Source organism: Streptomyces sp. NPDC057099, from assembly GCF_042671245.1.
Lineage (GTDB): Bacteria > Actinomycetota > Actinomycetes > Streptomycetales > Streptomycetaceae > Streptomyces > Streptomyces purpurascens.
The window spans coordinates 111,803-168,079 of the sequence record NZ_JBHUTX010000001.1; the positions used below are offsets into that span (position 1 = coordinate 111,803).

Genomic DNA, 56,277 nt, shown 5'->3' on the forward strand with positions numbered 1-56,277 from the left:
ACCCCCAGGTCCGCCGCGAGATCCCGGCTGGACGGCAACCGGGTGCCCGGCGCGAGCCGGCCCGAGCGGACCGCCTCGCGCAGCGCCGCCTGGAGGGACCGGCCCCGCGTGCGTGCCGGTGCCGCGGCGGCGGGAAGCAGCAGCTCCCAGGCCGCGGACGCGGCACCGGTGCCCGGGGCGCTCTGCGGTGGCTTCATGAAGGGAGACCTTAGGGGCTCCTCGCCGCGCGCGAGCCCCGGTACGGGTCAGCGGCTGCCGTCGAGGACGACCCTGGCGACCAGTGCCGGGTCGTCGTTCATCGGGACGTGGCCGCAGCCCGGCAGCCGTACCAGCCGGGCCCCGGGGATGACGCCCTTGGCCCGCACGCCCTGGCGGGGGACGAGGAGCCGGTCCCGGCTGCCCCAGGCCACGGTGACCGGGGTGCCCACGATGTCGTCGCCGAACCGCACGGTCCTGCCGGAGCGGAGGGTCTCGGAGAACCCCTGCGCCCGGGCCAGCGCCAGCGTCTCGGCGACCACGGCCTCGGGCGAACGGCGGCCCGGGCGGGCGTAGATGGTGCTCGTCAGCAGCGTGCGGCCGATCGCGGGACGGGCCAGCCGTTCGACTACGGGCAGGGGCATCCGCTGAGCGATCTGCCGCATCGTCATCAGCACCGCGAAGGCGTAGCGGCGCTCGGCCTCGTTCCAGAATCCGGCCGGGGACAGTGCCGTGACGGAGCGGACGAGCCGCGCCCGGGCCAGGTCCAGGGCGAGCAGGCCGCCCAGCGAGTTGCCCGCCACGTGCGGCCGTTCGATCTCCAGCGCCTCGCACAGCGCCACGAGGACGGTGTTCATCGTCGGCAGGTCGTGCGCCATGCCGTCCGGCAGCGCAGGCGACTCGCCGCACCCGGGCAGGTCCACGGCGATCACATCCCGTTCGGCCGCCAGCGCGGGGATCACCGGATCCCACACCTGCCGGTGGTGGCCGATGCCGTGCAGCAGGAGCAACGGGTCGCCGCTGCCCCGGCGCGTGTAGGCCAGGGTGACGTTCTGCTCGCCGTGCGCGGAGGCGACTTTGAAGGAGACGGTGGCGGACATGGGGTGCTCCTCGGCTGTACTCGCTGACGGACGCCGTAGACAGCTTGTCAGCAATTGCTACCGGCGGGTAGCCCCAAGTCGTCGCCTTCACGGCCGCGGACCGCTCAACGGGCCCGGCACAGCTCCAGGTTGAAGTCCCCGTGCCCGAACTTCCGCATCAGGCCGACCCACAGCGGCAGCCACATCTCCACGGCCCGCGCCGCCTGGATCCCACCGAGGTCGAGCACCCGCTCCCGAGGCCAGCCGAACTCCCCGAGCAGGGCCGTCACCCGCTCCTTGGCTCCCTCGTCCTCCCCGCAGACGAACACGTCGTGCTCGCCCGGCACCCGCGCCGGATCCACCATCACCCGGCAGTTGACGGTGTTGAGCGTCTTCACCACGCGCGCGTGCGGAAACGCCCGCTGGATCTGCTCGCCCACGCTGTCCGACCCGACGGGGGACAGCCGCAGCTCGCCCTCCTCGAACGCCAGCGGGTTGGAGACGTCCACGAGGACCTTCCCGTCGAGGTTCTCCGGCCCCGCCGCCTCCAGCGCCGTAAGGGCCACCCGCCCGCCCACCGCGTTCACCACGACCTCACCGAACGCCGCCGCCTCCGCGAACGTCCCCGCGTCCGCCCCGGCGCCCGCGGCGGCGGCCCACTCCAGCGCGGCCGGATTCTCCCTCGTGCGCGAGCCGAGCCGCACCTCGTGCCCCAGCTCCACCAGCCGGCCGCCGAGGGTGCGCCCGACCTCGCCCGTGCCCAGCACCGCGTACCGCATCGCCACCTCCGGGAACCCGCCGGCGATCACCGACGTCCTGTCGGCCATTCTGTCCGGGAAAGGATGATTCCGCCTGGACAGGGCCGCACCCGTGGGCTGGGATGGAGCCGTGACCACCGAGACGGCGACCGACCTCTTCGAAGCGCACCGCCCCGTCCTGCTGGGCGTCGCCTACCGCATGCTGGGCCGTGTGGCCGACGCGGAGGACGTGGTCCAGGACGCCTGGCTGCGCTGGTCGGGCAGCGACCGCGGTGAGGTACGCGAACCGCGCGGCTACCTCGTACGGATCACGACCCGCCTCGCCATCGACCGGCTGCGCCAGATCAAGTCCCGCGGGGAGACGTACGTGGGCCCGTGGCTGCCCGAGCCGTACGTCACCGACTTCGGCGACAGGGTGCCGGACACCGCCGAGCGGGCCGTGCTCGCCGACTCCGTGTCCCTCGCCGTCCTCGTCGTCCTGGAGTCGCTGTCACCGCTGGAGCGCGCCGTGTTCGTGCTGCGCGAGGCCTTCGGCTTCCCGTACGCCGACATCGCCGTCATGCTCGACCGCGGCGAACCGGCGGTACGCCAACTGGCCGGACGGGCCCGCAAGCACGTCGAGGAGCGGCGGCCCCGCTACGAGGTCGACCCCGCCCAGCGCCGCGACCTCACCGAACGCTTCCTCGCCGCCGCGGCCGAGGGCGACCTCGAAGGACTCATGGCGCTGCTCGCCCCGGACGTCCGTCTCGTCGGCGACAGCGGCGGCAAGGCGCGGGCGCCGCTGCGGGTCCTGCGGACCGCGGACAATGTCGGCCGCTTCCTCATCGGCGCCGCACAGAAGGGCGTCCCGGACTTCTCCGTGCGATTCCTGGAGCTCAACGGCGGCCCGGCCATGCTGGTCCTGTCCGGCGACAGGCCCGACTCCGTCTTCCAGCTCGACGTCGCCGACGGGCGGGTCCAGGCGGTCTACATCATCCGGAACCCCGACAAGCTGCGGTCGCTGGCCGCCGGGTAGCCGGTGCCGTCGTGGCCCCGTGGACCTCGGATGAACGCCCCGTGAACGTTCCCGGCCATTGGTCTTGACCAAGGATCAGGGCCGTCCTATGGTCGCAGAGAAGTGAAACAACCTTTAAAAAACAAGGGCGCGAAAACGCCGCCGACCACGGCGATTGCGGAGGACAGGGTGGGGACCACGCAGCTGGAATCGGTGCCGGAACCGAAGTACTGGCATCTCAAGACCGTGCTCAGTGAAGCGCTCGACTCGGAATTCTCGGTGGGCGAGATCCTGCCCAACGAGCGCGACCTCGCGGCCCGCTTCGGGGTCGCCCGCGCCACGCTCCGCCAGGCCCTGGAGCAGCTCGAACTGGAAGGCAGGCTGCAGCGCCGCCGCGGTGTCGGCACGACCGTCGCCCCGCCGCGCATGGGCGTCTCCCTCGGCACCGGCCCGCACACCTGGCCCGGCGGCTCCGAAGACGCCTGGCAGCCCGTCGACTGCGTGGCGGCGGTGCCGTCGGCGGCCGTCGCCGACGCGCTGGAGACCGGCCGTGACGAGGCCGTCCATGTCGTGCGCCGCTCCCGTGTGTCGAACGGCCGGCCGGTGGCCGCCGAACTCCTCTACATCCCGCGGTCCTCGGTGCCCGAGCTCTCCGGCATCGACGCGCCGTCCGGAGCGGCACACGCGCGTGCGGTGCTGCGTGAGCTGCAGCGACTGGAGCCGGCGCGGCAGGAGAACGCGGTGGAGCTCGGCTCCGCCGGCGCCGACGACGCGAAGGAGCTGGATCGGCTGCCCGGGGCGCCCGTCCTTGTCGTCACGACTCGTTTTGTGTCCGAGGGGCGTACGGCTGCGCTGTCGGTTGCGACGTATCGCGCTGACACGTGCCGGTTGACCTTCGGTGATTCGGGCGGGGTGGAGATTCATGACGGGCCTGAGCAGCGGGCGTCCTGAACCTTTGCGCCGTGGGGGTGTGGTGAGTCGGGGGCTGCGGGTTCGTTGTGGTTGCTCGCGCCCACGCGGCGGAGCCGCATATCGACACAGCCCCGCGCCCCTGAAGGGGCGCTGCCTAAAAGAGAGGGCGTTGTTCCACCGCGAAGAGTTGCTCCTCCACGTGGTCCAGGGCCAGGCGTAGGGCGCCGGTCGCCACGGCCGCGTCGCCGAGGCGGGAGAGGGTGACCTGTGGGGGGCGGAGGCAGTAGCGGGAGAGTTCTTGGCGGAGGGGGGCCAGGACTCCGTCGAGGCCCGCTGCCCAGCCGCCGATGACGACCAGTTCCGGGTCGAGGGCCAGGACGAGGGCCGCCACGTCGTGGACCAGGCGCTGGAGGAAGCGGTCGACGGCCGCCAGGGCCCGCTGGTCGCCCTCGCGGGCCTGTGCGAAGACCTCGGCGACGGCCTGCTCGTCGAGCGGGTGCAGGGGTTCGTCGGTGGTGGAGAGCAGGGTCTCCGGGGTGACCTCCCGGCCCAGCAGATGCAGCGCGCCGATCTCGCCGGCCGCCCCGCCGTAGCCTCGGTGCAGCCGCCCCCCGATCAGCGCACCGGCGCCCGGGCTGAGCCCCGCCAGCACGAACACCACGTCGTCCGACTCGGTGGCCGCGCCCTTCCAGTGCTCGGCTACGGCGGCCGCGTTGGCGTCGTTCTCGACCAGGACCGGGCACTTGAAGGACCTGCTCAGCCGCTCGCCCAGCCGCAGTCCCGTCCACCCCGGCAGCGCGGTGCCCAGCCGTACCGTGCCGTCCGCCTCGACGATCCCGGGCGTCGCCACGCCCACGGCCCGCAGCGAGCCCCTTGCGACACCGGCCCGCCGCAGCAGCTCGGCGACCGCACCGCGCAGCCGCTCCAGCCGCTCGTCGGCCCCCGCCGTCTCGGACACGTCCTTGGCCTGGGCGCCGATCACCCGGCCGTCCAGGTCGGCCAGCAGCGCAGCCACCCGGTGCGCCCCGATCTCCAGACCCAGCAGATGCCCGGCCTCCGCCCGGAACCGGAACCGCCGCGCCGGGCGCCCCTGCCGCCGTGCGGCACCCTCCTCGGCCGCCTTCTCGACGACGAGACCGGCCTCGATGAGCCCCTCGACGACGCCCTCGACGGTCGGCCGGGACAGCCCCGTCACCCGGGTGATCTCCGTCAGCGTCGCGCAGTCCGTGGCACGCAGCGCGTGCAGCACCACCGCGGAATTGATCCTTCGCAGCAGCGAGGGATCCCCGCCGGTCAGCCGCCCCACCGTCCGTCCTCCCAGGTCGCGCGCGTGTTGGCCGGATCGTACTCGGCGCGGCGCGCCCCGGCGAGGGTCCGGCACCGGCCCCAGCCGATCAGCCCGGTGCCACGAACCCCGACTCGTACGCGGCGATCACCGCCTGGGTCCGGTCCCGCGCCCCCAACTTCGCCAGCACCGCGCTGACATGCGACTTCACGGTCTCCGTCCCCACGACCAGCCCGGCGGCGATCTCGGCGTTCGACAGACCCCGCGCCATCAGCCGCAGCACCTCGGCCTCGCGCTCGGTCAGCTGGGCCCGCTCCATCACGGCCCGCGCCGCACGGTTCCCGCCGTCGTCGCCGTATTCGGCGGCGAGCTGCCGCACCGAGGCCGGGAACAGCAGCGACTCGCCCTCGGCGATCAGCCGCACCGCGTGCACGATCTCCGCCGGCCGGGCCCGCTTGAGCAGAAACCCGTCCGCCCCGGCCCGCAGCGCCTCGTACACGTACTCGTCGTTCTCGAAGGTCGTCACCACCAGGATCCGCGGCGGCTCGTCGACCGTCCGCAGCAGCGCCCGGGTGGCCTCGATCCCGTCCAGCAGCGGCATCCGTACGTCCATGGCGACCACGTCGGGCCGCAACCGCCGCACGAGCGGTATCACCGCCGCCCCGTCCGCGGCCTCCCCGACCACCTCGATGTCGGGCTGTGCCTCCAGCACGGCCCGCAACCCCGCGCGTACGAGGGGTTCGTCGTCGACGAGGAGAACGGTGACCGGCATCCGGACAGCGTAGATCAACTCAACGGGAGTTCGACATGAACCTGCCAGTCACCTTCGTCGGGTCCGGTTCTGGCCCGTCCGCCGAGCAGGGCGGCGCGCTCGCGTATGCCGCGCAGGCCGCTGCCGCGTCCGGGGCCGGGGCCGGGTATCGGCTCGGGCAGCGGGTTGCGTATCGCGAGGACGAGGGTGTCGCCGGTGACCTGGACACGTACCTGAGCCGGGACCGCCCCCGCGTGCCGCAGCACATTGGTCAGCGCCTCCTGGAGGATCCGGTAGCCCTCCCGGGACACCGGCCCCGGCACGGTGTCCACGGGGCCGGTCACCTCGGCGTCGACCTTCGCCCCGGAAGCGCGCGCGGACTCCAGCAGCCGGTCGGCGTCCGCCAGTGTCGGTCTGCTGCTCACGGGCTTCTGCGACTCGCGCAGGACGCCGAGCACCCGCTCCAGGTCCTCGAGAGCGGCCCGGCCGGTCTCCTCGATGGCGCTCAGCGCCCGGTCCGTGAACTCGGGGTCGCCGGCCGCCCGCGCCGCCCCGGCCTGCACGACGGCGACGGTCAGCGCGTGACCGATGGAGTCGTGCAACTCGCGGGCGATACGCGTGCGTTCCAGGAGTTGTTCGGTGCGTTCCTCCAGCGCCGCCATCCGCTCGGAGGGTGACGGTCCGAGGAGCCGTTTGGCCAGTGCGGTGACGAAGTGGCCCGACCACACCACGATCACGAGGCACAGAACCAACGGCACAGGTGCGAGCACGGCGTGCCACCAGTGGTTCTCCTCGACGGTCACGAACCCATCAGCCAAGGGCCCGAGACCGAGCCCGGTCGTCAGCAAGTCGACCCCCAAGAGGGGCAATTGGACGGAGAGGTGAGCCACGACCCAGCCGATGCACAGCCGCGCCTCCAGCCACACCACCGTCCGCCCGCGGTCCGCCCACGTGACCGACGGGGTGGTCACGATCTCCTCGCTCGCCCTGTCCTGCCGGTTGCCGATCAGCAGCAGCCTGGCCTGAAACCCCTCCACGACCCGTGTGATGGGCACGAGGCCCGCCAGTCCGAGCAGCACGGCGGCCGTGACCTGGGTCCACACCGCCTCGTCGACGAACAGCCACAGCGACGACCACACGATGGCCACCATCATGTGCAGCCACCGCTTGTACGTCACCGACCGGGTAAGCGGGCGCAGCATGCGGACCATTGCGTCATCGTGCCAGCCACCACTGACAACGGACTTCCCCCGCACGGGGGAGGCGGTCTCCACCGCCGGGGGAGGCCCGCACCCCGCACGACCGGCCAGGCTGTTGCCATGACCAGCATCGACGTCCAGTCCCTCACCAAGGAGTTCGGCACCAAGCGCGCCGTCGACGACCTCACGTTCCGCGTGCTGCCCGGCCGCGTCACCGGCTTCCTCGGCCCCAACGGCGCCGGAAAGTCCACCACCATGCGGCTGGTGCTCGGCCTCGACCGGCCGACCGCCGGTTCGGCGACCATCGAAGGACGCGCCTACCCGACCCTGCGCGAACCCCTGCGCCACGTCGGCGCCCTGCTCGACGCCCAGGCCGCGCACGGCTCCCGTACCGCCCGCGACCACCTCCGTGTCCTGGCCGCGAGCAACCGCATCCCGGACCGGCGGGTCGACGAGATGCTGGAGGAAACCGGCCTGGCGTCGGTGGCCCGGCACCGCGTACGGACGTACTCCCTGGGCATGCGCCAGCGACTCGGCATCGCCGCCGCCCTGCTGGGCGATCCCGAGGTGGTCATGCTGGACGAGCCGTCCAACGGCCTCGATCCCGAAGGCATCGTGTGGATCCGGCAGTTGCTGCGCCGGCTCGCGGGGGAGGGGCGGACGGTCCTGGTCTCCAGCCATCTGATGAACGAGACCGCGTCCTTCGCGGACCACCTCGTCGTCCTCGGCCGGGGCCGGCTGCTGGCCGACACCCCGATGCGGGACTTCATCCACGCACGCGTGCGGCCGCGCGTACGGATCCGCACGAGCGACCCCGTCGCGCTCAAGAGCGCCCTCGCCGGGCACGGCCACGAGGCCGAGGAGCACGCGGACGGCCACTGGACCGTGCACCACGCACGCGTGGACGACATCGGCCGCATCGCCTCCGCCGCGGGCGTACCGGTCCTGGAACTCGCGGCCGAGGAGGGCACCTTGGAGCAGGCCTACTTCGACCTCACCTCCGCCGAGACCGAGTTCACCGCACAGCCCCAGGAGGCCTGACCATGGAACTCACACCCGTACTCCGCTCCGAGTGGCTGAAGGTCCGTACGCTCCGCTCGCTGCCGGGCGCGCTCGTGGCCCTGTTCGCAGCGACCACGGCGTTCTCCGCGATCGCCGGTGTCTCCGAGACGTCGGACCCGGGGTTCGACCCACTGTTCACATCCCTCTCGGGTGTCATTCCGGGCCAGATCGCGGCCATCGCCTTCGGGGCCATGGCCGTGTCGGCGGAGTTCCACTCGGGGGCGCTCCGGCTCTCGCTGGCCGCGGTTCCCCGGCGCGGCCGGTGGTTCGCGGTCAAGGCGGCCGTCATCGCCGTACCGGCGCTCCTGGTGGGGCTGGTGACGGCTCTCGCCGCTCTCCTCGTCGCGCGGGCGGGCATGGGCTCGGCAGCCGACGGGCTCGGCGTCGGCGAGCAGGTGCGGGGCGTTGTGGGCTGCGGCGTCTACCTCATGCTGATGGCGCTGTTCGCCGCCGGGCTGGCCGCCCTGTTGCGCAGCGGCGTGGCCACACTGTCGCTGTTGATCCCGTTCATCCTCGTCGTAGGGTTCGTGATCGGTGACGCCACGGGCTCCGTCGCGGACTTCCTGCCCGACAAGGCGGGGCAGTTGGTCCTGCGGGAGACGTACGACGGATCGTTGCTCGGGCCCTGGTCGGGGCTCGCGGTGACCGCGCTCTGGACGGCCGGCGCTCTGCTGGCGGGAGCGTGGAGCGTGCGCCGCCGGGACGCCTGACCGGCAACGGGGCCGATGCCCCGCCGAGTGTCCCCGCCAAGTGTCAGTGGGCGCGGGTTTACTGGACCCATGAACCTCGCACGGCACATCGCCCTCGTCGACGAGCTGTGCTACCGCCCCTTTCCGGCGGAGCACGGCCCGTCGGACGTCGGCAGGTCAGGACCCGGCTACCACGTCGCGGTGTTAGAGAGCGAGCCGTACGGCGACCCCGCGGCCCGGGCCGTGACGATCGACCAGTGCGAGAAGGACCGGGACGCCGTCTACGAGCTTCTCGCCTCGCGCTGGGGCGACACCGACCCCTACAACCTGCAGACCGTTCTGCTGCGTACCGAGCACGAGGAGATATCCCGGCCGTGGGCCGACCTCGGCGCATGCGCCGGCGTGGCGTACCTCTGGGAGGTGGAGGGCTCCGGCCGCTGGGTCGCCGTGGCGGTCGCCGACCGCGACGAGGCACAGGAAGTGCACCTGCTGGCGCTGGTCACGGAGACCGACCCGCCGTAGGGGATCAGCTCCCGGTCGCTTCCCGCAGCCGTCCGAACTCCTCCGCCATGGTCTCGACCGTCCAGTGCGCGTTCAGCCCGCTCGGGTTGGGCAGCACCCACACACGCGTGTTCCCGAACGTCCGCGACTGCGGCCCCACTCGGGCCTTCCGGTCGTCGAACGCGGCGCGGTACGCGGTCACGCCCACCACCGCCAGCCAGTCCGGCCGCAGCCGCTCCGCCTTCAGCGCGAGCAGCCGCCCGCCCTCCCGGTACTCCTCGGCGCTCAGCTCGTCGGCCCGGGCGGTCGCCCGCTCCACGACGTTGGTGATGCCGAGCCCGTACGACAGCAACTCCCGCTGTTCGGACGGCTTCAGCAGCCGGGGCGTGAAGCCGGACCGGTGCAGTACGGGCCAGAAGCGGTTGCCGGGGCGGGCGAAGTGATGGCCCGTCGCGGCCGTCATCAGCCCGGGGTTGATCCCGCAGAACAGCACCCGCAGACCGTCCGCGACCACGTCAGGCACGACACGGTCGCGGGCGGCCTCCAGCTCCTCGGGCGTGAAGCGCGCCATGCGGCGCGTCAGAGAATCGCGCCGGGCGTGTAGCCCGCGGCCTGGGGGTGCTGCTTCGCGATCTCCTCGACCCGGGCGACCACGGTGGCGACCTGGTCGCCCGAGGCACCCGTGAAGGACAGCTTGTCGGCCATCAGCGCGTCCAGCTCGGCGCGGTCGAGCGGAATGCGCGCGTCGGCGGCGAGCTTGTCGAGCAGCTCGTTGCGCTCGGCGCCCTGCTCACGCATCGCGAGCGCGGAGGCGACGGCGTTCTCCTTGATCGCCTCGTGCGCGAGCTCCCGGCCCACGCCCGCGCGCACGGCGCCCATCAGCACCTTGGTGGTGGCGAGGAACGGCAGGTACCGGTCCAGCTCCCGGGCGACGACCGCCGGGAACGCGCCGAACTCGTCGAGCACCGTCAGGAACGTCTCCAGGAGGCCGTCCAGCGCGAAGAACGCGTCCGGCAGCGCGACCCGGCGCACCACCGAGCAGGACACGTCGCCCTCGTTCCACTGGTCGCCCGCCAGCTCGCCCGTCATCGAGGCGTAGCCGCGCAGGATCACCATCAGGCCGTTGACGCGCTCGCAGGAGCGGGTGTTCATCTTGTGCGGCATCGCCGAGGAGCCGACCTGGCCGGGCTTGAAGCCCTCGGTGACCAGCTCGTGCCCGGCCATCAGCCGGACCGTCTTGGCCAGCGACGACGGCGCCGACGCCAGCTGCACCAGCGCCGTCACGACCTCGTAGTCCAGGGAGCGCGGGTAGACCTGGCCGACCGATGTGAACGCCTGCGAGAAGCCCAGGTGCGTGGCGATCCGCTGCTCCAGCTCGGCGAGCTTGGCGGCGTCCCCGCCCAGCAGGTCCAGCATGTCCTGCGCGGTGCCGACCGGGCCCTTGATGCCGCGCAGCGGGTAGCGGCCCAGCAGCTCCTCGACCCGGCCGTAGGCCACGAGCAGCTCGTCGGTGGCGGTCGCGAAGCGCTTGCCGAGGGTGGTGGCCTGCGCGGCGACGTTGTGCGAGCGGCCGGCCATGACCAGCTCGCCGTACTCGCCGGCCAGCTTGCCCAGACGCGCCAGGACGGCCACCGTGCGGTCGCGCATCAGCTCCAGGGAGAGCCGGACCTGCAGCTGCTCCACGTTCTCGGTGAGGTCGCGGGAGGTCATGCCCTTGTGCACGTGCTCGTGCCCGGCGAGGTCGTTGAACTCCTCGATCCGTGCCTTCACGTCGTGCCGTGTGACCTTCTCGCGCTCGGCGATGGAGGCCAGGTCGACGGTGTCGAGAACGCGCTCGTAGTCGGCGAGCGCCGCGTCCGGCACCTCGATCCCGAGGTCCTTCTGGGCGCGCAGCACGGCGAGCCAGAGCTGCCGCTCCAGCTTCACCTTCTGCTCGGGGGACCAGAGCGTGGCGAGTTCGGCGGAGGCGTACCGTCCGGCGAGGACGTTCGGGATGCGGGGCTTGGCGGGAGCGGAAGTCACGTGGACGGAGTCTACTGGCGATTCGTGCAGGCCAGCGCACCGGCCTTTTCGTCGGAACCTACGAGAGGCTCCCGATGCCGTGGGCGAAGGGGTGGTGCGGCGGGACCTACAGCTCGTACGGCAGCAGCTCGGGGCGCTTCGGTGGCAGGCCGTCGCCGGAGGAGCGGCCCGTCAGGCGGCGGCCTATCCAGGGCAGCAGGTACTGCCGGGCGAACCGCGCGTCCGCCGCGCGGCGCATGACCCAGCCCGGCGGCAGGGTCGTCGGCATCGGCGTGCGCCACTCGGTGTCCTCGGGCTCGTAGCCGAGCGTCTGCCACACGGCCTCGGCGACCCGGCGGTGGCCCTCGGCCGTCAGATGCAGCCGGTCCACGTCCCACAGCCGGGGGTCGCCGAGCGAGGGGGCGCCGTAGAGGTCGACGACGATCGCGCCGTGCCGGTCGGCGAGCTCGTCGACGCAGGCGAACAGCTCCTCCATGCGCGGCCGGAACCGCTCCAGGACGGGACCCCGCCGACCCGGGCTGCGCATCAGGACGAGCTGCTTGCACGACGGGGCCAGCCGCTCCACGGCCTCCTCCAGGAGGGCGCGCACCCGGCCCATGTCGCACTTGGGCCGCAGAGTGTCGTTGAGCCCGCCGACCAGGGTGATCACATCGGGTTCCATGGCCGCCGCCACGTCCACCTGCTCGTCGACGATCTGCTGGATCAGCTTGCCGCGCACCGCGAGGTTGGCGTAGCGGAAGCCGGGTGCGCCGGCCGCCATCCGTGCGGCGAGCAGGTCGGCCCAGCCGCGGTAGGTGCCGTCGGGCAACAGGTCCGACATGCCCTCGGTGAAGGAGTCGCCGACGGCGACGAGGCTGCTGTGGGTGGGGTTCGTGTGCATGGCGACGGAAATAATATCCCGTGCACATACCCAGCAGTCGGTCGGCTGCCGGTGGCCCCGGTCACGTCCGCCGGCCGAACAGCTCCCGCAGTACGTCCTCCATGGTCACGAGACCGGACAGCCGGCCGTCCTCCCCGAGGACCGCCGCGAGATGCGTACGGCTGCCCCGCATCGCGGTGAGGACGTCGTCCAGCGGCGTGTGCTCCCGCACGCGCGCGATGGGCCGCATGTCCCGCAGCCGGAACGGCACATCGCGCCCCAGGGCGTCCAGGGCGTCCTTCACATGCAGATAGCCGACGATCCGCCGACCGTCGTCCACCACCGGGAAGCGGGAGAACCCGGACTCCGCCGTCAGTTGCTCCAGCTCGTCCGGGGTGACGCCCACGCTCGCGTAGACCACGCTCTCCAGCGGCAGCACCACGTCGCGCACCGGGCGGCGGCCCAGTTCCAGCGCGTCGTGCAGCCGCTCCTGGGCGCGGTCGTCGATGAGGCCGGCCTCGCTGGAGTCCTTCACGATCTGCGCTATCTGGGCGTCCGAGTAGGAGGCGGCGACCTCCTCCCTGGCCTCCACGCGCAGCAGCTTCAGCAGCGTGTTGGCGAAGGCGTTGATCGTGAAGATCACCGGCCGCAGCGCCCGGGACAGCGCCACCAGGGGCGGGCCGAGCGCCAGCGCGCTGCGCACCGGCTCGGCGAGCGCGATGTTCTTCGGCACCATCTCGCCGAGCAGCATGTGCAGATACGTGGCCAGGGACAGCGCGATCACGAAGGACACCGCGTGCCCCGCGCCCGCGGGCACGCCCACCGCGTGGAACACCGGCTCCAGCAGATGCGCGATCGCCGGTTCGGCCACCACACCCAGCACCAGCGTGCACAGCGTGATGCCGAGCTGTGCTGCCGCCATCAGGGCCGACACATGCTCCAGGCCCCACAGCACGCTCTTGGCGCGCCGGTCGCCCCGGTCGGCGTAGGGCTCGATCTGGCTGCGGCGCACCGAGATCAGCGCGAACTCGGCGCCGACGAAGAAGGCGTTGACGACGAGCGTCGCCAGGCCGATCAGCAGTTGGACCGCGGTCACAGCTCCGCTCCCTTCTCGTCGGGCTTCTCGTCGTCGAGGGGTGCCCGCAGCCGGACGCGTGCCGCCCGGCGGCCCGCCGCGTCCAGGACCTCCATCCGCCAGCCGGCGACCTCGAGGGTGTCACCGACGGCCGGTATCCGGCCCAGCACCGTCGCCACCAGACCGGCCAGCGTCTCGTACGGGCCCTCCGGCGCACGCAGCCCGACCCGCTCCAGGTGGTCCACGCGCGCGGAGCCGTCGGCCGAGTACAGGGCGTGGCCGGCCTCGTCCGTGCCGGCCGGGGCGAGGTCGGGCAGCTCGTGCGGGTCGTGCTCGTCGCGCACCTCGCCGACCACCTCCTCGACGATGTCCTCCAGGGTGGCCACGCCCGCCGTGCCGCCGTACTCGTCGATCACGACGGCCATCGTGCGCTTGCCGGAGAGCCGGTCCAGGAGCCGGTCGACGGTGAGCGTCTCCGGGACCAGCAGCGGTTCGCGCATCAGCTCGGAGACGTAGATCCGGGTCCGGCGCTCGGCCGGTACCGCCAGCACGTCCTTGACGTGCGCGGTCCCGACGACCGAGTCGAGGGTCCCGCGGAAGACGGGGAAACGGGACAGACCGGTGGCCCGGGTCGCGTTCGCCACGTCCTCCAGGGTCGCCTGCACCTCCAGGGCGACGACCTGCACCCGGGGCGTCATCACGTTCTCGGCGGTCAGGTCGGCGAGGTTCAGGGTCCGCACGAACAGCTCGGCGGTGTCGGCCTCCAGGGCGCCTTCCTTGGCCGAGTGGCGGGCCAGTGCCGCCAGCTCCTGCGGCCCGCGCGCCGAGGCCAGCTCCTCGGCGGGCTCCACGCCGATCCGGCGCACGACCCGGTTCGCCGTGTTGTTGAGGTGGGTGATGAAGGGCCGGAACGCGGCGCTGAACCAGCGCTGGGCGTTGCCCACGGTCTTGGCGACGGCCAGCGGCGAGGAGATCGCCCAGTTCTTCGGAACCAGCTCGCCGACCACCATCAGGAACACCGTCGACGCGGCCGTGCCGAGCACCAGCGCGAGGGTGTGCGACGCCGACCGCGAGACACCGGCGTCCTCCAGCGGCCCGGCGATCAGCGCGGCGATCGACGGCTCTGCGAGCATGCCGACGACCAGGTTCGTGACGGTGATGCCGAGCTGCGCCCCGGACAGCTGGAACGTCAGGCTCCGTACGGCCTTCATCGCGCCCTGCGCGCCCCGCTCGCCGCGCTCCACCGCCCGCTCCAGCTCGGCGCGCTCGACCGTGGTGAGGGAGAACTCGGCCGCCACGAAGGCGCCGCAGGCGAGCGAGAGCAGGATCGCCACCAGAAGGAGGAGCACTTCGGTCATCGGTTCACCCCCGTTCCATGGTTCTCCAGGACGGGGCGGAACGCGCGGTGTCGCGCACGGGGAGGCTCGCCCATGGGCGGACGCTCACAACCTTTCATGCAGAGCCGAGTGGCCATCCAAGGGTAAAGGATGGGCAAAGTCCTTCTGTGGGGGTGCTCAGGGCGAGTCGGCGGGTGCGGGTGCGAGCCGATAGGCGCCCTCGTGGGCGACGACGTTACCGGCCGTCGGCGGCGCGAAGTGGGTGCCCAGGAGGAGGGTGTCCGTACCGGCGAGCGAGTCGAGCAGTCCGCGGCGCGTGGCCTCGGACCGTCCGGGGTCGATGTCGACGCAGGCGCCGATGCCCGGGTGGGCGAGCTGGACGGGGTGGTGGACGCAGTCGCCGGTGATCAGTGCCGTCCGTCCGCGACTGGTCAGTTCGACGGCGAGGTGGCCGGGGGTGTGCCCCGGGGTCGGGATCATGCGCAGGCCCGGGGCGACTTCGACGCCCTCGGCCGGGACATCGACGAGGTCGAGCCGCCCCGCCTCCTCCACCGGGAGCACGGAGTCGCGGAACATCTGCGCGCGAGCCTCGTCCATGGCGTACCCGGCCCAGAACTCCCGCTCGACGCGGGAGGTCAGATAGCGGGCGTGCGGGAAGGTGGGCACCCACGCGCCGTTCACCTGCCGGGTGTTCCAGCCGACGTGGTCGGCGTGCAGATGGGTGAGGATCACCAAGTCCACCGAGTCCGGGGGGAATCCGGCTGCGGTCAGGCGCCGCAGGTAGTCGGTGTCGAGGTCGTGCCAGGCGGGATTGGCCCGCTGCTTGCCGTTGCCGATGCCCGTGTCCACCAGGACCCGCAGCCCGCCGACGGTGAACGCGAAGCTGTGGCTGTCGAGGTGCAGGACGCCTTCGGAGTCCGCGAAGTGGGGGTGCAGCCAGTCCTGCCCCGCGACGACGTCCGGTGTGGCGTCGGGCAGCAGCCACGGTCCGGTGGCGGGCGGCAGGGGCACCTCGTCGATGCGGTGGACGGCGACCTCGCCCACGGTCCAGGTGGTCATCGGTATCTCCTTGACGCGCGACTCAACGCGACGCGCTTAAAGCAATCTGTTTGCGTTAATCCGACCGTAGGTCCTACAGTCCACTAACGCAAACAGTTAGCTTTTGTAGCTCAGGGACGTTCAAAGGGAAGCTCATGTCCTCCACCGAACTCACGCCTCCGGAAGCGGCCCGCTGGGCCCACCGTGCCGGGCTCGCCCTGCCGGCCGACCGCCACGCCGCGGTCGCGGCCACCGCCGACCACATCCACGCCGTCGTCGCCGTCCTGCGCGAGCTGGACTTCGGCGACACCCCGCCCGCCCCCGCCTACCGCGCGGCACAGGAGGCCTCCGATGCTGCCGTATGAACTGACCCTGAGTGCCGCCGCCGACCTGATCCGGGCGCGGCGGCTGTCTCCCGTCGAGCTGGTGGACTCCGTGCTGGAGCGCGTCGAACAGGTCGAGCCGAGGCTCGGGGCCTATGTCACCGTCACCGCCGAGCACGCCCGCCGGGCCGCGCGTGAGGCCGAGAGTGACATCGCGGCCGGCCGGCATCGCGGTCCGCTGCACGGCATCCCGATGGGCCTGAAGGACCTGATCGACACCGCCGGAATGGCGACGTCGGCCAGTTCCCGGGTCAGGGCCGGCCATCGCGCGCACGCCGACAGCACCGTCGCCGCACGTCTGTCGGCGGCCGGGGCCGTCCTGGTCGGCAAGACCCACACCCATGAGTTCGCCTACGGGCTGACCACCCCGCAGACCGGCAACGCCTGGGACCGCGACCGGGTCGCCGGCGGCTCCAGCGGCGGATCGGCGGTCGCCGTGGCCGCGGGTGCCGCCACCTTCGCCCTGGGCACCGATACCGGCGGATCCATCCGGGTGCCCGCCGCGCTCAACGGGGTCGTCGGCCTCAAACCGACCTACGGCCTCGTCCCGCGCCACGGCGTCACCTCGCTGTCCTGGTCCCTGGACCACGTCGGCCCGCTCACCCGCACCGTCGAGGACGCGGGCCTGGTCCTCGACGCCCTGGCCGGCCACGACCCCCGCGACCCCGCCTCCCTGGCCACGCCCTCGGCGGACCACCGGCCGACCGAGGGCACCGACCTGAGCGGACTGCGCATCGGCGTGCCGCGCACCTGGTACTTCGACCACGTCGACGCGGAGGTGGAAGCCGCCGTCCGGAACGCGATCGACCGGCTCCGGAGCCTCGGAGCCCGGCTCGTCGACGTCGAGATCCCCATGACCCGCTACATCCAGGCCACCCAGTGGGGCCTGATGGTCCCCGAGGCCACCGCCTACCACGAGAGCACCCTGCGCACGGTCCCCGAGCTGTACCAGGCCGACGTCCGCGTCCTCCTGGAGGCCGGCGAACTGATGCCCGCCGGCGACTACTTGCGGGCCCAGCGCTCCCGCACCCTCATGCGGCAGGAGTGGGCGAGCATGCTGCGCGAGGTCGACCTCATCGCCGCCCCCACCCTCCCCGCGACCGCGGCCCGGGCCGGCCAGGAGACGATCACCTGGTCCGACGGCACCGTCGAGGGGGTCTCGGACGCCTATGTGCGGCTCTCCGCCCCCGCCAACATCACCGGGGTGCCGTCCCTGTCCGTGCCGGTCGGCCACGACACCGAGGGCCTGCCGATCGGCATGCAGCTCCTCGGCAGGCCGCTCGGGGAGAGGCTGCTCCTGCGGGTCGGCCACGCCTACGAACAGACCCGGCCCGCCCGTGAGCTCGCCCCGGCGGCCTGAAGCAGCGGCGCACCAGACGCAAAGGGTTCGCTTTAAGGTGGGTTCCGTGAGCAGACAGATGGTGCGCCCCGGCGGCCGCAGCGCCCGGGTCCAGGCCTCGGTGCACGCCGCCGTGCGCGAACTCGCCTCGGAGCTGGGCCGGGACGCCCTGACGGTGCCGCTCGTCGCCCAGCGCGCGGGCGTGACACCGTCGACGATCTACCGCCGCTGGGGCGACCTCCAGGTACTGCTGTCGGACGTGGCGGTCGAGCGTCTGCGGCCCGACACCACGCCCGGCGACCACGGCGCCCTGTCGGCCGACCTGACGGCCTGGGCCGAGCAGTTCCTCGACGAGATGACCTCGCCCGCCGGCCGCGCCTACATCCGCGACGCCCTGCTCGGCGACCCCGACGGTGGCAACGCCGGCCAGTGCTCGGCCTACGCCGCCGAGCAGATCGGCCTCGTCCTCACCCGGGCGGCCGGGCGCGGGGAGCGGACACCCGACGTCGAGACGGTGATCGACCAGGTCGTGGCACCCATGATGTACCGCATCCTCTTCCGCCCGGACGGCCTGGACGCCGCCTACGCCCGGCGGCTCGTGGCCGGGGTTCTCGCGGCGGCCTGAGACACTCCCCGGCCGAGGGACACTCCCTAGCCGACGAGGGGCTTGACCCAGCGCCGCCAGTGGTCCTCGCGGTGGTAGCCGGCCGCGGCCCAGGTGTGGTGGGCCTGTTCGTTGACTTCCAGGACCATGGCGTCGACACGTCGTCCGCCCAGGGCCGCGAAGCGCTGTTCGGCGGCTTCGAGGAGGGCGGTGGCGATGCCCTGCCGACGGTGGTCGGGGTGTACGGCGAGCCGGTAGGCGGAGCAGCGCCATCCGTCGAAGCCCGCTATCACGGTGCCCGCGAGGACACCGTCGCGCTCGGCGAGGATCAGGGCCTCGGGGTCCCGTGTGATGAGGCGCGCCACTCCGTCGTGGTCGTCGCTGATGCTGGTTCCCTCCGCGGCTTCGCGCCAGAACCGCAGCACGGTGTCGATGTCCGAGAGGGTCGCGCAGCGGATGTGAAGATCGCTCATGGGACGAGCCAAGCAGAGCACCGGCCTGTCCGGCGATCGGGTTTCAGTACCCGGACACCGCCTGTTGGTTAGGGTGGCGACCGGAGACTGACGGCGCCCGCGCGGGCCGAGTCGGACATGACGGGGGGCTCGTTCGTGGGGAGTTGGCGCCCAGAGGCCATGGCTGCCCACCGGTCGGCGCCCGCGGTGCTGCCCCCACCGCTGCGCGGGTGGCTCGGGCTGATCGCGGTCCTCGCCGCGCTGGTGGTCGTCGCGCTCGGGGTCCGGTACGCCGGGCACGGCGAGCCCGGCACGGTGGACGGGTGGATCCAGCCGACGGTGGACGGTGTGCGCCCGCCGTGGCGGTACCTCGCCCTGGCCACGGACTTCCTGGCGGAACCCCTGGGAGCGGCGGCGCTGGTCGTGGCCACCGTGACGGGCTGCCTGCTCCTTCGACAGCCTCGCGCGGCGGTGCTCGTCGTCGCCGGCGCCGGCCTGACCGTGGGGACGACGAAGCTGCTCAAGTCCCTGGTCGGACGCACCATCCACGGCGCCGACAACCTGTCCTACCCGAGCGGGCACACCGCCTTCCTCACGGCGCTCGCCCTCGTGGTGGCCCTACTCGCGACCGGCCGGCTCGGCCTCGGCAGGACGGCCGGCACGGTGCTCGTGCTCGGGGCGGCGCTCGTCGCCGGCACCGCCATGGGCTGGGCGCAGGTCGCCCTCGGCGCGCACTACCCGACCGACGCCCTCGGCGGCTGGTGCACCGCGCTGGCGGTGGTACCGGCGACCGCCTGGCTGGTCGACCGGGCGGCCGACGCCGGTCGGCAGCGGCGCCGCTGACGTCAGGTCACGCCAGGCGGCGGAACACCGGCTTCACCGGCCGCCCGGCCAGCCAGGGGGTGGGGTCACAGGCGTCCAGTGCCTTCCGGTACACCGCACATGCCTGGGCCACCACGTCGACGGTGTGATCGATGTCGGCGTCGTCGAGCGCGCTGCTCACCACGAACGACGGGGCCAGCACCCCGCCCGCGAGGAGCCGGCGCAGGAACAGGGTGCGGTACTCCTGCGACGGCTGCCGGTTCTCGTCGAGGGTGGCGAAGACCAGATTGCTGGCCCGGCCCCGGACCACGACGTGGTCGCCGACGCCCATGGAGGCGGCGGCGTCGCGGACACCGGCGGCCAGCCGCTCGCCGAGGGCGTGCAGCCGCGCGGTGATGCCCTCCTCGACATAGGTGGTCTGCACGGCGATCGCGGCGGCCAGCGAGTGGGTCTCCGCGCCGTGCGTCGTGGACAGCAGGAACACCCGCTCGCCGGAGTGACGCAGCCCGCCCCGCTCCATCAGCTCGCGCCGCCCGGCCAGCGCGGAGACGGCGAAACCGTTGCCCAGCGCCTTGCCGAACGTGGAGAGGTCGGGGACGACGCCGTAGAGGCCCTGGGCGCCGGCCTCGGACCAGCGCAGGCCGGTGATCATCTCGTCGAAGATCAGTACGCAGCCGTGCCGGTCGGCCAGCTCGCGCAGCCCGGCGAGGTACCCGGGCGGCGGCTCGGTGTGGGTGGCGGGTTCGAGGATCAGGCAGGCGATCTCGTCCTGGTACCGGGTGAGCAACTCCTCCGTGGCGGTCAGGTCGCCGTACGGGAACGCCACGGTGAGGTCGGTGGTCTCCGTCGGAATGCCGGCGGACATCGGCGTGGTGCCGATGAACCAGTCGTCGGTGGAGAAGAACGGATGGTCGGCGCAGAGGGCCACCCGCCGGCGTCCGGTGGCGGCGCGGGCGAGGCGCACCGCGGCGGTGGTGGCGTCGGAGCCGTTCTTCGCGAACTTCACCATCTCGGCGGTCGGCACCGTGGCCAGGAAGCGTTCGGCGGCCTCGACCTCCACGACGGACGGCCGGACGAAGTTGCTGCCGCGGTCGATCTCGCGCCGCACCGCCTCGGTCACGCGTGGGTGGGCGTGGCCGAGGCTGACCGACCGCAGCCCTGACCCGTACTCGATGTAGCGGTTGCCGTCGATGTCCCACACATGGGCACCGCGGCCGTGGCTGATGACCGGGGCCAGGTTCTCGGGGTACTGGTCGTCGCCCTTGGCGTAGGTGTGCGCGCCCCCGGGGATCATGGCGTGCAGCCGCTCGTTGGCCGCCCGCGACCGGGGGAGGAGGAACTCTTCGGTGTCCACGCTCACTTCACCTTTCCATGTGCTTCAGGACCTCGGCGAGGCTCGGCGCCTCCCGGTCCCGCTGGGACATCGAGCTGACCGGCAGCGGCCAGGGAATGGCCAGCTCCGGGTCGTCGAAGGCGATCGTCACGTCCTCGGCGGGATCGTGCGGGCGGTCGATCCGGTACGAGGTGTCGGCGGTCTCGGTCAGCGCCTGGAAGCCGTGCGCGCACCCCGCCGGGATGTACAGGGTCACCTGCGTCTCGCCGGACAGCTCGAAGGAGGCCACGGTGCGAAAGGTCGGCGAGTCCGGCCGCAGGTCCACGACGACGTCGAAGATCCGCCCGTACGAGCACCGCACCAGCTTGGCCTCGCCGGCGCCGGAGCGCAGGTGCAGGCCGCGCAGCACGCCCCGGACCGAGCGGGACACGCTGTCCTGGATGAAGGCGTCCGGGTCGAGGCCCACCGAGCGGACCACGTCGGCGTCGAAGGTGCGGCAGAAGAAGCCGCGTTCGTCGGCGTACGGCGTCGGCTCGAAGAGGAACGCCCCCGCCACCTCCGGGACTTCGGTCGCCTTCATGGACTCTCCTTCGCTGGGAACAGGGCTGCCGTCAAGGCGGTGAAATGGTCTGCGAGTTGCCGGGCGGCTGCTTGGTTCCGCTCTGCCAAGGTCTGCCGCAGCTCCGCCGAGCGCTTCTCCAGCTCCCGGAACTGCTCCAGCAGCCGGTCGGCGTCGACCTCGCGCGCGGGATGGCAGTACGCGCCCAGCCCCATCCCCTCCATGAGCGCGTCGCTCTTCACCGCGTAGCTGAGTGCGAGCGTCGGTGTGCCGGCCTTCAGCGCGCAGATCAGGTTGTGGTAGCGGGTCGCCACCACGGCGTCGGCCGCCGCCGTCTCCTTCATCAGGTCGGCCAGCGAGGTCGCCTCCGCTGCGGTGACCAGCGGCGAGTCCACCGCGTCGAGGATCGCGGAGACCACCGCCGTGTCGCACGCGTCGCCGGTGAGCAGCCGGACCGGCCTGCCGTCCTCGACCAGCGCGCGGACGAAGCGGGTCGTCCCGTCGAGGTAGCGCCGGTGGATCTCCTCGGCCCGGGCGCGGTCGTCGTTGCCGCCGTGGAAGTCCATGACGCCGACGCAGACCAGGCCCGGGGGACCCGAAGGCGCGCTCACGGGCGGCGTCGGCAGGGCGAAGGCGAGGTCCGGGTAGACCTCGTCGCGCGCGGTGTCCACGCCCATCTCCCGCATCGCGTCGCGGGACTGTGTGTCGCGGTACGACCGGTAGGCGGCCAGCCGCGCCGACCGGCGCACCAGGGCCCGGGTCGCCCGGTCGCGGATCGCGGCGGCGCCGACGCCGACCAGCGCGACCCGGGTGCCGAACAGCCTGCCGGTCGCGCAGAGCAGGAACAGGGAGTACGGGAAGCCCCACGGCCGCAGCGGCAGCGTGGCCTCCAGGACGCCCATGCCCGGCACGATCACCACGTCGTGCCGGCGCACCCAGGCGGCGGTGCGGACCACGTCGACGAGCTTGCCCAGTCCCTTCCCCGCGATCGCGCCCGCACGGGACGCGGTCCGGTACTCCCCGCGGTACCAGTGCAGCCGCGTCGCGGGGATCCCGTACCGGGCCGCGACGACCTCGGGTCCGCCGCAGAGCGCGTCCACGACCGCCTTCGGATGCTCGGCGCGGAGGTACCCGAGTACGGCTTCCAGCGACCCGTCGTTGCCGAGGTTGCCGGAGCCGAGCAGGCCGAACACCCCGACACGTACGGCAGTCCTCATGTCCGCCGCCCCTCGCGTCCCGCGACGAGGTCGTCGACGGAGACGGTGAGCCCGGCCGGGTCGACCGGGGCGCGGTCCTCGACCCGCTCGCCGGCCCCCGGCCGCACGCGGCTGGTCATCCACGCGCCCAGGTGGCGGTAGCAGGCCCGCCGGTCGGCCGCGGAGAGCGGCGCCCGCTGAATCGCCGAGACGAAGCCCAGGACGTACTCGGCCAGCAGCCGGGGCGTCGGGTGCAGCGGGCCCGCCCGGCGCGGGTCCAGGTTGACGCACCGGGAGCGCTTGGAAGGGTTCGCCCGCTCGGCGCGGGTGGGGTGGTCGCGGCGGAAGTACAGCAGCTCCGGCACCTGATGGAAGGGCCCTTGCAGGACGATCTGGGCGACGAACGTCCGGTCCGCGTGGTGATAGCTGTCGTGCGGCTTCACCCGGCGCAGCATGTCGGCACGCATCACCCCGTAGAAGTCGTCGCCACCGGGCTCGAACAGGAAACTGCGGAAGCGCTCCGGCGCGTGCGGGGAGGCGGTGGCGAGCCCGTACTCGTACGGGACCTTCACCTGACCCTCGCCGTCGATGACCGCCTGGTCGGAGTGCGCGAGGACCACGTCCGGCCGCGCGTCCAGCGCCTCCACGCAGCGCCGCAGCAGGTCCCGGGCGTAGAGGTCGTCGTGCGAGGCCCACTTGAACAACTCGCCGCGGCACTCGGTGAACACGTAGTTGTGGTTCGGCGCGGCGCCGATGTTGCGGGTCAGCCGGATGTACCGGATGCGCGAGTCCTTCTCGGCGTACCGGCGGCAGATGTCCTCGGTCCCGTCGGTCGAGGCGTTGTCGGAGATGACCAGCTCGAAGTCCTCGTAGGTCTGGCCGAGCAGGGCGTCGAGCGACTCGGCGAGATACCGCTCGCCGTTGTACACGGGCAGGCCGATGCTCAGCCGGGGATGGGCGGTCATGACGTCCTCACTTCCGGAAGGGGATGGTGCTGGTGCTCGCGGAGGGCGGACCGCAGATGCAGCCACCACACGGCCGACGCGCAGACGGTCGCGGCGGCGACGCCCCAGGCCGAGCCGACCGTGCCGCCCAGGACCGCGCCGCCGAGCCCGCCGGCGACGTAGCAGGCGGAGGCGAACAGCTGGCAGCGCAGGCTGCGCCGGGCCGCGGCGAGCGCACGCAGCCCGGCCGCCGCGCCGGTGCCGAGGCCGGCGCCCGCGACGCCGAGGGTGACCGGCACGATGAGCTGTGCGGCGGAGTGCCAGACGTCGCCGAGCACGAACTCGCCGAGCCCGTCCGGCATCAGGAGCAGCGCCCCGCCCCAGAGCAGTGCGGCGGCGGCCTGCCCGCCCCCCAGCAGGAGGCAGAACCCGCCGAGTCGGTGGGGGGCCCGGCGCAGCACCCGTGCCGCCTCCGAGACGGTGACCAGCGACAGCCCCATCAGCACGGCCAGGAACGGTCCGAGCAGAAGCTCGGCGCCCCGGACCGCACCCACCGCGCCGACCCCCACGATCGCGCCCAGCCCGTACGCGCGCAGCTGGCTCGCCCCGCTGAGGCTGACGTTCTCGACCAGGTACCGGTAGCCGAGGTCGCGTTGCTCGCGCAGCCAGGCGCGTGCCCGCGTCACCCGGGGCAGGATGCCGGACTGGACGTATCCGTACCCGGCGGCCACCGTGGCGGACGCGCCCCAGGCGAGCACGAAGGCGGCGACGCTGCCTTCGCGGGCCGCCACGACCATGGCGGGGACGAGCGCGACGCCCCACACGAGGTCGTTGACGAAGGCCTTGCGTCCGGTGCCCGCGGCGAAGAACGCGTACCGCCAGGCATCCTGGAGCAACAGCCCCGGCAGCATGACGCCGAGACACGCGAACGCGGGCCCCACGCTGCCGCCGAGAGCGAGGCCGACCGCCAGACACGCCGCACCGATGGCGGCACCGACGCCTAGGGCGGTACCCGACGACCGGGCCACCGCCCCGCGCCAGGACGCGTCCGGCACACCGCTGAAGCGCACCACGAGCGGGTCGGTGGCGAGCCCGCGGGAGACGTTGAGCACCACGCCGTACGTCACCCAGGCGAGGCTGAACACGCCGAACGCGGTCACCCCCAGCGAGCGGGCCACATAGATGCCCACCGCGAAGTTGCTGATGCTGGAGGCCGCCTGGTCGGCCAGTCCCCAGGACAGCCGGCCGACGAAGGCCCGCCGCGCGGATCCGGCGGGTGCCGTCGGCGCTGTCCGGGGGCTCTCCTCCTCGGTGGTCATCGGTGTCATGCCTTGATCAGGCCGGCGCCGTGCAAGGCGTCGGCAGCGGCGGCGACGGTGTCGAACGGCAGCCCGGAGCGCTCGGCGACGTCCAGCAGACCGTGCTCGCCGTCGGAGAGGCTGAGCACCCAGAGCATGGCCATCTGCGCCTCTCTCGCGTCGCTGCGGCCGCCGAGGGAGTCGTACAACCCGCGTCGGCCCAGCTGTGGTTCGCCGTAGGGGCTGAGGTTGACGTACCGCCGGTTGCGGTCCAGCACGGCGAATGCCTCGCGGCAGACGGCGAGCGTGTCCGCCATCGCCTCCGGGGAGACGAAGTCCGGGTTGTCCGCCGAGGTGTGGTATTCGGGGTAGCCGGCGTACGGGGTCCGGCTGAGCGAGCCCACGCCCAGGTCGAACCCGGGCGAGCAGAACTGCCGCTCGTCATAGCCGTACGGAGTGAACTCGTTGACGCTGTGCGGGCGTTCGGATGCGGTCAGCACATGCCGCATCACCCGGTCGATCTCCGCGTCGCCGCGTCTGCTCTGTTTGTACGTCAGCTGTCCCGAGTCGCCGGCGCAGGCCAGCACCAGCCCGTGCTTGACCCGGTCGATCCGCTCCGCGTTGCGGGCCAGCCAGGTGATCGCCCCGATGGTGCCGGGCGCGAAGATGAACCGGTAGGTGTAGTACGGCTTCTGCTCCGCCAGCGCCCGGGCCAGGAACGTCGCCACCGCGATGCCGGCCAGGTTGTCGTTGGCCAGCGAGGGGTGGCAGACGTGGCAGGAGACGATCACCTCGTCGGCCACCTGCCCGGGCACCACGTGCTCGGCGTAGGTGAGGTGGCCGTCCGCGAGGGTGGAGTCGACGCACACCTCGTAGTCGCCGTCCGGCAGCGCGTCCAAGGTGTCCTGGGACAGGCAGAACCCCCATTCCGGCTTGTAGTAGCTGGTGCGGTACGGCACCCAGGTCGGGTGGTCCGGCAGGGTGTGCAGGTGTCCGCGCAGCTCCGACAGTGGCATGGTCTGCGACACCGGCACGCTGTAGCCGAGCACGTGCAGGCTGGACGCGGCGAAGTCGACGACCCGCTTGCCCCCGGCGTCGGCGATGTACGCGTCCCGGATGTTCCACTCCTGCGGCACCGTCCAGTCGAGCACCTGCGTCCCGGTCGGCACCTCGTGCACCTGGAGCGGGAGGTACTCGCCGACGATCTCCAGGGTGGCGCGCACGCCGTCGCCGGTGATGCTCCGGCAGAGCGGGTACAGCCGCTCCACCAGAGCGTGCATCTCCTCGCCGGCAGTGGTCATCGGCGCCACCGCAGGGTGTCGTCGACGGAGCCTGCGTCGGACGCGGCGCGCAGCACGGCGAGCCGGGTGAAGCGCCGCTCGAAGTCCTCCTGGGTCAGGCCGTGTTCGCGGTAGGCGTCGGCGAGTTCGAGCGCACCCCGCTTCACCGTCCACTCGCAGTCGAAGCCGGGGATCGCGGCGCGGAACCGGGAGAAGTCCACCCGGTACGACCGCGGGTCGGCACCGTTCTCCCCGGTGATCACCACCTTCGCGCCGGACACCGCCTCGGCGACCTGCTCGGCGATCTCGGCGACCGTGACGTTGTTGGTCTCGCTGCCGATGTTGAACGCCCGGTCGTGCACCGCTTCCCGCGGCGCGACCAGCGCGGCCGTGAAGGCCCGTGCGATGTCGGCGGCGTGCACCAGCGGGCGCCACGGGGTGCCGTCGGAGAGCACCAGCACCTCGCCGGACAGCAGCGCGTGGCCCACCAGGTTGTTCAGCACGATGTCGGCGCGCAGCCGGGGCGAGTAGCCGAAGGCGGTGGCGTTGCGCATGAACACCGGGCTGAAGTCGCCGTCGGCCAGCGCGTGCAGGTCGTCCTCCACCCGCACCTTGGACTCCGCGTACGGCGTCACCGGGCGCAGCGGGGCGTCCTCGCCCACCAGGTCGCCACCGCCGGCGGCACCGTAGACCGAGCAGGTCGACGCGTACAGGAAGCGCTGCACCCCGGCGTCGCGGGCCAGCCGGGCCAGCCGTACGGACGCGTGGTGGTTGATGTCGTAGGTGAGTTCCGGCGCCAGCGATCCCAGCGGGTCGTTGGACAGCGCGGCGAGGTGGATCACGGCGTCGAACCCGGCCACGTGTTCGGCCGTGACGTCGCGCAGGTCCACCCGGTGCCCGGACGGGTCCGCGGGCGTCGGGCCGAGGACGCAGTCGGCGAACAGGCCGGCGTCCAGACCGACGACCTCGTGCCCGGCGGCGGTGAGGACCGGGGCCATCACGGTGCCCAGGTAGCCCTGATGTCCGGTCAGCAGTACGCGCAAGGTTCATTCCCCCAGGTCGAGAGTGAGTTTGGTGACGGCGAACGCCTCGGCGTAGCGCTCGTGGCATTCGATGCCGCGGATCCGTGCGAGACCGAGGAAGGCCTCCCGGTCGTACCAGGGCCGGTGCCGCTGCGAGGGGTAGTGCTCCTGCAGCAGCCGCACCTTCCGTTCGGCGGTCTCCGGCGACAGCGGCTGGTACGCCGCCGGACGGCCGAGATCGCCGTCCCACTTGACGATCTCGTAGCCGAGCACGAGGTGGTCGCGGAACGCCGTGGGCAGCAGTTGCGCCAGGCCGCGGTGGTCCTGGTGCGCGTCATCGGTGCGCGGTGCGAGGATCAGCTCCGGATCGGTCCGCTCGCGCAGTTCCTCGACGGCGGCCTTGGCCTCCTCCCAGTGCGCGGGCATCCGGCCGTCCGGCAGCTTGAGCACGGTCAGCCGCAGGTCGGCGCCCGGGCAGAAGGCGGCGAGCGCGGCCCGCTCCTCCTGCTCCCGCTCGCCGCCACCGCCCGAGAGCACCAGCGCGTCGATCCGGATGCCCGGCCGGGCGCGGCACAGCGTCAGCAGCGTGCCGCCGGCGCCGATGGCGATGTCGTCGCAGTGCGCGCCCACCGCGACGATCCGGTCCAGGGACCCGGCCCCGAGCCGGATCACGCCCGCGCTCCGGCGGTGTCCCGTTCCCACACGGCCCACGGCCGGTCGCCCCGGGTGTAGGCGTCGTCGAGCGCGGCCCGCTCCTTCACGGTGTCGGTCGGCTTCCAGAAACCGCGGTGCTGGTGCGCCACCAGCCGTCCTTGCTTGGCCAGTTGTGCGCAGCCGTCGGCGACCAGGTCGCCGTTCTCCGGGATGTGGTCGAAGACCTCCTGGCGGAGCACGAAGTAGCCGCCGTTCTCCCACAGCGGCATGTCGCTCACCGCGGTGATGCCCCCCACCAGGCCGTCCTCGCCCAGGTCCACGCAGTGGAACGAGGACTGCGGCGGCACCACCATCATCGACGCACCGGCGTCGCGCCGGGCGAACCGGTCGATCATCTCCGGCAGCGGGGCATCGGTGAGCACGTCGGCGTAGTTGGCGAGGAACATCTCGTCGCCGTCCAGATGGTGCCGCACCCGGCGCAGGCGTTCCCCGATCGGCGACTCGATGCCGGTCTGCGCGAACGTGATCGTCCAGTCCGCGATGTCGGTGGACAGCAGCTCCGTCCGCCCGTCCCGCAGCACGAAGTCGTTGGACGTGGTCTCCTCGTAGTTGAGGAAGAAGTCCTTGATGTGATGGGCCCCGTACCCGAGGCACAGGATGAACTCCTTGTGCCCGAAGTGCGCGTAATAGCGCATGACGTGCCAGATCAGCGGTCGCGGGCCGACCATCGCCATGGGCTTGGGCACGTCGTCGGCGGCACCGCTCCGCATCCGCATCCCGTAACCGCCGCAGAACAGAACGACCTTCATGCCTTGACCTCGACAATGCTCAGTTCCGGGATGGGAAAGACCAGCCGGCCGCCCCACTCGTGCACGTAGGACAGTTGCTCGACCAGCTCGTCCCGCAGGTTCCACGGGAGGACGAGGACGTAGTCCGGCTTGTCGGCGGCGATCCGCTCGGGCGGCAGGATCGGGATGCGGGTGCCCGGGGTGAACCTGCCGTGCTTGTACGGGTTGCGGTCGACCGTGTACGCGAGCAGGTCGGGCCGGATGCCGCAGTGGTTGAGCAGGGTGTTGCCCTTGCCCGGGGCGCCGTAGCCCACGACCGTCTCGCCGCGCTCGGCCGCCTCGACGAGGAACCGCAGCAGGTCCCGGCGCACCTTGGCCACCCGGGCGGAGAACTCGGTGTACCCGGACAGCTCCTGAAGCCCGGCCGCCTTCTCCCGGGCCAGCACGTCGGCCACCCGCCGGGTCGGCTCGCCGGCCACCTCGGCCGGCCGGGCCCACAGCCGGATGGAGCCGCCGTGCGTCGGCAGCAACTCGACGTCCACGAGCGTGAGTCCACCGCTCGCCAGCGCCCGGGTGGCCGCGGCGACCGTGTAGTACTGGAAGTGCTCGTGGTAGATCGTGTCGTACTGGTTCTCCTCGATCAGCGTCAGCAGGTGCTGCACCTCGATGGAGACCCAGCCGTCGTCGGCGACCAGGGCGCGCAGCCCCTGGGTGAACCCGACGACGTCGGGGATGTGCGCGTACACGTTGTTGGCCACGACCAGGTTCGCCGGGCCGTGCTCGGCGCGGACGGCCGAGCCGGTGTCCGGGTCCAGGAACTCGGTGAGCGTGGGCACACCCGCGTCCCGTGCCGCCGCGCCGACGTTCACCGACGGCTCGACGCCCAGGCAGCGGATCCCCCGGTCCACCACGTGCCTCAGCAGGTACCCGTCGTTGCTGGCGACCTCGACCACGAAGGCGTCGGGGCCCAGTTCCAGCCGCTGTACGGCGTCGGCGACGAAGGTGCGCGCGTGCTCCACCCATGAGGTGGAGTAGGAGGAGAAGTACGCGTACTCCTTGAACGTCTCCTCCGGCGTGATGAGCGGAGGGATCTGCGCCAGCCAGCAGTCGGTGCAGACCCGCAGGTGCAGCGGGTACGCGGACTCCGGCTGGTCCAGTTGATCCGCGGCGAGAAAGCTCTCGCACGGCGGCGTCGCCCCCAGATCGACGACGCTCGCCAGCGCCTCCGAGCCGCAGAGTCTGCATCGTGTCATTTACTGCCCCCCATTGATTCGGTCCCCGATTGATTCCGACCGCCCCGCGATCGCGGTGCGGTACCCCTCCACCAGGCGCTCCAGGCCGACGGCCGGGCTGAAGCCCCGCTCGTATCGGCGCCGGGCCGCCTGGCCCATCTCCCGGTTGCGGGCTTGCTCCGCCGCGATCCGGCGCAGGCGGTCCGCGAGCGAGGCGGGGTCGCCCGGCCGGTGCAGCAGCCCGGTCACCCCGTCCTCGACGAGTTCGACGAAGGCGCCGTGACCGGCGGCGACGGTCGGGACGCCCGCCGCCATCGCCTCCACGACCACCAGGCCGAACGCCTCCAGCCATGTCGAGGGAGCCACCACGGCGACGGCTCGCGCGATGGCCTTCTGGCATTCCGCCGTGTCGTACAGGCCGACGTAGCGCACGTCGTCCCGGCCCGCCGCCCAGGCGGTCACCTCCGGCTCCAGTGGTCCCGTGCCGGCGATCACGAGCGGCACGCCCACACCGCCGCCCGCGGCGATCTCGTCCCACGCGGCCATGAGCAGCCGCACGCCCTTGGCCTCCGCGAGCCGGCCGAGATAGAGCAGATGCTCTCCGGCGCCCTCTCGGCACGTGCCCGGGTCGGGCACGAAGTTGTGCTTCACCGCCAGCCGCTCGGCCGGCATGCCGGCCCGCACCAGGACATCGCGCTGCGCCGCCGAGATGCAGAAGAACCGCTCCACGCCGGACCACCACCGCCGCCGGTTGACCGACAGGCTGACCGCGAGCGGCACCGTCGCCAGCCGGGAGTTGCGGTAGCAGCCGTGCCGGACGGCGGGCAGCGGCGTCGCCCCGACGCACTCGGTGCACGGCAGGCCGTCCCGTTGCAGTGTGCCGGGCGGGCAGACCTGCGTGTAGTTGTGCAGCGTGGCGACGGCGGGCACCCCGGTGTCGGCGCAGGCGGCCAGCACGGCGGGGGACAGGAGCGGGAAGACGTTGTGGACGTGCACCACGTCCGGCCGTTCGGCGCGCAGCCGGGCGGCGAGTTCCGTGCGGACCGCCGGGTTCCACGGCACCAGGAGCGGCAGCGCGGCCTTGCCCAGCAGGGACCGGGCGGCGATGTCGTCGCTGCGCCGCTCGAACAGCTCGACCCGGTGGCCGGCCTCACGCAGCAGCGCCACCTCCTGGTCGACGACCTTGTTCTCCCCGCTCGGCTGTGCCGAGGCGTAGCGGTTGTGCACCACGAGGACATGCATGGTCAGCTCACCTCCGATCTCTGGGCCCAGCGCGGGATGTGCCGTCGAGGGACGTCGGGCGTCGCCGGGGGAGCGGCCCCGGCGGGAGCCGCCAGCAGCGAGGCGGCCACGGCCAGATGCAGCAGATACGGCGAGGCGTCGCCCAGCCCGGCCTCGGTGTACGAGGCGATCGCGCAGTAGCTGATCAGGAAGATCGCGCAGGCCCTCGACAGCGACGGTGGCCGCAGCAGCGCGACGCCGCCCAGCACGATGATGATCGCGGCCACTATGGCCACCCCGGTCAGCCCCTGCTCGTGGTAGACGGCCAGCCAGCTGTTGTCGATCGGCAGCCCGCCGAACGACTTGTCGCCCAGGCCCGCGCCCAACAGATACTCCGAGGTCGACCGGGGCGCCGCCAGCAGGGCGTCCCAGACCTTGGCCCGGCCGGTGAGGCTGGTGAAGTTCTCCTGGCTCTGGCCGCGTAGGAACCACGCCTGCAGCAGGGAGCCGAACCCCACCGCGGCCACGGCGGCGCACAGCACCGCCCAGGCGAAGAACCGGCGGGCGGCGGCACTGGTCAGGACGAGCGAGCCGATCGCCAGCGCCAGCCCGATGAACAGGCCGAGCGTGGCCGTCCGGGTATGGGTCAGCGCCAGCAGGACGAACGCCGGCACGATGACCACCGCCGCGCTGCGCCGGTCGGTCCGGCGGCCCAGAACGAGCAGCACGGTGAGCCCGATGATCACCGCCGCGTACTGTCCGATCTGCGGCGGGGTGAGCGGCCACAACGCGCCGACCAGCCGCCCGCCGTAGAGCTCGGGCAGGGCGGCGCCCGGTGAGATGACCAGGCCGGCGGCCACCGACCCGAGGACCACGAAGTACATCCGGATGTGGTGCCGGACGAACGTCAGGCCGCCGTCCCACCAGCGGCTGAGCAGCCACAGCGTGCTGACGAAGAGGGCCAGCCGGGCGCAGCGGAACAGCGCGCCGAACCCGGACTCCAGGTCAGCGCTGGAGATCACGCTCGGCATCAGCAGCAGGGTGAGCAGGAACACGAAGGCACTGGCCCGGATGCGCAGCCGGAGATTGACGGCGAGCGCCAGCGCGAACGCGGCGACCAGCGCGCCCATGGTGACCATCTGGATGAGGGAGCGGGGCAGCGGGACGATGGTCTTCGCCCCGGCGGAGCCGAGCGTGTTGAGGATCAGCAGCCCCCAGGCCGTACCGACGATCCTCGACGTGTGGTCCGTGCGCCCTGTGCGGTCCGGGCCCACCTCAACCACCGTCCCGCGCGCCGAAGGTGCTGCCCGCGTCCTGCCGGTACGGCGTGCCCTGCCACTGCACGAAGTCGAGCACCCGGCTCGGGTCGTGGGCGACGAACTTCCACGGTCCGAGGTAGACGTTGTCGTGCCAGCGGTTGTGCTGCTCGCGGGTGATCGCCTCGGCCACCCGCTCGCCCTGGTAGGGCGACCAGTCCGGATAGGTGCCGTAGTTGGCCAGCACCGCCATGCGGTCGCACCTCACCGTGCACCCGACGACGGACGGGTCCAGCACGAAGCGGTTGTGGTGGATGTCCACCCGCTGGGTCTTCCACCGGCAGTCCGCGTAGAGCGGTGCGGTGGCGATCGCCGGACGCGCGCAGCGGTCGGTGTCCTTCACCAGCAACGTGCAGTCACCGGAAGAGGTGTTGGCCGGGCTGTTGCAGAACCGGTCGGCGTTCTCCCACAGGGTGATCCCGGACCAGTTGTTCTCCAGCACGTTCCGATAGATCTCGATCTTGTCCGTGCGGGCTCGGATCCGTGGCTCGCCCCCGGACTCGGACAGATAGACGGTCGCGAACGGGAAGTTGTCCCCGCGGTCGGCGTATCTGCGGCCCTCGACCCGGTTGTTCCGCCGGATCGTGTTCTTCCGGATGACCGCGTTGTAGCTGGTCTCGTAGATCAGCGCGGCACCGTCGTTGGCCTCGAGCACGTTGTCCTCGATGCGGAAGTCGTTGTTGTTGGTGTCCGCCCACAGCCCGGCGCCGCGGTTGTCGTGCACCCAGTTGCCGCGTACGTCGGCGCCGTCGACGGCCCAGAACTTGACGCCTCCGGTGCAGCCGCAGCCCTGCCGCCGCCGCTCCCAGTCGTCCGTGTTGTTGCCCACGATCTCGTTGCCCTCGACCACCAGGCCGCTGATCCGGCCGGTGGCCTTGTACGCGTTCATGCCGTACTGACCGTTGCCGCGCAGGCAGCTGGCGCGGACCCGCTGGCGGGCACCGGCCATCAGCCCGGCGCCGGAGTTGTTCTGGATCGTCGCGTGCTCGATCACCCACCCGTCGGCCGAGTCATGGTTGACCACGCCCTCGTTGTGCGGCGCGACGAAACCCTGCACGGTCAGGTGGCGGATGGTGACGTCACGGGCGGTGCCGCCGAAGGCGTACTGGTTGGTCCTCCGGCCGTCGAGCACCGCGCCCGGCGCGCCGAGGTAGGTGTTGCCCTTCTTGGGGAGGACCTGGGCGTAGCGCTCCGGATCGAGCCTGTGCTTGCCCGGTCGGAGCCAGAACGTGGTGTGCGGGGGGCTGCTCTTGGTCTTCGCGGCCAGGTCACCGGCCACCGCGGGGTCGACCGTCACCGCGCCCGCCGGTGCCTTCGCCGGCCCGGCCGCGGGCTCGGCGCACACCCGGGCCACGGACGTGGACGGCGCGGCGGTCGGCTCCGGCCGCGCGCCCGGCGTGCTGTCACAGCCGGTCGCCGCCAGCAGGGCCAACGCCAGCGGTGCCGCAGGCCACGCCCAGGGCCGCCACTTGATCCCCACGCGCCCCCCCTAGCCGCGGAACTCGAGCACGGTGGTGAACTCCCCCGACAGCGCGCCGCCGTCGGTGAAGCCGGTGCCGACCAGCGTGGTGGAAGGCTCCTTGCGGCCGAAGCCGGCGGAGTACCAGCCCAGCGGCGGGTCGTTCTCGCCGCGATGGGCCCGCCAGGACAGCTCCCCGGGCAGGTCGAGCACCGCGGAGCGGTCCTCGCCGTCCCGGGTCCAGCTGAGCACCGCCCGGTTGCCCACCAGGTCCGCGGTGATGGCCGGACCGAGGTGGAACGCGAGGCGCACGGCCCCGCGATCGCCGCGGACCTCGTCGACCACCCTCAGCTCCTGGCTCTCGGCCGTCAGCTCCACCCGGCGGCGGTGCACGGAACGCTGGTAGCCGTCGTGCTCGGCGCTCCAGCGGGCCGTCCCCCCGTCGGACGCGTCGGCTGTGTCCGTGACCAGGACGCGGCTGCGGGCCTGCCGCGTCCACAGGAACGGGCCGCCGGAGACCGACTGGTCGACGCCGTCCAGCTGCAGGGTGTTGTGGCCGAGGGTCGACCGGAAGTACTGCCGCCACTCCGGCTGCCCGTGATAGCAGTACGTCCCCGGGTCGGCGAGCACGTCGACCCCGTCGTGCCGGACCTCCACGGACAGCGCGTCCGCGTGGGCGTGCGCGGCGATGGACAGGAACCCGTGCGGACCACCGTCGCAGCGGCACCAGATCTCCCCCTGACCACGCGGGGCCGCACCACGCAGGATGGTCATGCCCGCGTCGGCGAAATGCGCCGGGCGGCTCGCGGGGCGTGCGGATCCCTCCGTCGCGTACGGCCGGAGGAGCGCGGCAAGAAGCGGGGTGCGCACATCGGTGCCGGTCACCGCCGGCCACCAGGCCAGCCGGCCGAACACGGCGTCCCCGGTGGCCAGCAGCGAGGCCCAGCGGTCGGTGCCCGGGCCGTCCACGACCAGACCGTGCCCGTCGTCCGCGTCCCCCTGGCGCGGCGGCCGTAACCGGTTGTCCACGACGGCCGCGAGCGCGTCGGTCATCCGCAGCAGCACCAGCCGGACCGACGCGGGGACCGGCACACCGGCGGCATCCGCCTCGGCCACCGCCGCCAGGCCGAGTTCCAGCACCAGCCCGTGATACTCGGTGGCCAGCTCGCGGTTGAGGCCGGAGCCGAAGGTGTTGCCGCGCAGGTGCCGCTCCAGCGACCGCAGCGCGTCGGCTCGCCAACGCGCCGAGGAGGGGAACCACCCGAACGCGCAGGCCGCGGCGAACTGCCCGGCGGCCTCGGCGATCACGTGGTTGTTCGCCGAGGACCCCCGGCTGGGGAAGGCGGCCAGCCAGCGCTGGTGGTGCCAGATCTGGTTCAGCGCCACCGGGTTGTCCTCGAACAGCTCGGCCACGCCCGGCCAGCCGTCGAGCAGCCGGCGGATCCACACCCACGACAGCAGCCGGATCCCCAGCTCGATCCCGCTGATCCAGTGCACTCCGCGCAGCGGCGGGTTGGCCGTCCACCACGACCGCAGGTGCGCGGCCACGCGCTCGGCGTACCGCTCGTTCCCGGTGACCGCGTAGGCGACGGCGAGCACGGTGAGGTACTGGTGCCGGGACAGCTCCCAGATCTGCTTGATGTCCCCGACCGCGTCCTCGTTCCGGTACGGCACGTCGAAGGCGTAGCCCCATGGTGCCCGGCGCCCGGTCTTCGGGTCGTACCACCAGTCCGGGTCGTTCAGGTCGTCGCGGACCACGCCGAAGTACTCGGCGTGCCCGTACATCAGCCGGTCCGCCTCGGCGACCAGACGCTTCGCGGCGTCCGGAGGTATCGCGCCGACCGTCCCGGCAGGCAGTACGGCGGTGAAGCGGGCACCGGTCACGCCCGGGCAGTCCGGCCGCGCCGACCGCCACAGCCGTCTGCGCACCGCGTCGCCCGCCCGGCCGCCGACTTCCCGCGGCCCCATCCGGGACAGCCGGCGTAAGTACCAGCCCGCGCTCATGCTCACAGCGCCCTCGCCAACGTCACCGGCGCGCCGCCGGCCAGGCCGGCCTGCACGGCGAGGGTGGCCGACGTGGTGGCGACGAGCGACTCCAGCGGCATCGGCATCGGCCCGCCGGTCCGCACGGCCTTGACGAACGCGGCCAGCTCGGCGTTCTGCCCCTTGTCCCGGGCCTTGGGCAGCCGCGAACTGACCCACCGCTTGCGGCTGTGGACCGAGGCACGGACGAAGTCGTCGAGGCGCAGCACCTTGCCGTCCGCGACGAGGTCCAGTGTCTCCTTGGGGAAACCGGGCGAGCCGGTGGTGACGTAGCTGATGGTGGCGGTGGACCCGTCCGGGTAGCGCAGCACGACCTGCAGGTCCTCGCTGCCGGGCGTGGCGACCGCGTACACCGACTCCGGGTCGGCATCGAGCAGCCAGCTCGCCGTGTCGATGAAGTGTCCGCCCTCGCCGGCGAACCGCGAGCCCTCGGTGCCCTGCCGGAGGTACCAGCTGCCGTGCTGCAGCCGGCCCGCGTTGACCAGGTAGCGCAGGCTCGCCGGCCCGGTGCGGGCGCCGAACCGCTCCTTGGCCTCCCGCAGCAGGGGCGCGAACCGGCGGTTGAAGCCCACCTGCAGCCGGTCGTTGCCGGACTCCTCCACCGCCGCGAGCACTCCGGCCAGCTCGTCCTCGGTGAGCGCCAGCGGCTTCTCCACGAACACGGCCTTGCCGGCCAGCAGCGCCCTTCGGGTCAGTTCGGCGTGCGAGCTGTGCCGGGTGACCACGAACACCGCGTCGACGGACTTGTCGCCGAGCACGGCGTCGAGATCGGTGGTCGCCTCGGCGAAGCCGAACTTCCGCTGCGCGTTGGCCGCGGACAGGGCCGTCGTGGTGACGACGGTCGACAACTCGACGCCCTCGCGCCCCGCCAGGTGCGGCAGCAGCATCGACGTCGCGTAGTTCCCCGCGCCGACGAACGCCAGCCGCACCGGCGTCCTGGCGGCACGGGCCGGACTCCGCTTCACGTTCACCGTGGGAACGGCCACCACCGGAGCCTCGGCTTCCACCGCCTGTTCGGGGTACCGGAACAGCACGGCCACGGCCTTCAACTCGCCGTCCTTCAGGCTCTGGTACGTCTCCACGGCGTCGTCGAAGTCCGCGACATGGGAGACCAGCGGCTCCACGTCGACGCGGCCGCGGGCGACGAGATCGAGGAAGCACGCCAGGTTCCGACGCTCGGTCCAGCGCACATAGCCGATCGGGTAGTCGCGCCCCTCCAACTCGTACTCCGGGTCGTAGCGCCCGGGGCCGTACGAACGCGAGAACCGGACGTCGAGCTCCTTCTCGTAGTACGCGTTCCACGGCAGGTCCAGGCGGCACTTGCCGATGTCGACGACCCGGCCGCGGTCCCGGCAGAGCCGGGCGGCCAGCTCGACGGGCTGGTTGCTGCCACCGCCGGCGGCCAGATACACCTGGTCCACGCCGTGACCGCCGGTGAGTTCGGCGACGGCGGCCTCCACGGCCGCGGAGGCGGGATCGCCGCAGGCCGCGGCGCCCAGACGCTCGGCGAGTTCGCAGCGCACCGGGTCGGGATCGGCCCCGACGACGCGGACTCCCGAGGCGGTGAGCAACTGCACCACCAGCTGTCCGATCAGCCCGAGGCCGATGACCAGCGCCACCTCGCCGAGCTGCGGCTCGCCCTGGCGGACGCCCTGCATCGCGATCGAGCCGACGGTGCCGAAGGCCGCGTGCCGCGGCGCGAGTCCGTCCGGCACCGGGGTGTAGAGGTTCTTCGGCACCCAGTTCAACTCGGCGTGCAGCGCGTGCTCGTTGCCGGCGCAGGCCACGAGGTCGCCGACCTTCACGTCGTCGATCCCGGCGCCGACCTGCTCGACCACCCCGCACAGCGAGTAGCCCAGCGGTGTGTAGGAGTCCAGCTTGCCCATCACCTTGCGGTAGGTGGCGGGCACCCCGTTGGTGGCCACGCTCTGCATGACCTTGGCCACCTGGTCCGGCCGGGAGCGGGCCTTGCCGACCATCGACATGCCGGCCTCGGAGACCTTCATCATCTCGGTCCCGGTGGAGATCAGCGAGTAGGCGGTACGGACCAGCACACCGCCCGGCTTGCACCCCGGCACCGGCACGTCGAGCACGGCCAGCTCGCCGCTCTTGTAGTTCTGAACAACCTGCTTCACTCGAACTCCTCTGAATTCCTAAGCCGTTGACCGAGTGCTCTGACCGGACCCAGAGGTCGCGTCGCGATACCAGTACTCGAGGGTCAGCACATGCCACAGATGCTTGGAGAAGTCCCGCTGCCCGGCGGCGTCCTCGGCGACCATGCGCGCCAGCGCGTCGCGCCGCAGGAGCCCGGAGCCGACGAGCACCCCGTCCTCGACCACCTCGCGCACCAGCGGCGCGAGATCCCGGCTCATCCAGGCCCGCAGCGGGGCGCTGAACAGTCCCTTGGGCCGGTAGACGATCTCCCGGGGCAGGACCGAGGTGGCCGCCTCCTTGAGCACGGCCTTGCCCTGCCGTCCGACGATCTTCCGGTCGCCGGGCACCGCGAACGCCGCCCGCACCACCTCGACGTCCACGTACGGCACCCGCACCTCGGTCGACGCGGCCATGCTGGAGCGGTCGGTGTAGGCGAGGTTGAGGCCCGGCAGGAACATCCGGGCGTCGGCCAGGCACATCCGGTTGACGAAGTCGTCCAGGTCGTTGTCCCGGTAGACGTCCGCGTGCTCGGTCAGCACGTCCTCGACCGTCCCGGCCAGATCAGGATCGACGAGGGCGAGCAACTCCTCCTGGTCGTACATGGTGTAGCTGCGCCGGAAGGCGGTCTCCTCCGGCAGATCGGCGAAGGACAGGAACCGCTTGGCGAACCGCACCGACCGGTATCCCCGGCGGGCCGTGGCGACCGGCAGCCGGTCCACGGCCGCGGACACCCCGCGCCGCAGCGGCCGCGGGACGCGCTGGTAGCGCAGCGCGAGCAGGTTCGCCAGGTGCTTGCGGTAGCCGGCGAACAGCTCGTCGGCGCCCATCCCGGAGAGCATCACCTTGACCCCGGCCTCCCGGGCGGCCTGGCAGATCAGATACGTGTTGATGGCGGCCGGGTCGCCGATCGGCTCGTCCAGGCTGTACGTCATCCGCGGCAGCAGGTCGAGCACGTTCGGCGCGATCTCGATCTCGTGCAGGTCGACGCCGAACCGCTCGGCGACCTGCCGCGCGTAGCGCAGATCGTCGGGCATCGCCTCGAACCTGGCGTCCTCGGCGCGGAAACCGATCGTGTACGCGGAGATCCCCGGCTGGTGACGGGCCGCCAGCGCGGTCAGATAGCTGGAGTCGAGCCCGCCGGAGAGGAACGTCGCCACGGGTACGTCGGAGAGCAGATGGCGCCGGGTCGACTCCTCGACGACGGCGGCCAGGTCCGGCAGCTCACCGCCGCGGGCCCGCTCCCGGCCCTCGGCAGCGACGTCCTTCAGGTTCCAGTACCGGCCGCGCTCCACCCGGCCGTCGGGACGGCACCGGAGCCAGCTCCCCGGCGGCAGCTTCTCCGCCTCACGGAACGCGCACCGCGAGTCCGGTACCCAGTAGTAGAGGAGCGAGGCCACCAGCGCCCCGTGGTCCACCTCCAGCGTCCCGCCGGTCGCGGCGGCCAGCGCCTTGAGCTCGGAGGCGAACACCAGCCCCTCGCCGCGCCGGAGCAGGAACAGCGGCTTGATGCCGAGCTGGTCGCGGGCGAGCACCAGCTCCCCGGTCCGCTCGTCGAAGATCCCGAACGCGAACATGCCGCGCAGCCGGGGCAGACAGTCCGTGCCCCAGCGCCGCCAGGCCTCCAGCACCACCTCGGTGTCCGAGGTACCGCGGAAGCGCACCCCGGCCGCCGCCAGTTCGGCACGCAGCTCGGGAGCGTTGTACAGCTCGCCGTTGTACGTCAGGACGAGGCCGCCCGAGACCATCGGCTGGGCGCCGGTCTCGGACAGGTCGATGATGGCCAGCCGGCGGTGCCCGAGGTGCACTTCGCCGTCACCGGCGGGGTGGCTGTACCGGCCCGCCCCGTCCGGACCACGGTGGGCGAGGGTGTCGGTGAGCCGGTCGGTCACGACCTTCCCGTCCGGCCAACGGTATGTACCTGCGATGCCACACATGTGCTACCGCGCCTCCTGGTCGTCGTCCGGGACCCGTGCGGCCCACATCGCCGGCTCTGTCCGCCGCCGCTCTTCCCCCACTGCCTGAACGGCGTGGGAGGTACCCCCACCGTTCTGCCGGGCAGGCGGCCCGGTCCGGCCGCGCAGCGCGGTCTGCGGCCCGTTCCACAGCGTGCCGTCGGTCCGGTCACGCGGATCGGGGTCGATCAGCACCACACCGGTCACCGCGATGCGCTGGTCCGCGAGCTGCCGCGCCACGGTGTGCAGCCATGCGGCGCTGCCGTGCCCGGCACGCACGACGAGCACGGTCCGGGTGCCGAGGTAGCGGAGGTCGGTCCACGCCGTGCCGGGCGCCACCGAGCCGACGCCGAACCGGCGCTCCTGAGGTGACACGTCATCGGCACGCTCGCCGCCGACCACGGTCGGGTCTCCCGGCTTCGGGCGGCGGTTGGCCAGCTGTCGGCCCGGCAGACCATCGACGATGACCACCGGGCCCTCCGCAGCCAGTGCCCCGGCGAGGTCCAGGGCGATCGCGCTCGTGCTGCGCGCACAGCCCAGTTCCAGCAGCGACACCGGTTCCGCGGAGCCGCGCACGGTGCGGGCCAGGGACGTGGTGAGCCTGGTCCGTGCCGCCCGGATCCGTCGGCGCCGCCACAGCCCGGCCGGTCTGCGGGGCAGTTCCGCGATGACCGAGGCGCCGAGGTTCGCCGCGATCTCCCGGCGCAGCACGGGGCGGTCCGCCACCACCGTGCCGACCGCGGCCACCGCGAGCCCGAGGACGAGCCCGAGGACGAGTCCGATGGCGGCGTTCGTGGCGGCGGTCCTGGGCAGGGAGTGCCGTATGGCGTGCGGGGCGTCCACGATCTGTGTGCCGGCGATGAGCTTCGGCGTGCCGATGCGGGCCTCAGCGGCGCGCTGGCCGAAGTCGGTGATCCGCGAGGTGAGTTCGGCCCGGCGGGCGAAGAGCGACTCCATGTCCGCCGACGCCTGCGGGTCGCTCTGCGGCGGTCCGTCCCCGATCGCCTTGTTGACCTGGGCGAGTTCGTCCCGCATGCGGTCACGCTGGGCGAGCAGGGTCTTGGCCTCGGCGTTCGCGGCTTCCCGTATCCGTCTCACATGGTCCGCGACGAACGCCTCGGCCAGTGCCTTGGCCCGGGCCACCGCCTCCGCGTCGCTGTCACCCGTCGCAGTGATCTGCAGCAGGTTGTTGGTCAAGCCGATGCCCCCGTAGTCCTGCATGAAGTCCTCCGGTTTCTCGGGGGACTCGAGTGCCTTCAGGGCCTTGCCGGCGATCCGCGTGGTGCGCAGCAGCTCGACGTCGGTCCGGATCAGTGTTCCGGGGTCGTTCGGCTGGTCCTCCTGATGCGCGACCAGCACCTTGGTCACCGCGGTCGGCGGTGGCGGCATGAGGATCGCCACCGCGGCGCCGGCGAGCAGCCCCAGCAGCGCCATGGCGCCCCAGAGGCGGCGCCTCCTGCGCACCGCGACCACCAGCGCCTGCAGGTCGAGCAGCGGAGCGGCCGACGACTCCGACGTCGTGCTCGTCGTCGTCACCTCGAACCCCCCGCCACGCTGTCGCCGACCGCGAGCGCCGGTGCGGCGGCGTCCCGGAGACGGCCGCCGGACCGCGTCGGACGGGCCCGGACGGTTCCGGCGGCGAGGACGATGCCGACGACCTCGTGCCGGGCGTCCGCACACGCCCCGGCGATGCCGGCGAGTTCCCCCGCGGTCCAGCTGCCCGCGCTGAGCACGACCAGGGCCCCGGACTCGTCGCCGCGGTCCGGCACCATCGGCCGGGGCACGGAAACCCCCACCACCCGCAGCAGCGGATCGCCCTCGGCCTCGGTGACGAGCTGTCCGGCGGCCCGGCGGGCGATCTCGTCGCCGTCCGGGACGACGACCAGCAGCCGCCGGGGGGCGGGCAGCCGCTCCCGGAGGCGGGCGCACACCCGCCGGTAGCGGATCTGCCTGCCGGTCTCGTCGCCGGACGTCTGCGGACTCGGCAGGTCCCAGCGAGTGTCGACGCCCAGCAGCCGCCGGATCCGGGCCCGCGGGTCACGGTCCTCCGGCCCGCGCGCGGGCTGTTCACCGGGTACGTCGACGGTGCCCAGCGGCGCCGAGCCCAGTGCCGCGGCGATCTCCGGTTCGGTGCGCAGCCGGCGACTCATCCGCGCGGCGGTGAGATGACCGGTGACCGCGAACAGGAAGAACAGCAGCGCCCCGGCGACGACGAGCTGCGTCCTCGTCGGCGGTGCCTCACCGTCCGGCCGGGCCGCCGGCCCCATGACGACCATGTTGGCCTTGTCGGCGGCCGGGTCGGCCTCGTCCAGCTTGTTGACGGCCTCCTGCAGCGTGGTGCGCAGCTTCGCGAGCTCGGTGCGGGTCTGCACGCTCTCCACGGTCTGCCCCGGGTCGGCCGCATCGGCCAGCTCGGTGATGCGGCGGCTGGTCTGCACCACCAGCTGGCGCAGTGCCTCGGGCCGCGCAGCCGCGTCGGCGTCGGTGTCGTCGCCCGCGATCCGCGCGGCGAACGCGACGAACTGCTGGGCCACCTGGTCGGCGAGCCGCTGTGCGCGCTCCGGGGTGTCGGCCGTGCCCGAGATCTTGATGATGTTCCCGTCGGCGGCCCGGGCGCTCACCCGGTCCCGCAGCTCGCTGCCGCTGACCCCGGCCCAGCCGAGCGTGGCGGCCGCGCGGTCGACCACCACCGAACTGCTCGCGATCTCCGTCTGGGTCAGCAGCTCGCGCTCCTCCCACGCCCCCGGCAGCAGTACCGATGCCGATGTCGTGTACCGCGGAGGAAACAGCAGAGAGGTGCCGTAGCCGACCAGCGCGCCCACCACCGTGAGGATGAGGAGAAGCCGCCCGCGCCGACGGATAATCCGCCCGATCGTGACCAGGCGTATCGTTTCATCGTTCAACAGTGCGGCCTCTTCCCAGCCTGGTGCGGGTCGCTCTTGACACGGGAGCTTGATCACGGCAGGCAGCGGCGTAGGCGGCGAGCAGCGACGCCTGCGAGTTCCGCCAGGAGAGCGGGCCGCCGATCCGCTCCTGGCCGATCTTGCCCATCCGGGCCCGCTGCTCCGGATCGTCCAGCAGCCGCGCGATGAGCCCGGCGAACTCGGACTCGTCGTTGGCGGGCGCGTAGACGGCGGCGTCACCGGCGGAGACCCGCGCCTCCCGGAGGTCGAACGAGACGATCGGCCGGCCCATCACCATGTATTCCAGGACCTTGTTCATGGTCGACACGTCGTTGAGCGGATTGCGCGGGTCGGGGGAGAGGCACACGTCCGCCGTGGACAGGTAGCGCACCAGGTCGGCGTCCGGAATACGCCCGGTGAAGCGCACCTGCTCCGAGAGCCCGAGCCGCCGGGACAGTTCCACCATCGCGTCGAAGGCGTCGCCCGCGCCGACGAACACCGCGTGCCAGTCCGTCCGCCCGAGGTCGTCGCGCAGCTTCGCGAGTGCCCGCAAGGCGTAGTCGACACCGTCCTGCGGGCCCATGACGCCCAGGTAGCACAGCAGATGCGGCTTGCCGCGCTTCAGTTCGGGCTCGGGCGGTACGGGGTGGAACCGCTCGATGTCGGGCGCGCTGCGCACCACGAAGACGTCCTCCGGCCGCCGACCGCCGCGGCGCACCGCGACGTCCCGGTAGCTCTCGTTCGTGGCGAGCACGACGTCCGCGGCCCGGTAGGTCAGCCGTTCCAGCCCGCACACGGCCCGGTAGAGCAGATCCTGGCCGCGGTCGAACCGGGAGAGGTACAGCTCGGGTACCAGGTCGTGCTGGTCGAAGACGAACCGCGCGCCGCGCCGCTTCATCCACCGTGCGGGCAGGAACAGCAGGTCGGGCGGGTTGCAGGCGTGGACCACGTCGACCGGGCCGACCTTGCGGGCCAGCCGGACCGTATGCCACAACGCCGTTCCGTACTCCCGCAGATAGCCGGCCGGCCCTCCGGTGGCGGCGCGCAACGGGTAGCGGTGGATCCGCACCCCGTCGATCTCCGCCTCCAACTCCGTGTCTCGCTTCTCCCCCCGGGGACAGATGACGTGCACGTCCCAGCCCGCGTCGCGCAGCGTCGTGCACTCCTGCCACACCCGCCGGTCGAACGGCACCGACAGGTTCTCCACCAGGATCAGCGCGCGCCGCTCCGACCGCTCGCCGCCGGCTGTCTCACCAAACGATGTGTTACCAAGCAAGGCCCACGTACCCCGGTTCGGTCTGACGCGCCTCGGCGTCGGGAAGGCGGATGAGGTCGACGATCACGGGGCCGTCGCCATGGGGGAGCGCCGACAGTACGGCCGGGTCCCTGGTGCCGACCAGGCACACCTCCGCGTGCTCGAGCACCTCGTCGACGGAGTCCGCGAGCAGCTGCGCGAGGTGCGGCAGCCGGCTCTCGATGTACTCGCGGTTCGCGCCGAGCAGCCGGGAGAGGCTGACGTTGGCGTCGTAGATCTTGAGGTCGTAGCCCTTGCCGAAGAGCCTCTCCGCCATCTCGACGAGCGGGCTCTCACGGAGGTCGTCGGTGCCGGGTTTGAAGGACAGCCCGAACAGGCCCACACGGCGTTTTCCGGTGCGCTCGACCAGGTCCACCGCGCGTTGCAGATGGTCGGAGTTGGAGGGCAGCACATGGGAGAGGATGGGCACCGAGACGTCGGCCCGCTGCGCCGCGTGGACCAGGCTGCGCAGGTCCTTGGGCAGGCAGGAGCCACCGAAGGCGAAACCGGGCCGCAGGTAGGCGGGGCTGATGTTCAGCTTGCGGTCGGCCAGGAACACGTCCATCACCTGGTGCGAGTCCACCCCGAGTGCCTGGCACACGGCGCCCAGCTCGTTCGCGAAGCCGATCTTGAGGCCGTGGAAGGCGTTGTCCGCGTACTTGATCGCCTCGGCCGTCGGGATCGGCACCCGGAACACCTCGCCGGGCAGGCCGTCGTACAGCGCCGCCACCGCGTCGCCGCTTGCCGGGTCGAGTTCGCCGATGACGGTCTTGGGCGGGTCGAAGAAGTCCCGCACGCTCGTGCCCTCGCGCAGGAACTCCGGGTTGACCGCGACCCCGATGTCCACCCCGGCCGTGCCGCCGACGGACTTCTCCAGGATCGGCACCAGCAGGTTCAGACAGGTGCCCGGGAGCATGGTGCTGCGGAACACCACGGTGTGCCGCCCGCCGCGCTCCGCCAGCGCGGCGCCGATCTCCTCGGTGACCCGCTCCAAGTAGGTGGTGCACAGACTGCCGTTGGGCTCCGACGGCGTGCCCACGCAGACCAGCGACACCTCGCTGTCCATGATCGCCTCGCGGACGTCACGGGTGGCGCGTAACGCTCCGGTCCGCACGACCTCGGCGATGAGTTCGCCGATCCGCTCCTCGACCACCGGGGCCTTGCCGTCGTTGACCAGGTCGACCTTCACCTGGTTCACGTCCACCCCGACGACCTCGTGACCCATGCTGGCCAGGCACGCGGCCGACACACAGCCCACGTAGCCGAGCCCGAAAACGCTGACTCTCATGACTCGTTCCTCCCCCCAGGCAGGCCCTGACGGCCTGCGATCCGCGCGCCGGCCCTGTGACGACCCCCGCGCATCAGTACGCCCCCTGCCCGTGCAGCACCGCGCGCAGCGTCTTCCACAAGATCACTGTGTCCAGGGCGAGCGACCAGTCCTCCACGTACCGCAGGTCCAGCCGGACCGCCTCCTCCCATGACAGATCGCTGCGTCCGCTGATCTGCCACAGGCCGGTGAGTCCGGGCTTGACGAGCAGCCGCCGCCGGATGTCCGGGCCGTACGCCGCGGACTCCTCCGGCAGCGGAGGCCGCGGACCGACGAGCGACATCGATCCGGTGAGCACGTTGAACAGCTGCGGGAGCTCGTCGAGCGAGTACCGGCGCAGTACCGCCCCCACGCGGGTCACCCGCGGATCCCGGTGGAGCTTGAACAGCAGGCCGGCGCCCTCGTTGCGGTCGGCCAGCTCGGCACGTGCCCCGTGAGCCCCGGCGACCATGGTGCGGAACTTGAGAATGGTGAACTCGCGGCCGTCCTTGCCGACCCTGCGCTGGCGGTAGAACGCCCCGCCCCTGCTGTCCACCAGCACGAGCAGTGCGACGCCCGCCATCAGCGGCGCGAACAGCATCAGCAGAAACGTTGCGCCTATCCGGTCGACGACCCCTTTGACCGCTCGGCGGCCGCCGGTGAAGGTCGGCATGCTGACCCGCAGCAACGGGATCCCGAGCACCGCGTCGACGTGCAGCCGCGGGCCGGCCACCTCCATCAGCACGGGGGCCACGACCATCTCGGCGTCGCTGCCCTCGAGGTTCCAGGCCAGCCGCTGCAGCCGGTCCGGTGACCAGTGCGGATCCGGGGTGACCGCGACGACCCGGTAGCCGTCGCGGCGGACATGGCCCGCGACGTCCGTCAGCCGGCCGACGACCGGCACTCCGTCCAGTTGGTCACCGTCGAGCCCGGCACCGTCCGTCGTGCACACCGCGTCCACTCGCCAGCCGAGGTGCGGGAACTTGCGGGTCCGGGTGATCAGGTCGTGCACGGTGGCCGGGCTCCCGGCGGCGAGCACCGGTCTCAGGCACCGGCCTTCGTTGCGCTGTTTGTGCAGCCAGAGCCGCAGCAGATACCGCGCGGTCATGGTGACGAGCGCGATCGCCGGGATCGCGACGAAGATCCAGAGCTTGATGTTGCGCGAGGTGAGGGCGATGCCGCCGAGGGCCAGTACGACGGTCGCCGCGAACAGCGAGCGTCCGAGCCGGCGGAATTCCTCAGCGCCCTGGCCGAGTACGGCCGGCGCCCACGCCCGGCCCACCGCGAGCGCCCCCAGCACCAGCAGCTCGGTGCCGAAGGCGAGGATTCCCCACTTCTCGTGCCAGTTGGCCGCGTCCCGCGACCCGAAGAAGTTGCCGATCGCCGCCACCACGAAGGCGGTGGCCAGGGTATCGGTGGTGATCACGGTACGGCGGTACCGCTGCTCCCAGTCGATCGCGGGCTGGTCGATCGCCCCGTCCGCCAGACGCCCGCGCGCTGACGGATACGGGCTGGCTAATCCCCCTTGCCGCACAGAACCCCCCAGGTCCCCAGTGGCTCGACGTGCTCGCCCAACACTGTTCCTCCCCCCGGGAGACCCCCGCCCCCCGCGCTGTTCCTCCCCCGGAGAGGCCCCGCCTCTCTCGTCGTGCGCATGACATCCCAGTCACTGCAGAGCTACCTGAACAACCCACTCCGGCGCCACCGGGCTCGGGTGCTCCCCGCACCCAAAACCCCTCTTGAGCTGGCCTTCTGTGGCGCCGGACCTATAGATCATTACTGGTCGCCTCGTGCCCGAACAGCTGAAGCACGGTCAATCTAGACCATCCGGGCCAGTATGGAGAGAGGGTGTGTGTAATTTGTGTTCAAGCTTTGAGCCTGGATCCACCGATCGGTCACCACCTGCAGGTGTCTTCACGCCACCGCCCGCTCCAGTGGCTTCCGGCAAGCCGTCGCCGACTGGGCCGGGCGACTGTCCGGGCCGGACTCGCGGCCGTCCGGGCCCGAGCCGGAGCGGAATACCGGCCCGCAATCACCGCAACGGCCACATGGTCCCGACCCACTGCACTAATGGACACTCCTGTCGCTGCTGCTTGAATTTGCGTCAGCGATAACGGTTGCAGAACTGTGAAAATTCTCGCCGCATTGGATCTTTTCCGTTTGGGAGAATTCTCACCGGCGGGGGCTCGGTATGACTGAATGTCAGGGGGAAGTGTGGCAGGAGTGAGCGAGCGCGACGGGTGCGATGTGTACTGGGACGGCGATTCATGGACCGTCCCCGGCTACATCGATTTGAAGGACCTGGGTAAAGGCGGTAGCGGCCGGGTAGTGATCGCCCGCCATGTCGCGACCGGCCGGAACGTCGCCATCAAGTACCTCAATGAGGAACTGTGTTCGAGGTCGGAATTTCGCACTGCCTTGCGAACCGAGGCCAGGCTTCTCAGCGGCCTGACATCGCCTCATGTGACACGCCTCTACGAGTACGTCGAAGCCGAGCAGGGCGCGGCCATCGTCATGGAACTGGTTTACGGCGCCGCACTCCGCGCGCTGCTGAAGAAGAAGGGGTCCACACATCCTGAGGCCGCACTGGTCGTGCTGAAAGGGTCCCTGTTCGGGCTGGCTGCCGCGCACGGCGTCGGCGTGGTGCACCGCGATTACAAGCCCGAAAACGTGCTGGTGAACTGGGACGGCCGGACCAAGCTGGTGGACTTCGGAATTGCCGCGCGCATCGGCGACCGCCACAACCTGCGCGGTACCTGTGCCTACATGCCTCCGGAGCAATGGAAGATGGAGGCCGCCACCCCGGCCGGCGATGTGTACGCGGCGACCGCGACCCTCTACGAGTGCCTTACCGGCGTGCGCCCGTTCGAGGGGCCGGAACCATGGGACTTCCAGCGCCAGCACGTCGAGGAGCCCGTGCCCATGGACCGGGTGCCGGAAGAGGTACGCGAGTTGGTCCGGTACGGCATGGCCAAGGACCCGGCGCTCCGGCCCCCGAGCGCCCTGGACTTCCTGCGGGAACTGGAGTGGGTGGCCGGGAACGCGTACGGACCCGACTGGGAGGAACGCGGCCAGAGTCGGCTGGCCGCGGTGGCGGCGGCCCTGGTGCCGTTGGCGGTCTCTCGCCTGGACGCTCGTCTGGTGGGTTCCTCGGCCGAACTGGCCCGCACCGTGCTGACCGCACGGCGCCGCAGTCGGCTGCGCAGGCGGGGCGATGTTCTCACCGGTGCGGCCGCCGTGGCGGTGGCGGGGCTGCTGAGCCTGACACCCGGCGGCTGGGCGGGTGGGTCCGAAGCACATGCGGGTGCTCACACCCAGGCCGTCACCACGCTCGACGCACGGAAGGACACCGGTTCGGCGGAGGAGGCGCGGAGCACCGAGTCCAGCAGCACGCCCGGGCCGGTTTCGGACTCCGGCAGGACCGGCACGTCCGGCGCTCAGGACAGCGGCACTGACTCCAGGACCCAGACGGGTGACACCGGCGCCGAAACGGACAGGAACAGGGGGGACGGCGACACCGGAACGAACCCCGACGGGGGTACCGGTACGGAAGGCGGTACCAGCACCGGCGACACCGAGACCCGCGGCGACGAGGACACCGGCACCCGGGCCGACACCGAGCGCACCCACGAGAACACCGGCTCGGAGAACGACACCGATCACAGCGACACGGACTCCCCTGACCACGGGAACACCGGCGAGGGGAACGGTGGGCCGGACACCACCGAGCCGGACAACACCGGCACCGATCAAGCCGACGGTGACGGGGGCACGGACGCGGGGACCGGCGACGGTGATCCCGGGGCACCGGACGGCACCGGCTCCGAAGGGAACGTGGGCCCAGGCGCTGACGCCGGCGCCACTGCCGGTTCGCAGGAGAGCTCAGGGCTCATTTCCAGCTCGCAGTCGCTCAGCACCACCAGCCAGAGCAGCACCGACACCGGCAACTCCGCCGGCGGTACCGGCACCGGCACCGGTTCGGCTTCGACGCCCGATGTGACCCCTCGGCAAGGGGCCCCGGCGGCCGTCGAGGGCGAGCCCGGCTGATGCCGGTCCACCGGAGCCTGTGAGAGCGAGCTGAACGGAGGGGCGAGGATGACGGACCACGGCGAGCGTCCGGTGGTGCCGTGGGACTTACCGGATCCGGGCCTGGAGCCGACCCTGCAGGACCCGGATGTGCAACCGACCATCAGGGATGTCGACGACGCCACCTACGTTCCGACCGTTCTCGACGACCACTGGACCAGTACCGAGCCCGCGCCCGAGTCCGAGGTCCTGCATTTCGGACCGGGCGTCCCACCTCTGGGGCTGACGGACACGGCCGTCGACGTCTGGCGCGGCACGGCGAAGCGCAAGGGCCGGCAGAAGCCCAGCGGTCGACTGCACCGGCTCCGCAGATACCGTCTGGCGGCGGCCGTCCTGGCGATCGTGCTGGCCTGGTTGTTCTGGCAACGGCAGACGGCGGACCTGCGGATCACCCAGGTGACGGCACAGACGAGCAGCATCGTCGACTGCGACGGAACGGCCGAGGTGGTAGCGGTGGTGAGAACCAACGGGGCGGCCGGCGCGTTCACCTACGAGTGGAACCGCAGTGACGGCACCTCTTCGGGTCCGCGCGAAGAGCGGCTGGGCAGAGGACAGGACGAGACACGCCTCCGCCTGCTGTGGACCTTCCACGGCAAGGGCACCAGCAAGGCGACAGCGCGGCTGGTCATCGAGTCCCCCACCCGGCACACGGCGTCCGCGTCCTTCGCCTACACCTGCCGCTGATCCGGCACACGGGCGGCTCGGCCCGGGGATTCCCGCGAGTCGCGACAGGTCCTGCGGTGTCCGGCGGTCGTACTGTCGAACCTCTTACCGAGGAGTACTGCTGATGCGCAGCGTGACCTATTCGATGAACGTCTCTCTCGACGGCTACATCGTCGGGCCGGACGGCGGCTTCGACTGGAGCGTGCCCGGCGAGGACGTCTTCCGCTTCTGGATCGACGAGATCCGAGACGTCGGTGTCCATCTGATGGGACGACGGCTGTACGAGACGATGCTGTACTGGGAGACCGCCGAGCAGGATCCCGCGCTCGACGACGCGGGGCGCGAATGGGCAGCGCTCTGGAACCCGCTCCCCAAGGTGGTCTTCTCCACCACCCTGTCGACGGTGCGGGGACATGCCCGCCTGGCCTCCGGCGGCGTGGCGGAGGAGATCGAGCGGTTGCGGGCCGAGCCGGGGGAGGGCGAGATCGCGATCGGCGGCGCGACGCTCGCCGCCGAGGCCGCCGCATCGGGCCTGATCGACGAGTACCGGGCCATGGTCTACCCGGTGCTGGTCGGCGGCGGCATCTCCTTCTTTCCCCGGAACGAGCGCCGGGTGGATCTCGAACTCGTGGAGACCCGCACCTACAGCTCGAACGTCGTCTACCTCCGCCACCGCGTGACGCGCTAGCCGGCTCCACCCCCGCGCAACCGCTCGATGACCGGCGCGAACGCCTCCATGTACGGCTCCAGGACGGTCAGATACGTGAAGCCGTAGCGCTCGCGCCGGGCCAGGACCTGGGCGGTGATCTCGTCCGTCGTGCCGACCAGGGTCACCGGAAGGTCCAGGACCTCATCGGCCGTCAGACCCGGTACGCGGTCCAGCAGCGGCTGGATGGCTGCCTCGCGGTCCTCGGTGCCGATCACCACCTGCACGAGCAGGTTCAGCTCGGCCGGCTCCTCGCGGCCCTCCGCGAACTTCAGATACCGCGCCACCCGCTCTTCGAGGTCGTCCGGGCTGATCGGCGTCAACTGCCCGGTGGTGCTGCCGGGTGCCGTGCGCGCACCGGTGAAGGCCGCTATGTCGGCGTGCTCGGCGGCCAGCCGCAGCATCCGGTCGCCGTTCCCGCCGACCAGCAGCGGCACCCGCGGCCGCTGCGCCGCTCGCGGCTGGTGCTCCTCGGAGGCCAGCAGGCGCTCCAACTCCTCCACGGTGCGCCGCAGATGGTCCACCCGCTCGCCCGGCGAGCCGAACGGCAGCCCGGCCGACTCGTGCTCGTCCCGTGCGTAGCCGGTGCCTATCCCGAGCTCCAGGCGCCCGCCCGTCAGCGCGTCCGTCGTCGCCACCTCGCGGGCCAGCAGCGCCGGGTTCCAGAAACCGGCGTTGAGCGTGAAGGTGCCGAGCCTCGGCCGCTCGGTCGCCTCGGCCGCCGCCACCAGCGCGGGGAAGGGCGCGGGCATGCCCAGATGGTCGGGGACGAGGATCACGTCGTAGCCGAGCTCCTCGGCCCGGCGGCACTTGGCACGCCACTCCTCGCCAGGGGCGGCCGTGAGCATGTTGATTCCGAAACGGAACGGGCGCGGCATGAACTCTCCTCAGCGGGAAGGGACTTGAGTGACTGCCGCGATTCCATCATTCGTGCGCGATGGCCGCCAGTACATTCATGCGCGATGCACGCAACGCCGGCAGCAGCGCCGCCACCACACCCACCACCGCCGAGCCGATCACCACCGCGACGATCGTGCCCCACGGGATCGCGAGGGCCGTCATGCCCTGGAGCGCCAGCACCTGATGCGTGCACACGCCCCACACCAGCCCCAGCGCCAGCCCCAGGACCGCGCCGAACACCGCGATCACCACCGACTCCAGCCGGATCATCCTCCGCAGCTGACGCCGGGCCAGCCCGATCGCCCGCAGCAGCCCGATCTCCCGGGTGCGTTCGACGACCGACAGGGCGAGGGTGTTGACCACGCCGAGCACCGCGATGATGATCGCCAGCCCCAGCAGCGCGTACACGAGGTACAGCAGGACGGCGATCTGGTCGTGCACCAGCTGCTTGTAGTCGGCCAGGTCCCGCACCTGCACCTGCGGGTACGGATCCAGGGTCCGTTCCAGGTTCGCGCGCAGGTCGTCGTCGCTCGTGCCGGGGGCGGCGTTGACGTACAGCGCGGAGTCCTGCCCGCCCGGCGCGTACCGCTCCAGGGTGGCGAGCCCGAAGTAGAGCCCGCCCTGGGTGCCGAACCCCTCGGCGGAGTCCTGGTCGGTGAGGGCCCCGACCTTCAGCTCGGCCGTGCGTCCGCCCTGGAACTGAACCGGGACGGTGCTGCCCACCCGCACGCCGTGGTCGCGCGCGAAGTCCCGGTCCATGGCCAGGCGTCCGTCCGCCAGCGCCGCCGCGGAGTCCCCCTGGGCGTACGTGATGTTGGCGACCTCGTCGAGCCGCGGATCGTACCCCGCGGCGGTCGTCTCCACCCGGTCGCCGTCCGGCAGCCGCACCGCGACCGGCGTGAACCGCCCCCGCACCACCAGGCCCACGCCGTCGGTGCCGCGCACCTCGTCGGTGACCTCCCTCGGGAACGGCAGGAAGTTGGTGTTCTGGATGACGAAGTCGGCGCCCAGCGTCTTGTCGATCTGCTGGTCGAACGACTTGGTCATCGAGGCACTCGCCACCGACATCCCGCCCACCAGGGCGAGACCCACCATCAGGGCCGCCGCGGTCGCCCCCGTACGGCGGGGATTGCGCAGGGCGTTGCGCTGGCTCATCCGGCCGATCGACCCGAACAGCGCGGGGAAGGCCGCGCCGAGCACCCGGATCACCGGGCGCACCAGCAGCGGACCGGCGATCACGGTGGCGATCAGGGTCAGCACGACACCGAGCCCCAGCAGCGACGCCGCCGACGAGGTCCGGGTCGCCGCCGCGCACCCCGCGAGCGCCGCCGCCCCGGCCGCCCCGACGATCGCGCCCGCCACCGCGCGCATCCGCAGCGGCCGGCCCACCCCGGCGACCTCGGCGTCCGAGAGCGCGGCCATCGGCGAGACCCCCGCGGCCCGCCGCGCCGGAAGGTACGCCGCGACGAAGGTGACCCCGAGTCCGACGACGTACGCCGTCACGGGTGTCACCCAGCCGATGACCATCTCGCCGGCGTCGATGTTCATGCCGAGCAGGCCCATCAGCTCGATCAGCCCGGCCGCCAGCCCGGTCCCGGCCGCGAGCCCCAGCGTGGAGCCGACCAGGCCGAGCAGCAGGGCCTCGACGAGGACCGAGCGGCGGACCTGGCGCCGGTCGGCGCCGAGCGCGCGCAGCAGCCCCAGCTCGCGGGTGCGCTGGGCGATGAGCATGGAGAAGGTGTTGACGATCAGGAACACCCCCACCAGCACGGCGATCCCGGCGAACCCGACCATCACGTACTTGATGACGTCGAGGAATCCGCCCAGCTGCTCGACGTCCGACTCGGCCTGCTCGCCCGCCGTCCTGAAGTCGTAGGTGTGCGCGCCCAGCGCGGCGGACACGCGCTGTTTGAGCTGCGCGTCGCTGACCCCGTCGGCGGCGTCGACCGAGATGCTGGTGGCGCCTCCCGGGCTGCCCAGCAGCTTCGTCTGCGCGGTCCGGGTGTCGAAGAAGACCAGGGCGGCGCCGGGGTTGGTGGTGGTGAACGTGACGATGCCGACGACCTTGACCTTGAACGAACCGGGCGGCGCGATCACGGTGAGGGTGTCCCCGATCTTCACGTGCTTGCGGTCGGCGGTCTCCGAGTCGAGCAGCGCCTCGGCGGGGCCGCGCGGGGCGTGACCCGAGGTCAGCTCCACCGGGCTGCGCTCGGTCGGGTTCCAGGCGGTGCCGAGCGTGGGCGCCCCCGTGGTCGGGCCCACCGGCTCGTTCTTCTCGTCGGCGACCGTGAGGCCGTCCACGTCCACCTCGGCCCGCGCCGCCGCGACCCCGTCGACCTGCCGCACCCGTGCGGCGAGCGCGGCCGGCAGGGTGGCCGTCCGGCCGGAGGGGACGGCCTCGTCGAGGTCCTCCTTCGGGCTGACCGTGACATCGGCCGCGGTGGAGGCGAACAGCCGGTCGAACGTACGACTGACCGTGTCCGAGAAGATCAGGCTGCCCGCGACGAAGGCGACGGACAGCAGGACGGCGAGCGCGGAGAGCAGCAGCCGCCCCTTGTGCGCCAGGAAGCTTCTCAGGGTCGCCTTGAGCACGGGTCAGTTCTCCTCGGCGGACGGGGAGCCCTCGACCCCCGTGGTGGGCGGGGTGTCCTCGAACCGGGTGCGGATCGAGTCGAACCTCTTCATGCGTTCCAGCACGGCCTCCGCCGTGGGCCGCTGCATCTCGTCGACGATCCGCCCGTCCCCGAGAAAGAGCACCAGGTCCGAGTGGGCGGCGGCCCCCGGGTCGTGGCTGACCATGACGACGGTCTGCCCGAGCTGGTCCACCGCCTCGCGCAGGAAGCCGAGCACCTCCAGACCGGCGCGCGAGTCGAGGTTGCCCGTCGGCTCGTCCGCGAAGATCAGCTCGGGCCGGGAGGCCAGGGCCCGCGCACAGGCCACGCGCTGCTGCTGGCCCCCGGAGAGCTGCGACGGCCGGTGCTTGAGCCGGTCCCGCAGGCCCAGGGTGTCGATGACCTGGTCCAGCCACGTCTCGTCGGGTTTCCTGCCCGCGATGTCCATGGGCAGGGTGATGTTCTCCAGTGCGTTCAGGGTCGGGATGAGGTTGAACGACTGGAACATGAACCCGATCCGGTCCCGGCGCAGCCGCGTCAGCTCGCGCTCCTTCAGCCCCGTGATCTCCGTGTCGCCGAGCCACACCTGACCGGCCGAGACGGTGTCGAGCCCCGCCAGGCAGTGCATCAGCGTGGACTTCCCGGAGCCCGACGGTCCCATCACCGCGGTGAACCGGCCCCGCGCGACATCCACGTCCACCGAGTCGAGTGCGAGCACGGTCGTCTCGCCCGAGCCGTACGCCTTGGTCAGACCGCGGGCGCGGGCCGCGATCCCCTCGGCCGACGCCAGGCCGGGGGCGTGCTCCGCAGCAGGTGTGGACAAGGCCGCCTCCTCGGGGTGGATGTCCGGACTTCGTCGTCCTGCCCGAGGGTAATGTGACGCGGCCCACACTCGGTATCCTCCGCGAGTCGGAGTCCCGCCCTTGCCGGTGCTAGCACTCTCGCGCTAGCTTCGAGGTATGGCGAAGACCCAGCTGAACGTGCGAGTCGACGAGGGCACCGCCCGAGCCGCCCGCGAACGCGCCCTGGCCCGCGGTATGAGCGTCAACCGCTACATCGAGGAGCTGGTCAGACAGGACACCGGCGAGGTGGGCCACACCTTCGTGGAGGCCGCCGCCGACTTCATGAAGCAGTACGAGTCCGTCTTCGCCGACGAATTCGGCGTCGACCGTGAGGGCACGCGCGAAGGTCGTCACTGATCCCTTGAACAACCTCGAGATCGATCTCGCCTGGCTGCTGATGCTCGCCGAGCACAAGACCCCGGGAGCCCCCCAGGTCACCGACTGGGGAGCCCTCGTCGCCGCCGTCGCACGCCACCAGGCCGCCATATTCGACGTCCCCGTCTACGACAGCCCGCACGCCCGCGCCGCCGCGCTGCTCCAGCTCCTGATCCACGTCCCCGCGCTGGAACGCTCCAACGCCCTGTTCGCCTCCGCCGTCGCCTACGCGTACCTGGTCGCCAGCGGCGCCAAGGTCGTCACCTCACCCGAGCAGGTCCGCGACCTCGCCAAGCTGGTCAAGAGCGGCGAGGCGTCCCTGCGGGACATCGAGCAGGAGCTGCGGCAGTGGAGCCTGTGACGGCGTGACTAGCCGTCGAGCGGGCGGAACGCCGTGCCCAGCACGCAATACGAGGTGGGCAGCGCAGGCCCCTGCTCCGGCATCAGCACCCGCCGGTAGGGGCCGAGTTCGAAACCGGCGTCGCGCAGCGCCCGCACCGGCTCCCGCGACAGATGGCAGCCGCCGTTCAGAACCGGCCACACCGTCCGGTCCAGCGCGCGCTGGCTGAAGGTCATGATGCGCCCGCCGCCCCGGCCGTGCTCGAAGAACCGCACCTCACCGCCCGGCCGCAGCACTCGCCGGAGCTCCCCGAGCGCCCGGGGCACGTCCCGGACACTGCACAGCACCAGCGACACCACCGCCGCGTCGAAGCCCTCGCTCTTGACCGGCAGCGCCTCGGCCGCACCCGGCACCACGTCCACCGGCACCTCGGCGCGCAGGGCGGCCTCCACGGCCAGCCTCCGCAGCCGCCGCTCCGGTTCGATGGCCACGACCTCCGAGACGGTGCCCGGGTAGTGCGCGAAGTTCAGCCCGTTGCCCGCGCCGATCTCGAGCACCCGCCCGGACAGCCCGTCGAGCAGTCTCCCGCGCACCCTGCCCATGCCCAGCCGGGTCTCGGCGGCGACGCTGATCCGGGCGTAGTAGCGGGCGAACAGCGGATG

General features: G+C 72.1%; 52 protein-coding genes (2 of these 52 only partly in view). 14 read left to right on the forward strand and 38 right to left on the reverse strand.

From position 1 onward, the window contains the following. The 3 genes from ACFT4A_RS00530 to ACFT4A_RS00540 form a co-directional block, all read right to left on the reverse strand. Positions 1-197: the 5' portion of a PLP-dependent aminotransferase family protein gene (locus ACFT4A_RS00530; RefSeq protein WP_382824593.1), read on the reverse strand. Its footprint begins 1,243 nt before the window's first position; 197 of the gene's 1,440 nt are visible here — the first part of the coding sequence; its start codon is at positions 195-197; its stop codon lies off the left edge, out of view. Positions 198-245: 48 nt separating this feature from the next. After that, positions 246-1,076, reverse strand: a complete 831-nt coding sequence (locus ACFT4A_RS00535) for an alpha/beta fold hydrolase (protein ID WP_382824595.1) — start codon at positions 1,074-1,076, stop codon at positions 246-248. A gap of 104 nt (positions 1,077-1,180) precedes the next feature. Then, positions 1,181-1,834, reverse strand: a complete 654-nt coding sequence (locus tag ACFT4A_RS00540; protein WP_382825202.1) for an NADPH-dependent F420 reductase — start codon at positions 1,832-1,834, stop codon at positions 1,181-1,183. A 109-nt stretch (positions 1,835-1,943) separates the two neighbouring features. Here ACFT4A_RS00540 and ACFT4A_RS00545 point away from each other — a divergent pair, with 109 nt between their 5' ends. Further along, on the forward strand, positions 1,944-2,828 hold the full coding sequence (locus ACFT4A_RS00545; protein ID WP_382824597.1) for an RNA polymerase sigma-70 factor: 885 nt from the start codon (positions 1,944-1,946) through the stop codon (positions 2,826-2,828). 168 nt (positions 2,829-2,996) lie between these two features. Continuing rightward, positions 2,997-3,758 (forward strand): GntR family transcriptional regulator, encoded by a 762-nt coding sequence (locus tag ACFT4A_RS00550; protein ID WP_382824599.1) that lies wholly within the window; start codon positions 2,997-2,999, stop codon positions 3,756-3,758. Positions 3,759-3,873: 115 nt separating this feature from the next. Here ACFT4A_RS00550 and ACFT4A_RS00555 read toward each other — a convergent pair whose 3' ends face one another. The 3 genes from ACFT4A_RS00555 to ACFT4A_RS00565 all read right to left on the reverse strand — a co-directional run bounded on the left by ACFT4A_RS00555 (position 3,874) and on the right by ACFT4A_RS00565 (position 6,966). Beyond that, on the reverse strand, positions 3,874-5,025 hold the full coding sequence (locus ACFT4A_RS00555) for an ROK family transcriptional regulator (protein WP_382824601.1): 1,152 nt from the start codon (positions 5,023-5,025) through the stop codon (positions 3,874-3,876). An 88-nt stretch (positions 5,026-5,113) separates the two neighbouring features. After that, on the reverse strand, positions 5,114-5,776 hold the full coding sequence (locus tag ACFT4A_RS00560; RefSeq protein WP_382824603.1) for a response regulator: 663 nt from the start codon (positions 5,774-5,776) through the stop codon (positions 5,114-5,116). A 14-nt stretch (positions 5,777-5,790) separates the two neighbouring features. Then, positions 5,791-6,966, reverse strand: a complete 1,176-nt coding sequence (locus ACFT4A_RS00565) for a sensor histidine kinase (protein ID WP_382824605.1) — start codon at positions 6,964-6,966, stop codon at positions 5,791-5,793. Between the two features lie 108 nt (positions 6,967-7,074). Between ACFT4A_RS00565 and ACFT4A_RS00570 the strand changes: the two genes are divergently transcribed. From ACFT4A_RS00570 to ACFT4A_RS00580, 3 genes are all read left to right on the forward strand, one after another. Continuing rightward, positions 7,075-7,995, forward strand: coding sequence for an ABC transporter ATP-binding protein (locus ACFT4A_RS00570; RefSeq protein ID WP_382824607.1), 921 nt, complete (start codon positions 7,075-7,077; stop codon positions 7,993-7,995). Positions 7,996-7,997: 2 nt separating this feature from the next. Continuing rightward, positions 7,998-8,726, forward strand: coding sequence for an ABC transporter permease (locus ACFT4A_RS00575; protein ID WP_382824609.1), 729 nt, complete (start codon positions 7,998-8,000; stop codon positions 8,724-8,726). 69 nt (positions 8,727-8,795) lie between these two features. After that, the gene (locus tag ACFT4A_RS00580; RefSeq protein WP_382824611.1) at positions 8,796-9,227 is read left to right on the forward strand and encodes a hypothetical protein; all 432 of its coding nucleotides are present in this window, start codon (positions 8,796-8,798) and stop codon (positions 9,225-9,227) included. Between the two features lie 4 nt (positions 9,228-9,231). Here the strand turns inward: ACFT4A_RS00580 and mug are convergent, their stop codons facing one another. From mug to ACFT4A_RS00610, 6 genes are all read right to left on the reverse strand, one after another. Next, a complete protein-coding gene (gene mug, locus ACFT4A_RS00585) occupies positions 9,232-9,777 on the reverse strand; it encodes a G/U mismatch-specific DNA glycosylase (protein WP_382824613.1) in 546 nt (181 codons plus the stop codon). An 8-nt stretch (positions 9,778-9,785) separates the two neighbouring features. After that, on the reverse strand, positions 9,786-11,228 hold the full coding sequence (purB, locus tag ACFT4A_RS00590; protein ID WP_382824614.1) for an adenylosuccinate lyase: 1,443 nt from the start codon (positions 11,226-11,228) through the stop codon (positions 9,786-9,788). Between the two features lie 106 nt (positions 11,229-11,334). Beyond that, on the reverse strand, positions 11,335-12,108 hold the full coding sequence (locus tag ACFT4A_RS00595; RefSeq protein WP_382824616.1) for an SGNH/GDSL hydrolase family protein: 774 nt from the start codon (positions 12,106-12,108) through the stop codon (positions 11,335-11,337). Positions 12,109-12,169: 61 nt separating this feature from the next. Beyond that, positions 12,170-13,183 (reverse strand): hemolysin family protein, encoded by a 1,014-nt coding sequence (locus ACFT4A_RS00600; RefSeq protein ID WP_382824618.1) that lies wholly within the window; start codon positions 13,181-13,183, stop codon positions 12,170-12,172. Further along, positions 13,180-14,520 (reverse strand): hemolysin family protein, encoded by a 1,341-nt coding sequence (locus ACFT4A_RS00605; protein ID WP_382824620.1) that lies wholly within the window; start codon positions 14,518-14,520, stop codon positions 13,180-13,182. The genes ACFT4A_RS00600 and ACFT4A_RS00605 overlap by 4 nt, the downstream gene beginning before the upstream one ends. A gap of 156 nt (positions 14,521-14,676) precedes the next feature. Continuing rightward, a complete protein-coding gene (locus tag ACFT4A_RS00610) occupies positions 14,677-15,558 on the reverse strand; it encodes an MBL fold metallo-hydrolase (RefSeq protein WP_382824621.1) in 882 nt (293 codons plus the stop codon). 134 nt (positions 15,559-15,692) lie between these two features. On the opposite strand from ACFT4A_RS00610, the gene ACFT4A_RS00615 reads away from it, so the two are divergent. Genes ACFT4A_RS00615 through ACFT4A_RS00625 form a run of 3 tightly spaced genes read left to right on the forward strand, consistent with a single transcriptional unit; the run spans position 15,693 to position 17,884 of the window. Then, the gene (locus tag ACFT4A_RS00615) at positions 15,693-15,902 is read left to right on the forward strand and encodes a hypothetical protein (protein WP_382824623.1); all 210 of its coding nucleotides are present in this window, start codon (positions 15,693-15,695) and stop codon (positions 15,900-15,902) included. Next, positions 15,889-17,280 (forward strand): amidase, encoded by a 1,392-nt coding sequence (locus ACFT4A_RS00620; protein WP_382824625.1) that lies wholly within the window; start codon positions 15,889-15,891, stop codon positions 17,278-17,280. Before ACFT4A_RS00615 ends, ACFT4A_RS00620 begins: the two co-directional genes overlap by 14 nt. A gap of 58 nt (positions 17,281-17,338) precedes the next feature. Beyond that, a complete protein-coding gene (locus tag ACFT4A_RS00625) occupies positions 17,339-17,884 on the forward strand; it encodes a TetR/AcrR family transcriptional regulator (protein ID WP_382825203.1) in 546 nt (181 codons plus the stop codon). Between the two features lie 26 nt (positions 17,885-17,910). Here ACFT4A_RS00625 and ACFT4A_RS00630 read toward each other — a convergent pair whose 3' ends face one another. Beyond that, entirely contained in the window at positions 17,911-18,336 is a 426-nt protein-coding gene (locus ACFT4A_RS00630; RefSeq protein WP_382824627.1) for a GNAT family N-acetyltransferase, read from the reverse strand. A 159-nt stretch (positions 18,337-18,495) separates the two neighbouring features. Between ACFT4A_RS00630 and ACFT4A_RS00635 the strand changes: the two genes are divergently transcribed. Then, entirely contained in the window at positions 18,496-19,158 is a 663-nt protein-coding gene (locus ACFT4A_RS00635; protein ID WP_382824629.1) for a phosphatase PAP2 family protein, read from the forward strand. A gap of 7 nt (positions 19,159-19,165) precedes the next feature. Here the strand turns inward: ACFT4A_RS00635 and ACFT4A_RS00640 are convergent, their stop codons facing one another. The 21 genes from ACFT4A_RS00640 to ACFT4A_RS00740 form a co-directional block, all read right to left on the reverse strand. Continuing rightward, a complete protein-coding gene (locus tag ACFT4A_RS00640; RefSeq protein ID WP_382824631.1) occupies positions 19,166-20,491 on the reverse strand; it encodes a glutamate-1-semialdehyde 2,1-aminomutase in 1,326 nt (441 codons plus the stop codon). Positions 20,492-20,498: 7 nt separating this feature from the next. Then, the gene (gene rfbC / locus ACFT4A_RS00645; protein WP_382824633.1) at positions 20,499-21,050 is read right to left on the reverse strand and encodes a dTDP-4-dehydrorhamnose 3,5-epimerase; all 552 of its coding nucleotides are present in this window, start codon (positions 21,048-21,050) and stop codon (positions 20,499-20,501) included. Beyond that, positions 21,047-22,246: a polysaccharide pyruvyl transferase family protein gene (locus ACFT4A_RS00650; RefSeq protein WP_382824635.1), complete on the reverse strand. Its 1,200-nt coding sequence runs from the start codon at positions 22,244-22,246 to the stop codon at positions 21,047-21,049. Before ACFT4A_RS00650 ends, rfbC begins: the two co-directional genes overlap by 4 nt. After that, complete coding sequence (locus ACFT4A_RS00655) at positions 22,243-23,190, reverse strand: glycosyltransferase family 2 protein (RefSeq protein WP_382824637.1); 948 nt, start codon at positions 23,188-23,190, stop codon at positions 22,243-22,245. The genes ACFT4A_RS00650 and ACFT4A_RS00655 overlap by 4 nt, the downstream gene beginning before the upstream one ends. After that, positions 23,187-24,488 (reverse strand): hypothetical protein, encoded by a 1,302-nt coding sequence (locus ACFT4A_RS00660; RefSeq protein ID WP_382825204.1) that lies wholly within the window; start codon positions 24,486-24,488, stop codon positions 23,187-23,189. Before ACFT4A_RS00660 ends, ACFT4A_RS00655 begins: the two co-directional genes overlap by 4 nt. 5 nt (positions 24,489-24,493) lie before the next feature. Continuing rightward, positions 24,494-25,768, reverse strand: a complete 1,275-nt coding sequence (locus ACFT4A_RS00665; protein WP_382824638.1) for a DUF4910 domain-containing protein — start codon at positions 25,766-25,768, stop codon at positions 24,494-24,496. Further along, positions 25,765-26,790 (reverse strand): NAD-dependent epimerase/dehydratase family protein, encoded by a 1,026-nt coding sequence (locus ACFT4A_RS00670; protein ID WP_382824639.1) that lies wholly within the window; start codon positions 26,788-26,790, stop codon positions 25,765-25,767. The genes ACFT4A_RS00665 and ACFT4A_RS00670 overlap by 4 nt, the downstream gene beginning before the upstream one ends. Positions 26,791-26,793: 3 nt before the next feature. After that, the gene (locus ACFT4A_RS00675; protein WP_382824641.1) at positions 26,794-27,441 is read right to left on the reverse strand and encodes a PIG-L deacetylase family protein; all 648 of its coding nucleotides are present in this window, start codon (positions 27,439-27,441) and stop codon (positions 26,794-26,796) included. Continuing rightward, on the reverse strand, positions 27,438-28,232 hold the full coding sequence (locus tag ACFT4A_RS00680) for a glucose-1-phosphate cytidylyltransferase (RefSeq protein ID WP_382824643.1): 795 nt from the start codon (positions 28,230-28,232) through the stop codon (positions 27,438-27,440). Before ACFT4A_RS00680 ends, ACFT4A_RS00675 begins: the two co-directional genes overlap by 4 nt. Then, complete coding sequence (locus tag ACFT4A_RS00685; protein ID WP_382824645.1) at positions 28,229-29,464, reverse strand: class I SAM-dependent methyltransferase; 1,236 nt, start codon at positions 29,462-29,464, stop codon at positions 28,229-28,231. Before ACFT4A_RS00685 ends, ACFT4A_RS00680 begins: the two co-directional genes overlap by 4 nt. After that, a complete protein-coding gene (locus tag ACFT4A_RS00690) occupies positions 29,465-30,685 on the reverse strand; it encodes a glycosyltransferase (protein ID WP_382824647.1) in 1,221 nt (406 codons plus the stop codon). A 2-nt stretch (positions 30,686-30,687) separates the two neighbouring features. After that, positions 30,688-31,938, reverse strand: a complete 1,251-nt coding sequence (locus ACFT4A_RS00695) for an O-antigen ligase domain-containing protein (RefSeq protein WP_382824648.1) — start codon at positions 31,936-31,938, stop codon at positions 30,688-30,690. A gap of 1 nt (position 31,939) precedes the next feature. After that, positions 31,940-33,460 (reverse strand): right-handed parallel beta-helix repeat-containing protein, encoded by a 1,521-nt coding sequence (locus tag ACFT4A_RS00700; protein WP_382824650.1) that lies wholly within the window; start codon positions 33,458-33,460, stop codon positions 31,940-31,942. 9 nt (positions 33,461-33,469) lie between these two features. After that, entirely contained in the window at positions 33,470-35,443 is a 1,974-nt protein-coding gene (locus tag ACFT4A_RS00705; RefSeq protein ID WP_382824652.1) for an alginate lyase family protein, read from the reverse strand. Positions 35,444-35,445: 2 nt separating this feature from the next. Then, positions 35,446-37,617: a bi-domain-containing oxidoreductase gene (locus tag ACFT4A_RS00710; RefSeq protein WP_382824654.1), complete on the reverse strand. Its 2,172-nt coding sequence runs from the start codon at positions 37,615-37,617 to the stop codon at positions 35,446-35,448. Between the two features lie 18 nt (positions 37,618-37,635). After that, entirely contained in the window at positions 37,636-39,570 is a 1,935-nt protein-coding gene (gene asnB / locus ACFT4A_RS00715; RefSeq protein WP_382824655.1) for an asparagine synthase (glutamine-hydrolyzing), read from the reverse strand. 3 nt (positions 39,571-39,573) lie between these two features. Then, on the reverse strand, positions 39,574-41,124 hold the full coding sequence (locus tag ACFT4A_RS00720; RefSeq protein WP_382824657.1) for a Wzz/FepE/Etk N-terminal domain-containing protein: 1,551 nt from the start codon (positions 41,122-41,124) through the stop codon (positions 39,574-39,576). Next, positions 41,121-42,491, reverse strand: a complete 1,371-nt coding sequence (locus tag ACFT4A_RS00725; RefSeq protein WP_382824658.1) for a Wzz/FepE/Etk N-terminal domain-containing protein — start codon at positions 42,489-42,491, stop codon at positions 41,121-41,123. The genes ACFT4A_RS00720 and ACFT4A_RS00725 overlap by 4 nt, the downstream gene beginning before the upstream one ends. Then, positions 42,481-43,767, reverse strand: coding sequence for a glycosyltransferase family 4 protein (locus ACFT4A_RS00730; protein WP_382824659.1), 1,287 nt, complete (start codon positions 43,765-43,767; stop codon positions 42,481-42,483). Before ACFT4A_RS00730 ends, ACFT4A_RS00725 begins: the two co-directional genes overlap by 11 nt. After that, complete coding sequence (locus tag ACFT4A_RS00735) at positions 43,757-45,073, reverse strand: nucleotide sugar dehydrogenase (protein ID WP_382824661.1); 1,317 nt, start codon at positions 45,071-45,073, stop codon at positions 43,757-43,759. The genes ACFT4A_RS00730 and ACFT4A_RS00735 overlap by 11 nt, the downstream gene beginning before the upstream one ends. Positions 45,074-45,146: 73 nt before the next feature. Then, complete coding sequence (locus ACFT4A_RS00740; RefSeq protein WP_382824663.1) at positions 45,147-46,625, reverse strand: sugar transferase; 1,479 nt, start codon at positions 46,623-46,625, stop codon at positions 45,147-45,149. A 665-nt stretch (positions 46,626-47,290) separates the two neighbouring features. Between ACFT4A_RS00740 and ACFT4A_RS00745 the strand changes: the two genes are divergently transcribed. From ACFT4A_RS00745 to ACFT4A_RS00755, 3 genes are all read left to right on the forward strand, one after another. Beyond that, on the forward strand, positions 47,291-49,138 hold the full coding sequence (locus ACFT4A_RS00745) for a protein kinase (RefSeq protein ID WP_382824665.1): 1,848 nt from the start codon (positions 47,291-47,293) through the stop codon (positions 49,136-49,138). A gap of 48 nt (positions 49,139-49,186) precedes the next feature. After that, complete coding sequence (locus tag ACFT4A_RS00750) at positions 49,187-49,861, forward strand: hypothetical protein (RefSeq protein ID WP_382824666.1); 675 nt, start codon at positions 49,187-49,189, stop codon at positions 49,859-49,861. A 103-nt stretch (positions 49,862-49,964) separates the two neighbouring features. Continuing rightward, positions 49,965-50,528 carry a dihydrofolate reductase family protein gene (locus ACFT4A_RS00755; RefSeq protein WP_382824667.1) on the forward strand — a complete coding sequence of 188 codons (564 nt, stop codon included), beginning with the start codon at positions 49,965-49,967 and terminating at the stop codon, positions 50,526-50,528. On the opposite strand, the gene ACFT4A_RS00760 is transcribed toward ACFT4A_RS00755, so the two are convergent. The 3 genes from ACFT4A_RS00760 to ACFT4A_RS00770 are packed head-to-tail and all read right to left on the reverse strand — an operon-like array spanning position 50,525 to position 54,881. After that, the gene (locus tag ACFT4A_RS00760; RefSeq protein WP_382824669.1) at positions 50,525-51,424 is read right to left on the reverse strand and encodes an LLM class F420-dependent oxidoreductase; all 900 of its coding nucleotides are present in this window, start codon (positions 51,422-51,424) and stop codon (positions 50,525-50,527) included. The genes ACFT4A_RS00755 and ACFT4A_RS00760 overlap by 4 nt on opposite strands. 46 nt (positions 51,425-51,470) lie before the next feature. Beyond that, positions 51,471-54,038, reverse strand: coding sequence for an ABC transporter permease (locus tag ACFT4A_RS00765; protein ID WP_382824671.1), 2,568 nt, complete (start codon positions 54,036-54,038; stop codon positions 51,471-51,473). A gap of 3 nt (positions 54,039-54,041) precedes the next feature. Beyond that, entirely contained in the window at positions 54,042-54,881 is an 840-nt protein-coding gene (locus tag ACFT4A_RS00770; protein ID WP_382824673.1) for an ABC transporter ATP-binding protein, read from the reverse strand. 136 nt (positions 54,882-55,017) lie between these two features. Between ACFT4A_RS00770 and ACFT4A_RS00775 the strand changes: the two genes are divergently transcribed. Then, complete coding sequence (locus tag ACFT4A_RS00775) at positions 55,018-55,257, forward strand: toxin-antitoxin system HicB family antitoxin (RefSeq protein WP_184599608.1); 240 nt, start codon at positions 55,018-55,020, stop codon at positions 55,255-55,257. 4 nt (positions 55,258-55,261) lie between these two features. Next, positions 55,262-55,636: a fic family toxin-antitoxin system, toxin component gene (locus ACFT4A_RS00780; protein ID WP_382824675.1), complete on the forward strand. Its 375-nt coding sequence runs from the start codon at positions 55,262-55,264 to the stop codon at positions 55,634-55,636. A gap of 8 nt (positions 55,637-55,644) precedes the next feature. Here ACFT4A_RS00780 and ACFT4A_RS00785 read toward each other — a convergent pair whose 3' ends face one another. Continuing rightward, a protein-coding gene (locus ACFT4A_RS00785) for a class I SAM-dependent methyltransferase (RefSeq protein WP_382824677.1) crosses the window boundary here: on the reverse strand, positions 55,645-56,277 show its 3' portion. Its footprint extends 42 nt past the window's final position; 633 of the gene's 675 nt are visible here — the last part of the coding sequence; the start codon falls outside the window, past its right edge — the gene reads right to left on this strand; its stop codon occupies positions 55,645-55,647.

What these genes read in the sequence shown, in the direction of transcription:
- ACFT4A_RS00595 (WP_382824616.1), bottom strand. Translation starts at nt 12,108, where the DNA reads ATGCACACGAACCCCACCCACAGCAGCCTCGTCGCCGTCGGCGACTCC.
- ACFT4A_RS00630 (WP_382824627.1), bottom strand. Translation starts at nt 18,336, where the DNA reads ATGAGCGATCTTCACATCCGCTGCGCGACCCTCTCGGACATCGACACC.
- asnB (WP_382824655.1), bottom strand. Translation starts at nt 39,570, where the DNA reads ATGTGTGGCATCGCAGGTACATACCGTTGGCCGGACGGGAAGGTCGTG.
- ACFT4A_RS00565 (WP_382824605.1), bottom strand. Translation starts at nt 6,966, where the DNA reads ATGGTCCGCATGCTGCGCCCGCTTACCCGGTCGGTGACGTACAAGCGG.
- ACFT4A_RS00605 (WP_382824620.1), bottom strand. Translation starts at nt 14,520, where the DNA reads ATGACCGAAGTGCTCCTCCTTCTGGTGGCGATCCTGCTCTCGCTCGCC.
- ACFT4A_RS00755 (WP_382824667.1), top strand. Translation starts at nt 49,965, where the DNA reads ATGCGCAGCGTGACCTATTCGATGAACGTCTCTCTCGACGGCTACATC.
- ACFT4A_RS00745 (WP_382824665.1), top strand. Translation starts at nt 47,291, where the DNA reads ATGTCAGGGGGAAGTGTGGCAGGAGTGAGCGAGCGCGACGGGTGCGAT.
- ACFT4A_RS00560 (WP_382824603.1), bottom strand. Translation starts at nt 5,776, where the DNA reads ATGCCGGTCACCGTTCTCCTCGTCGACGACGAACCCCTCGTACGCGCG.
- ACFT4A_RS00690 (WP_382824647.1), bottom strand. Translation starts at nt 30,685, where the DNA reads ATGCATGTCCTCGTGGTGCACAACCGCTACGCCTCGGCACAGCCGAGC.
- ACFT4A_RS00570 (WP_382824607.1), top strand. Translation starts at nt 7,075, where the DNA reads ATGACCAGCATCGACGTCCAGTCCCTCACCAAGGAGTTCGGCACCAAG.
- ACFT4A_RS00735 (WP_382824661.1), bottom strand. Translation starts at nt 45,073, where the DNA reads ATGAGAGTCAGCGTTTTCGGGCTCGGCTACGTGGGCTGTGTGTCGGCC.
- ACFT4A_RS00655 (WP_382824637.1), bottom strand. Translation starts at nt 23,190, where the DNA reads ATGACCGCCCATCCCCGGCTGAGCATCGGCCTGCCCGTGTACAACGGC.
- ACFT4A_RS00685 (WP_382824645.1), bottom strand. Translation starts at nt 29,464, where the DNA reads ATGACACGATGCAGACTCTGCGGCTCGGAGGCGCTGGCGAGCGTCGTC.
- ACFT4A_RS00610 (WP_382824621.1), bottom strand. Translation starts at nt 15,558, where the DNA reads ATGACCACCTGGACCGTGGGCGAGGTCGCCGTCCACCGCATCGACGAG.
- ACFT4A_RS00575 (WP_382824609.1), top strand. Translation starts at nt 7,998, where the DNA reads ATGGAACTCACACCCGTACTCCGCTCCGAGTGGCTGAAGGTCCGTACG.
- ACFT4A_RS00540 (WP_382825202.1), bottom strand. Translation starts at nt 1,834, where the DNA reads ATGCGGTACGCGGTGCTGGGCACGGGCGAGGTCGGGCGCACCCTCGGC.
- ACFT4A_RS00680 (WP_382824643.1), bottom strand. Translation starts at nt 28,232, where the DNA reads ATGAAGGTCGTTCTGTTCTGCGGCGGTTACGGGATGCGGATGCGGAGC.
- rfbC (WP_382824633.1), bottom strand. Translation starts at nt 21,050, where the DNA reads ATGAAGGCGACCGAAGTCCCGGAGGTGGCGGGGGCGTTCCTCTTCGAG.
- ACFT4A_RS00660 (WP_382825204.1), bottom strand. Translation starts at nt 24,488, where the DNA reads ATGACCACCGAGGAGGAGAGCCCCCGGACAGCGCCGACGGCACCCGCC.
- ACFT4A_RS00625 (WP_382825203.1), top strand. Translation starts at nt 17,339, where the DNA reads ATGGTGCGCCCCGGCGGCCGCAGCGCCCGGGTCCAGGCCTCGGTGCAC.
- ACFT4A_RS00635 (WP_382824629.1), top strand. Translation starts at nt 18,496, where the DNA reads ATGGCTGCCCACCGGTCGGCGCCCGCGGTGCTGCCCCCACCGCTGCGC.
- ACFT4A_RS00580 (WP_382824611.1), top strand. Translation starts at nt 8,796, where the DNA reads ATGAACCTCGCACGGCACATCGCCCTCGTCGACGAGCTGTGCTACCGC.
- ACFT4A_RS00705 (WP_382824652.1), bottom strand. Translation starts at nt 35,443, where the DNA reads ATGAGCGCGGGCTGGTACTTACGCCGGCTGTCCCGGATGGGGCCGCGG.
- ACFT4A_RS00775 (WP_184599608.1), top strand. Translation starts at nt 55,018, where the DNA reads ATGGCGAAGACCCAGCTGAACGTGCGAGTCGACGAGGGCACCGCCCGA.
- ACFT4A_RS00535 (WP_382824595.1), bottom strand. Translation starts at nt 1,076, where the DNA reads ATGTCCGCCACCGTCTCCTTCAAAGTCGCCTCCGCGCACGGCGAGCAG.
- mug (WP_382824613.1), bottom strand. Translation starts at nt 9,777, where the DNA reads ATGGCGCGCTTCACGCCCGAGGAGCTGGAGGCCGCCCGCGACCGTGTC.
- ACFT4A_RS00760 (WP_382824669.1), bottom strand. Translation starts at nt 51,424, where the DNA reads ATGCCGCGCCCGTTCCGTTTCGGAATCAACATGCTCACGGCCGCCCCT.
- ACFT4A_RS00650 (WP_382824635.1), bottom strand. Translation starts at nt 22,246, where the DNA reads ATGAGGACTGCCGTACGTGTCGGGGTGTTCGGCCTGCTCGGCTCCGGC.
- ACFT4A_RS00620 (WP_382824625.1), top strand. Translation starts at nt 15,889, where the DNA reads ATGCTGCCGTATGAACTGACCCTGAGTGCCGCCGCCGACCTGATCCGG.
- ACFT4A_RS00750 (WP_382824666.1), top strand. Translation starts at nt 49,187, where the DNA reads ATGACGGACCACGGCGAGCGTCCGGTGGTGCCGTGGGACTTACCGGAT.
- ACFT4A_RS00665 (WP_382824638.1), bottom strand. Translation starts at nt 25,768, where the DNA reads ATGACCACTGCCGGCGAGGAGATGCACGCTCTGGTGGAGCGGCTGTAC.
- ACFT4A_RS00615 (WP_382824623.1), top strand. Translation starts at nt 15,693, where the DNA reads ATGTCCTCCACCGAACTCACGCCTCCGGAAGCGGCCCGCTGGGCCCAC.